At 38.6% G+C, this 57671-nt stretch carries 59 protein-coding genes; 11 read left to right on the plus strand and 48 right to left on the minus strand.

All coding sequences use genetic code 11. From position 1 onward, the window contains the following. Positions 1 to 43: 43 nt before the first annotated feature. Entirely contained in the window at positions 44 to 1495 is a 1452-nt protein-coding gene (locus tag POF52_RS21135) for a M20 family metallopeptidase (RefSeq protein ID WP_271994626.1), read from the minus strand. Positions 1496 to 1517: 22 nt separating this feature from the next. Continuing rightward, complete coding sequence (locus POF52_RS21140; protein ID WP_271994628.1) at positions 1518 to 2741, minus strand: MFS transporter; 1224 nt, start codon at positions 2739 to 2741, stop codon at positions 1518 to 1520. 169 nt (positions 2742 to 2910) lie between these two features. Here POF52_RS21140 and POF52_RS21145 point away from each other — a divergent pair, with 169 nt between their 5' ends. Continuing rightward, positions 2911 to 4989: a helix-turn-helix domain-containing protein gene (locus tag POF52_RS21145; protein ID WP_271994630.1), complete on the plus strand. Its 2079-nt coding sequence runs from the start codon at positions 2911 to 2913 to the stop codon at positions 4987 to 4989. A gap of 17 nt (positions 4990 to 5006) precedes the next feature. On the opposite strand, the gene POF52_RS21150 is transcribed toward POF52_RS21145, so the two are convergent. From POF52_RS21150 to POF52_RS21165, 4 genes are read right to left on the minus strand one after another with little or no spacing between them, the layout of a single operon-like run. Then, positions 5007 to 5477, minus strand: a complete 471-nt coding sequence (locus tag POF52_RS21150; protein WP_271994632.1) for a hypothetical protein — start codon at positions 5475 to 5477, stop codon at positions 5007 to 5009. 21 nt (positions 5478 to 5498) lie between these two features. Beyond that, a complete protein-coding gene (locus POF52_RS21155; protein WP_013083432.1) occupies positions 5499 to 5723 on the minus strand; it encodes a non-oxidative hydroxyarylic acid decarboxylases subunit D in 225 nt (74 codons plus the stop codon). Positions 5724 to 5739: 16 nt separating this feature from the next. Beyond that, on the minus strand, positions 5740 to 7161 hold the full coding sequence (locus POF52_RS21160; protein WP_271994635.1) for a non-oxidative hydroxyarylic acid decarboxylases subunit C: 1422 nt from the start codon (positions 7159 to 7161) through the stop codon (positions 5740 to 5742). Between the two features lie 2 nt (positions 7162 to 7163). Further along, entirely contained in the window at positions 7164 to 7745 is a 582-nt protein-coding gene (locus tag POF52_RS21165; protein WP_013057337.1) for a non-oxidative hydroxyarylic acid decarboxylases subunit B, read from the minus strand. A 113-nt stretch (positions 7746 to 7858) separates the two neighbouring features. Between POF52_RS21165 and POF52_RS21170 the strand changes: the two genes are divergently transcribed. After that, entirely contained in the window at positions 7859 to 8728 is an 870-nt protein-coding gene (locus POF52_RS21170) for a LysR family transcriptional regulator (RefSeq protein WP_029322153.1), read from the plus strand. Between the two features lie 69 nt (positions 8729 to 8797). Here POF52_RS21170 and POF52_RS21175 read toward each other — a convergent pair whose 3' ends face one another. The 4 genes from POF52_RS21175 to POF52_RS21190 form a co-directional block, all read right to left on the minus strand. Continuing rightward, complete coding sequence (locus POF52_RS21175) at positions 8798 to 9754, minus strand: AEC family transporter (RefSeq protein ID WP_029322155.1); 957 nt, start codon at positions 9752 to 9754, stop codon at positions 8798 to 8800. Between the two features lie 707 nt (positions 9755 to 10461). Next, positions 10462 to 10866: a YkvA family protein gene (locus POF52_RS21180; RefSeq protein WP_013057340.1), complete on the minus strand. Its 405-nt coding sequence runs from the start codon at positions 10864 to 10866 to the stop codon at positions 10462 to 10464. A 99-nt stretch (positions 10867 to 10965) separates the two neighbouring features. After that, complete coding sequence (locus POF52_RS21185) at positions 10966 to 11247, minus strand: hypothetical protein (RefSeq protein WP_013083437.1); 282 nt, start codon at positions 11245 to 11247, stop codon at positions 10966 to 10968. An 88-nt stretch (positions 11248 to 11335) separates the two neighbouring features. Next, on the minus strand, positions 11336 to 11971 hold the full coding sequence (locus POF52_RS21190) for a DUF1796 family putative cysteine peptidase (RefSeq protein WP_271994641.1): 636 nt from the start codon (positions 11969 to 11971) through the stop codon (positions 11336 to 11338). Between the two features lie 234 nt (positions 11972 to 12205). Here POF52_RS21190 and POF52_RS21195 point away from each other — a divergent pair, with 234 nt between their 5' ends. Further along, a complete protein-coding gene (locus POF52_RS21195) occupies positions 12206 to 13210 on the plus strand; it encodes an LLM class flavin-dependent oxidoreductase (protein WP_074680799.1) in 1005 nt (334 codons plus the stop codon). A gap of 27 nt (positions 13211 to 13237) precedes the next feature. Here the strand turns inward: POF52_RS21195 and POF52_RS21200 are convergent, their stop codons facing one another. From POF52_RS21200 to POF52_RS21265, 14 genes are all read right to left on the minus strand, one after another. Further along, positions 13238 to 14557 (minus strand): (Fe-S)-binding protein, encoded by a 1320-nt coding sequence (locus POF52_RS21200; protein ID WP_271994643.1) that lies wholly within the window; start codon positions 14555 to 14557, stop codon positions 13238 to 13240. Further along, positions 14554 to 15966, minus strand: coding sequence for a glycolate oxidase subunit GlcD (glcD, locus tag POF52_RS21205; protein ID WP_271994645.1), 1413 nt, complete (start codon positions 15964 to 15966; stop codon positions 14554 to 14556). Before glcD ends, POF52_RS21200 begins: the two co-directional genes overlap by 4 nt. A gap of 128 nt (positions 15967 to 16094) precedes the next feature. Then, positions 16095 to 17207, minus strand: a complete 1113-nt coding sequence (locus POF52_RS21210) for a CdaR family transcriptional regulator (RefSeq protein ID WP_271994647.1) — start codon at positions 17205 to 17207, stop codon at positions 16095 to 16097. 79 nt (positions 17208 to 17286) lie between these two features. Continuing rightward, the gene (locus POF52_RS21215) at positions 17287 to 17850 is read right to left on the minus strand and encodes a DJ-1/PfpI family protein (RefSeq protein ID WP_271994649.1); all 564 of its coding nucleotides are present in this window, start codon (positions 17848 to 17850) and stop codon (positions 17287 to 17289) included. 120 nt (positions 17851 to 17970) lie between these two features. Next, positions 17971 to 18297, minus strand: a complete 327-nt coding sequence (locus tag POF52_RS21220) for an IDEAL domain-containing protein (RefSeq protein WP_271994651.1) — start codon at positions 18295 to 18297, stop codon at positions 17971 to 17973. Between the two features lie 336 nt (positions 18298 to 18633). Beyond that, on the minus strand, positions 18634 to 20067 hold the full coding sequence (locus POF52_RS21225) for a GntP family permease (protein WP_013083445.1): 1434 nt from the start codon (positions 20065 to 20067) through the stop codon (positions 18634 to 18636). A 45-nt stretch (positions 20068 to 20112) separates the two neighbouring features. Beyond that, positions 20113 to 21303, minus strand: a complete 1191-nt coding sequence (locus POF52_RS21230) for an iron-containing alcohol dehydrogenase (protein ID WP_271994653.1) — start codon at positions 21301 to 21303, stop codon at positions 20113 to 20115. A 245-nt stretch (positions 21304 to 21548) separates the two neighbouring features. Then, positions 21549 to 22697, minus strand: coding sequence for an ABC transporter permease (locus tag POF52_RS21235; protein ID WP_271994655.1), 1149 nt, complete (start codon positions 22695 to 22697; stop codon positions 21549 to 21551). Between the two features lies 1 nt (position 22698). Continuing rightward, positions 22699 to 23805, minus strand: a complete 1107-nt coding sequence (locus POF52_RS21240; RefSeq protein WP_271994657.1) for an ABC transporter permease — start codon at positions 23803 to 23805, stop codon at positions 22699 to 22701. Positions 23806 to 23824: 19 nt separating this feature from the next. After that, positions 23825 to 24763, minus strand: a complete 939-nt coding sequence (locus POF52_RS21245) for an ABC transporter ATP-binding protein (protein ID WP_016764400.1) — start codon at positions 24761 to 24763, stop codon at positions 23825 to 23827. Positions 24764 to 24864: 101 nt separating this feature from the next. Further along, positions 24865 to 25986, minus strand: a complete 1122-nt coding sequence (locus POF52_RS21250) for a sensor histidine kinase (protein ID WP_271994659.1) — start codon at positions 25984 to 25986, stop codon at positions 24865 to 24867. Positions 25987 to 25990: 4 nt separating this feature from the next. Then, the gene (locus POF52_RS21255; RefSeq protein ID WP_373692950.1) at positions 25991 to 26647 is read right to left on the minus strand and encodes a response regulator; all 657 of its coding nucleotides are present in this window, start codon (positions 26645 to 26647) and stop codon (positions 25991 to 25993) included. A 149-nt stretch (positions 26648 to 26796) separates the two neighbouring features. Then, on the minus strand, positions 26797 to 28032 hold the full coding sequence (locus tag POF52_RS21260) for a Zn-dependent hydrolase (protein ID WP_271994662.1): 1236 nt from the start codon (positions 28030 to 28032) through the stop codon (positions 26797 to 26799). A gap of 299 nt (positions 28033 to 28331) precedes the next feature. Continuing rightward, positions 28332 to 28454, minus strand: a complete 123-nt coding sequence (locus tag POF52_RS21265) for a hypothetical protein (protein ID WP_013057357.1) — start codon at positions 28452 to 28454, stop codon at positions 28332 to 28334. A 291-nt stretch (positions 28455 to 28745) separates the two neighbouring features. On the opposite strand from POF52_RS21265, the gene POF52_RS21270 reads away from it, so the two are divergent. Beyond that, positions 28746 to 29282: an IseA DL-endopeptidase inhibitor family protein gene (locus tag POF52_RS21270; RefSeq protein ID WP_334314410.1), complete on the plus strand. Its 537-nt coding sequence runs from the start codon at positions 28746 to 28748 to the stop codon at positions 29280 to 29282. Positions 29283 to 29436: 154 nt separating this feature from the next. Continuing rightward, positions 29437 to 31023, plus strand: coding sequence for a glycosyltransferase family 39 protein (locus tag POF52_RS21275; protein WP_271994667.1), 1587 nt, complete (start codon positions 29437 to 29439; stop codon positions 31021 to 31023). 40 nt (positions 31024 to 31063) lie between these two features. Here the strand turns inward: POF52_RS21275 and POF52_RS21280 are convergent, their stop codons facing one another. Further along, positions 31064 to 31477 carry a GNAT family N-acetyltransferase gene (locus POF52_RS21280; protein ID WP_043982969.1) on the minus strand — a complete coding sequence of 138 codons (414 nt, stop codon included), beginning with the start codon at positions 31475 to 31477 and terminating at the stop codon, positions 31064 to 31066. Between the two features lie 130 nt (positions 31478 to 31607). Further along, entirely contained in the window at positions 31608 to 31805 is a 198-nt protein-coding gene (locus POF52_RS21285) for a hypothetical protein (RefSeq protein ID WP_028408267.1), read from the minus strand. Between the two features lie 92 nt (positions 31806 to 31897). Here POF52_RS21285 and POF52_RS21290 point away from each other — a divergent pair, with 92 nt between their 5' ends. After that, complete coding sequence (locus tag POF52_RS21290) at positions 31898 to 32812, plus strand: aminoglycoside phosphotransferase family protein (protein ID WP_271994673.1); 915 nt, start codon at positions 31898 to 31900, stop codon at positions 32810 to 32812. 17 nt (positions 32813 to 32829) lie between these two features. Here POF52_RS21290 and POF52_RS21295 read toward each other — a convergent pair whose 3' ends face one another. The 4 genes from POF52_RS21295 to POF52_RS21310 all read right to left on the minus strand — a co-directional run bounded on the left by POF52_RS21295 (position 32830) and on the right by POF52_RS21310 (position 35666). Further along, the gene (locus POF52_RS21295) at positions 32830 to 33825 is read right to left on the minus strand and encodes an LLM class flavin-dependent oxidoreductase (protein WP_271994675.1); all 996 of its coding nucleotides are present in this window, start codon (positions 33823 to 33825) and stop codon (positions 32830 to 32832) included. A 14-nt stretch (positions 33826 to 33839) separates the two neighbouring features. Further along, a complete protein-coding gene (locus POF52_RS21300) occupies positions 33840 to 34124 on the minus strand; it encodes a DUF3219 family protein (protein ID WP_014459792.1) in 285 nt (94 codons plus the stop codon). Between the two features lie 134 nt (positions 34125 to 34258). Beyond that, positions 34259 to 34852 (minus strand): DedA family protein, encoded by a 594-nt coding sequence (locus POF52_RS21305; RefSeq protein WP_271994678.1) that lies wholly within the window; start codon positions 34850 to 34852, stop codon positions 34259 to 34261. 94 nt (positions 34853 to 34946) lie between these two features. Next, complete coding sequence (locus POF52_RS21310; RefSeq protein ID WP_271994680.1) at positions 34947 to 35666, minus strand: endonuclease V; 720 nt, start codon at positions 35664 to 35666, stop codon at positions 34947 to 34949. Between the two features lie 268 nt (positions 35667 to 35934). Here POF52_RS21310 and POF52_RS21315 point away from each other — a divergent pair, with 268 nt between their 5' ends. After that, the gene (locus POF52_RS21315) at positions 35935 to 36804 is read left to right on the plus strand and encodes a glycerophosphodiester phosphodiesterase (protein WP_271994682.1); all 870 of its coding nucleotides are present in this window, start codon (positions 35935 to 35937) and stop codon (positions 36802 to 36804) included. A 26-nt stretch (positions 36805 to 36830) separates the two neighbouring features. On the opposite strand, the gene POF52_RS21320 is transcribed toward POF52_RS21315, so the two are convergent. Together POF52_RS21320 and POF52_RS21325 are read right to left on the minus strand one after the other, a co-directional pair. Next, on the minus strand, positions 36831 to 37625 hold the full coding sequence (locus POF52_RS21320) for a carbon-nitrogen hydrolase family protein (RefSeq protein WP_176585366.1): 795 nt from the start codon (positions 37623 to 37625) through the stop codon (positions 36831 to 36833). A 12-nt stretch (positions 37626 to 37637) separates the two neighbouring features. Next, positions 37638 to 38897 carry a sigma-54 interaction domain-containing protein gene (locus tag POF52_RS21325; protein WP_271994684.1) on the minus strand — a complete coding sequence of 420 codons (1260 nt, stop codon included), beginning with the start codon at positions 38895 to 38897 and terminating at the stop codon, positions 37638 to 37640. A gap of 242 nt (positions 38898 to 39139) precedes the next feature. Between POF52_RS21325 and POF52_RS21330 the strand changes: the two genes are divergently transcribed. Continuing rightward, entirely contained in the window at positions 39140 to 39910 is a 771-nt protein-coding gene (locus POF52_RS21330; protein WP_271994686.1) for a carbon-nitrogen hydrolase family protein, read from the plus strand. A 41-nt stretch (positions 39911 to 39951) separates the two neighbouring features. Further along, the gene (locus tag POF52_RS21335; RefSeq protein WP_271994688.1) at positions 39952 to 41346 is read left to right on the plus strand and encodes an APC family permease; all 1395 of its coding nucleotides are present in this window, start codon (positions 39952 to 39954) and stop codon (positions 41344 to 41346) included. 39 nt (positions 41347 to 41385) lie between these two features. Here the strand turns inward: POF52_RS21335 and POF52_RS21340 are convergent, their stop codons facing one another. From POF52_RS21340 to POF52_RS21400, 13 genes are all read right to left on the minus strand, one after another. Continuing rightward, positions 41386 to 41565, minus strand: coding sequence for a hypothetical protein (locus POF52_RS21340; RefSeq protein WP_271994690.1), 180 nt, complete (start codon positions 41563 to 41565; stop codon positions 41386 to 41388). 123 nt (positions 41566 to 41688) lie between these two features. Next, positions 41689 to 42183: a hypothetical protein gene (locus POF52_RS21345; RefSeq protein ID WP_271994691.1), complete on the minus strand. Its 495-nt coding sequence runs from the start codon at positions 42181 to 42183 to the stop codon at positions 41689 to 41691. A 247-nt stretch (positions 42184 to 42430) separates the two neighbouring features. Continuing rightward, on the minus strand, positions 42431 to 42919 hold the full coding sequence (locus POF52_RS21350; protein ID WP_271994692.1) for an immunity protein YezG family protein: 489 nt from the start codon (positions 42917 to 42919) through the stop codon (positions 42431 to 42433). Positions 42920 to 43434: 515 nt separating this feature from the next. Further along, entirely contained in the window at positions 43435 to 43890 is a 456-nt protein-coding gene (locus POF52_RS21355; RefSeq protein WP_271994694.1) for a DUF600 domain-containing protein, read from the minus strand. A gap of 555 nt (positions 43891 to 44445) precedes the next feature. Next, positions 44446 to 45048, minus strand: coding sequence for an immunity protein Imm33 domain-containing protein (locus tag POF52_RS21360; RefSeq protein ID WP_098196580.1), 603 nt, complete (start codon positions 45046 to 45048; stop codon positions 44446 to 44448). Further along, on the minus strand, positions 45049 to 46983 hold the full coding sequence (locus POF52_RS21365; RefSeq protein ID WP_271994698.1) for a ribonuclease YeeF family protein: 1935 nt from the start codon (positions 46981 to 46983) through the stop codon (positions 45049 to 45051). Between the two features lie 18 nt (positions 46984 to 47001). Then, positions 47002 to 47259 (minus strand): YwqI/YxiC family protein, encoded by a 258-nt coding sequence (locus POF52_RS21370; RefSeq protein WP_045291795.1) that lies wholly within the window; start codon positions 47257 to 47259, stop codon positions 47002 to 47004. Then, positions 47256 to 47687: a YwqH-like family protein gene (locus POF52_RS21375; RefSeq protein WP_034651415.1), complete on the minus strand. Its 432-nt coding sequence runs from the start codon at positions 47685 to 47687 to the stop codon at positions 47256 to 47258. Before POF52_RS21375 ends, POF52_RS21370 begins: the two co-directional genes overlap by 4 nt. Positions 47688 to 48024: 337 nt before the next feature. Next, the gene (locus POF52_RS21380; RefSeq protein WP_034651412.1) at positions 48025 to 49419 is read right to left on the minus strand and encodes an MATE family efflux transporter; all 1395 of its coding nucleotides are present in this window, start codon (positions 49417 to 49419) and stop codon (positions 48025 to 48027) included. Positions 49420 to 49571: 152 nt separating this feature from the next. After that, entirely contained in the window at positions 49572 to 50204 is a 633-nt protein-coding gene (locus POF52_RS21385) for an HlyD family secretion protein (RefSeq protein ID WP_074896633.1), read from the minus strand. Between the two features lie 29 nt (positions 50205 to 50233). Next, complete coding sequence (locus POF52_RS21390) at positions 50234 to 51889, minus strand: MFS transporter (RefSeq protein WP_271994706.1); 1656 nt, start codon at positions 51887 to 51889, stop codon at positions 50234 to 50236. 193 nt (positions 51890 to 52082) lie between these two features. After that, the gene (locus tag POF52_RS21395) at positions 52083 to 52520 is read right to left on the minus strand and encodes a MarR family winged helix-turn-helix transcriptional regulator (RefSeq protein ID WP_013083479.1); all 438 of its coding nucleotides are present in this window, start codon (positions 52518 to 52520) and stop codon (positions 52083 to 52085) included. A 102-nt stretch (positions 52521 to 52622) separates the two neighbouring features. Continuing rightward, positions 52623 to 53399 (minus strand): exodeoxyribonuclease III, encoded by a 777-nt coding sequence (locus POF52_RS21400; protein ID WP_271994708.1) that lies wholly within the window; start codon positions 53397 to 53399, stop codon positions 52623 to 52625. Positions 53400 to 53568: 169 nt separating this feature from the next. Here POF52_RS21400 and POF52_RS21405 point away from each other — a divergent pair, with 169 nt between their 5' ends. After that, on the plus strand, positions 53569 to 53727 hold the full coding sequence (locus POF52_RS21405; protein WP_271994710.1) for a hypothetical protein: 159 nt from the start codon (positions 53569 to 53571) through the stop codon (positions 53725 to 53727). Positions 53728 to 53820: 93 nt separating this feature from the next. Then, positions 53821 to 55080 (plus strand): erythromycin esterase family protein, encoded by a 1260-nt coding sequence (locus POF52_RS21410; RefSeq protein ID WP_271994712.1) that lies wholly within the window; start codon positions 53821 to 53823, stop codon positions 55078 to 55080. A 36-nt stretch (positions 55081 to 55116) separates the two neighbouring features. On the opposite strand, the gene POF52_RS21415 is transcribed toward POF52_RS21410, so the two are convergent. Genes POF52_RS21415 through POF52_RS21425 form a run of 3 tightly spaced genes read right to left on the minus strand, consistent with a single transcriptional unit; the run spans position 55117 to position 57405 of the window. Continuing rightward, on the minus strand, positions 55117 to 55590 hold the full coding sequence (locus POF52_RS21415; protein ID WP_271994714.1) for a heme-degrading domain-containing protein: 474 nt from the start codon (positions 55588 to 55590) through the stop codon (positions 55117 to 55119). 13 nt (positions 55591 to 55603) lie between these two features. Further along, positions 55604 to 56638, minus strand: coding sequence for an oxidoreductase (locus tag POF52_RS21420; protein ID WP_271994716.1), 1035 nt, complete (start codon positions 56636 to 56638; stop codon positions 55604 to 55606). Continuing rightward, positions 56635 to 57405 carry a DeoR/GlpR family DNA-binding transcription regulator gene (locus POF52_RS21425; protein WP_271994717.1) on the minus strand — a complete coding sequence of 257 codons (771 nt, stop codon included), beginning with the start codon at positions 57403 to 57405 and terminating at the stop codon, positions 56635 to 56637. Before POF52_RS21425 ends, POF52_RS21420 begins: the two co-directional genes overlap by 4 nt. Positions 57406 to 57671 lie beyond the last annotated feature (266 nt).

Here is a 57671-nt window from a genome sequence, read left to right on the forward strand (position 1 = left end):
AGATCTTCCATACACGAAAATACGTTTTTCCCCGCCTCGTTTTTTATACCACGCTATAGTTTTCCTGCTCACTTTCTGAGTAATTAGGTGGCTGTATATGTGAAGGCACAAGACATTCATAGCTTTCCCCTTCTAGCCTATCCTCCAGCTCTTGTTTGGCTTGACTAATCAGCTCTTGATTTTCTATCATTTCAATCGCCGTAGCCGCGATGGCTTTTCCAGCCAATAACATCGCATCGTGGGCATACTCCGTTTTCCCTTGAGCAACAGCTTGCCATGTATGAAACGGCGTAGCATAAGCCCACGTTGCCGTCACGCACTGTGCAGTGGGAACATTCCAGCTAACGTCTGCGACATCAGTTGATCCTGTCATGAAGGAAACATTTTTAGACATAGGAGCAATTTGGTTGAAGACCGGATGATCCGCTAAAGCTCTGTCTAGCAGTGAACCCACTTGTTTTTTTGCTGCTTCTTTATCTTCGGCGGATGTAGACTCGTAAATAGCTTTGGCAAAAGCTATTTCTTCATGTTTCACTTCAGCCAAATTTATCTGCATCATTTGCTTATGCATCAGCTGTTCCATTGTTTGATTTGGAATTAGATTAGCACAGGCTCCTTGAATTTCCTGTTCCATTTGTGTTTCAGTCATTAAAGCTGCTCCCTCTGCAATTTTCACAACGCGTTCAAAAAGTTCTTTGACTTGAGATGGCTTCGGAGCACGAATTAAGTACATGACTTCCGCTTCTGCTTGAACAACATTAGGAGAGATGCCTCCGCTATTTGTAATGGCATAGTGTACGCGCGCTTCATCAACCATATGTTCACGCATATAATTTACACCAATGTTCATCAACTCTACAGCGTCTAAAGCGCTTCTGCCAAGATGAGGACTAGCAGCTGCATGACTGCTTCTTCCTTTAAATTTAAAAGTTGCTTGCAAAACCGCATTCGATGACGTATGCATAACACCATTAACGGTAGCGGGATGCCATGAAAACGCGACGTCTACATCTTGAAAAAATCCTTCTCTTACCATATACGTCTTTCCGTAACCACTTTCTTCGGCTGGACATCCATAGTATCGAACGGTCCCCGGAACATTTTTTTCTTTTAAATATTCTTTGACAGCAAGTGCAGCTGCTAGTGAGCCTACCCCAAGTAGGTTATGCCCACACCCATGGCCATTTCCGTTTTTTTTGACCGGATCTGCTACTGCGCAATTATCTTTTTGACTCAGCCCGGTAAGCGCATCGTATTCACCGAGAATAGCGATGATCGGATAACCGCTCCCGTAACTTCCAATAAAACCTGTTTCAAGGTTAGCAATATGTTTACGAAGTGTAAACTCTTCTTTTTCTAACATGTCGCAAATCAGCTGTGCTGACTTATACTCTTCAAACCTCATTTCTGCATATTCCCATATTTGATCACTGATTAGAGTTAGCTCGTTTCGCTTTTTTTCAATAAGTTGTTCAACTTCTTTAATAATATCCATGAGACACTCTCCTTTTTCTTCATTATTTAACAGCATTTTGTGCATCCACTACCACTTTTGCAGGTCGAATCGAAAACAACGAAATAGCACAGACAAGAGCGCAGATAATTAATAAAGCAAATGCTGCATTATACGACCCGCCAAACGATTGTACTAAAAAGCCAATGAGCATTGGTGTTAATACGCCGGCTGCTTGAGCTCCTGTATTGATAAAACCATTTGCTGAACCGACCACTGATTCAGGCAACATTTTTAAAGGAGCTGAAGCGATTAAAATCACATTAAACGAAAACAGCGAGGTGACTGCACTTTGAAAAACGATAAACATGCCTACGCTAGGTGAAATGGCCATGAAGCAAAGAAAAACACCCATCAGTAAACCAAACACCGCCGCAATCGTCTTGTCTTTTCCGTCCGGAAGCTTGTCTAAAACAAAGCCGCTAACAAACATTCCTATAATGCCTACAAATGCTGGGATAGCGGAAAGAAAACCGATGTCCGTTAAATTCAGATGTCTTACTTCAGCTAAATATGTAGGCATCCACGACATGAGCCCCCAGTTAATGGCGTAGATACTGAAGTATGCAATAAATAAATTCCAAATCATCGGAGTTTTGATAATTTCTTTTAATGTCATCTGCTTAGCAGGAATAGCAGATGTCTCTGTTTTTTCTCTCTGCTGCTTTTCTTTTAGTAAAAAAACAAACAAAACTGTAATAACGAGTCCGATGGCTCCTATGATATAAAAGATACTTCTCCAGCTTATCGTTTGCATCAGCTGCGTCGCTAGAATTGGTGTAACCACGCCCATAATCGTACCTGACGATAACAAAAAGGACATGGCTCTACTGCGTTCTTGCTGAGGAAACCACCCTGCGATTCCTTTTGATGCAGATGGAAAGTAACTTCCCTCCCCTAAACCAAATAAAAAGCGAATGATAATAATAGAAGCAAAAGACCAGGCCATTCCGGTAAAAATCGTAAACAAAGACCATAAAAGCACGGCGATTATAATGACTTTTTTAAATCCAAAGCGGTCTGCTAGCCACCCCCCAGGTATTTGCATCAGTGCGTATCCTGCAAAAAAGCTGCTTAAGATGATGCCTGTAGAAGAAGCATTCAGATGTAGATCTTTCGAAATATCTAAAATAGCGTAATTAATAATAAAACGATCTAAGTTTCCAAGCGACCAGCCTAAAAATAATAAAAATAAAATGACGTATTTCCAGTTCGACCTTGCTAACATAAATGCACTCATCTCCTTTTTATTTCATTTAATGTAATGTTTTGTAACAAATCAATTCGTTATATAAATATTAAAAAATTCTGACTATTTTTTCAATGTGTAATTCTATATAATAAGAACTATAACTATGTATTTTTTTACATTAAGTAGTCTATAAGGGGTTGTTAACATGAGTGATTTATTAGCTAATATGAAAGGTTATCTTACATCTATTATCAAAAATAGTCCTTTTCAGATTTGGGCAAGTATTGATTCTGCAAATTTCAACGTGATTTTTTCCAGTTCTTCATGCTCATCCCTGACTTACACTCCTCCCACTAGCCTACATAACGGCAGTGATTCCTTTCAAAAGCATACGGCATATGAAGAGTTCGAGGAAATTTACTTATCCTTTCCAAATCGCTATGCGTTTGTTGTTCGCATATTTGCTAAGCATGACTGGACACCCCCACAAATAAAACAGCTATCGGCTACCTTTTCTCCTTATATGCTGCAAAAAAAGCTAGAGCGGCATGAGCACATTTTAAACGTGCTTATGAAAAGCATTAAGGAAATCTCACTTTTACAAGACTCAGATTATCTATTAACAAGAATTCTTGAAAATGCTCTTTCAGTTATTTCTGTTGCAGATATGGGCGTGCTGTGGATGTTTGATTCTTCCACTCAATTTCTTTTGCCTCGCGCCTGGTCCGGGGGGCCAAACAATGAAATTCAAAACATGAAAATGAAAGTTGGCGAAGGAATTATCGGAAAGACATTTCAGCGTAATAAAAGCTATATGTATACGAACTTAAAGGATATATTACGCGCTTCTTCTACTATGACTGAAGACAATATTCATTATCTTAATCAGTCCTATACGTTTACAAACATTCAATCTATTATCTCTGTCCCCATTTGTATGGAAGAACAAACGGTATGCGTACTCATTATTTATCAAAATGGTACAACCCCTCTTTTAAATGAAGAGGATAAAGAATTGTTAGAAAGCTTTTCCGATCAAGTATCGATTGCTCTCTTAAACTCAGCGCTTTTTGAAGATGTAAAAAAACAAAATAAACTTTTAATACGCCGCGATCAAATTCATCGCACCTTCATGAATGTTTCACTTCAAAGTAAAGGAATTGAACCAATACTTACCGAATTGCGCCGAATGGTTACATCTCCTGTCACCATTGTAGATTTTGTTGATAATAAGACCTATGGCTTCTTGAAATTCTTTGATATAGACACAAAAACAGCTGAATTTCACACACATTTTCTTTCACATACAAAGCCTTGTTTTTATACTATTGCGGCAAACAATGAGGCACACAGTGTTTATATTCACCCCATACACGGCATTGACACGCTCTTAGGGTTACTTATTATGCAGGCAAATCAAGGAGATCTTTCCTCTCTAGATCAAGTGGCACTCGAACAAAGCAGCTCTGTTATTGCATTAGAAATGCTGAAGAAACAAACGTTAGTTGATTTATTTTACAAGCGAACACATGAATTATTTAGTGAATACTTATCGTGTTATGACACCACTTTGCTGTATCAAAAAGCAGCTGAGCTAAACATTGATACAAAAAAGCATATTCTGGTCGCTCTCATTACCATTCGTTCACAAGCGGACCTGCAGCTCTTAAACTTACACCTTCATCGCCTTGTATCTGACATCAAATCGGTTTTCAGCTCAAAAGCACCTGTCGTATACGGGTTCGACACCAAAGTAACCCTTGTATTTACGCTTGACCCTTATGAAAAACAGCATGCTATTATCAAACAATTAGAGGATTTACTCTCAAAATGGCGTTACTACAATGAATGTCATGTAAAAACAGGGATTGGAAGTCGTTATTCTCATTTTACTCAAATAGGAAAAAGTTATAGTGAAGCTGAAAAAGCTGTCTCTTACCTTCTGTCTCAGCAGCAAGATGGATGCATGTTATATGAGGAAATAGGAATTAACCGGCTATTTATTAATCAATCAAAAGAAGAGGTCAAAACCTTTATTGATGAAGTATTTCTCCCTCTTAAGAACAATCATTCAAACGATGAACCTTTAGAGCAAACGCTAGAAGCGTATTTCGATAATAACCGCTCTGCTTCACTTACAGCTAAGCAGCTTCATATTCATGTTAATACACTCTATCAGCGGTTGAAAAAAATTGAAGAAAAAATGAACATATCATTTACAAACAGTGAACACCTATTAAAAGTTCAGCTAGCATGCTATTTGAAAAAATTTCACTACAGCTAAAAAACCGATTCTTATTTTTAAGAATCGGTTTTTTCAGTAGAAAGAACAGCCTCAATTGATTGCTTCCAGCGGCTCAGTACCTCTTTGGAATCATGAAGCTGAAATTGAATTCCTGATGTTAAAACTGCATATTTTGCGTAATCTTCTTTAACAGCGGCTACTTCTCCCGTAAATAGCTCATAACCTGATAACACAGGAGCTTCTTTTTTTAGCCAAAATTTAATGTAATAAGCTTTTCCTTCAACAACTAATGTAACGGTTGCCCTATGATTCTGTATCATGTTTGTTGAAGATGTTGTATCTTTCCATATTAACAGCTTGACGCGTGAAGAGCTAATAGCTACCAGCTCTCCTGCGCTAATCATTGCTACATGAGGAAAACCCTCGGATGTCACTGTAGATAGCAGCATCGCATCATGCTGCTTTCTTTCTAAGTCTTTTCCATTTAAAAATACGCGCACGGCTTTTGGCAGCTCTGCTTTATTCATTTTACTTACCACCTTTGCTTATTAAGATCGGGGTGGCACAGGAGGCACGTGCGTTGCCAGCGGTACGTCTTTTGGATTGACTTTAAATGGTCGAGGGTATTTTTCAGGATTGGTGATGGTCTCAGGTTCAGAAGAACGCCAGGTAAACAAACACACGTTGCATAAGTAAATCTCCCAGGCTCCTTCAACTGGTGATTTAGATACTAAGTTCGCTTGTTTGGCTTCACATCTTGGACAAGTATGCATGTCGATTCCTCCTTGTTTATTTTTGCATCATATTCGTTAAGATTTTTTCCCATTTTTCAGTTTCAAGTGGTGTATCTAAAGGCTGAGAATAGTGGCCTCTTGTTTCCGGTGCAACTGGTGTTGTAGCATCCAAAATCATTTTATCTGTAATACCAGCCGGCTCAGATCCTGGATCAAGTGGCAGAACTGAAAGATTAGGCACTGTTATAACATCGTGTTTTGGGTGCATTTTTGTTGATAGCGCCCACATGACTTGCGGTAAATTAAACGGATCCACATCTTCGTCTACTAAAATAACTAGCTTGCAATATCCTAACCCATGCGGCGTAGTCAATGCCCTCATACCAACCGCCTTAGCAAATCCTCCGTATCGGCTTTTCGTTGAAATGATAGCAACGAGACCATGAGTATACATTGCATTCACAGCTTCAATCTCTTCAGGATATGCTTCTTTTAGCTGCTGATATAAAGGAACGCTTGTATTGATTCCAATTAAATAATCTGTTTCTGTCCAAGGCATACCGATATATAAACTTTCAAAAATAGGATCTTTGCGATGGTATACATGATTGATTTTGATAACAGGCATGCTTCTGCCGCCGGAGTAATGACCTGTAAATTCGCCAAAAGGACCTTCATATTCACGTTCACCAGCTAAAATTTCTCCCTCTAAAATCACTTCTGCTCCCCAAGGTACATCTAAATCAGAAAGCTGAGACTTCACAATTCTGTATGGCTCACCTTGAATAGCTCCTGCCATTTCATACTCTGATTGATCGTAATGAAGCGGCGTAGCGGCTGCTGTGACAATCGCAGGTTCACATCCTAAAGCAATTGATACAGGGAGGTTTTCACCTTTTTCTTCGGCTTGTTTCAAGTGAATGGCAATATCATGCTGTGGCACGGGCTGAATGCCTAGACGGTCTTTCCCTTTGACCTGCATACGATATATACCCACGTTTTGTTTGCCGAAATTCTCCTTATCATGCTGATCACGAGAAATGACGCACGCTTTATCTAGATAATAGCCGCCGTCTCCTTGATTTAAGCGAAACAATGGCAAAAGATCGAATAAGTTGATATCATCTTTAATTTCACACTCATGAAATGGCGCTGTTTCTTCCCTTTTCACTTTGACAGGAAATTTTTCATATCTCCGAGCAAACTCAAAGAACTGTTCTTTTACAGGAGTTGATTTAGGCAGTCCCATCATTAACGCGTGATTTGACCAGGAACCCATTACGTTTAGAGCTACCTTTGCATTGTTGTACCCATAAATATTGGTAAATAATAATCCCGGCGTTTGGTCTCCTAAATTACTGATGGCTTGACCTGCTGAACCTAAATCTGGATCAGGCTGCACTTCATCTGTAACCGTCAGTAGCTGCCCTTCTTTATGTAGCGTATTAAGGAAATCTCTAAAGTCTTTATAAGCCATGTTTATTTTCCTCCTTGTGATAAATGTTTAATTCCATTCCATCTTTTTGCCTCAGGAAGCTCAATTCCTAATTGATCTAAAGTTCGAACAGCAATATGGGTGACAATATCCTCAATCGTCTCAGGCTTGTTATAAAATGCCGGCATAGGAGGCACGAGGATAGCTCCCATTTTTGAAAGATCCAGCATGTTTTCTAAATGAATCGTATTCAAAGGCGTTTCTCGAGGAAGTAGCACCAGTGGCTTTCTTTCTTTTAGCATCACATCTGCTGTTCTCGCTATTAAGTTATCTGCTAGTCCCATTCGAATAGATGCTAATGTTTTCATGCTGCAAGGACTAACAATCATTCCATCTATGCGAAAAGAACCGCTCGAAATTTTTGCTGCTTGGTCTTGATATGAATAACAATAATCTGCTAGCGCTTCTACTTGCTGAACGCTATAGGGTGTTTCCAGCTTAATTGTGGCATGAGCCCAAGGCGACATGACTAAATGCGTTTCAACAGAAGCCTTCTTCAAAAGCTCTAAAATTCGAATACCTAAAATAGCTCCCGTGGCTCCTGTGATTCCTACAGCTATTTTCATTTCTCTTCCTCCTCTCTGCTTTGGTTACACATTTAACTTTACACTCATTTTCCATACAATTAAAATATTGATAAAATATATAATAATACCTTTAAAGTATGGAGTTGAATACAGTGGAATTAAGACAGCTGCATTATTTTATTGTCATAGCTGAAGAATTAAATGTGACCAAAGCAGCAAAGCGCCTGCATATGGCTCAGCCTCCTTTAAGCAGGCAGCTAAAACAGCTCGAAAATGAGCTGGGCCTTTTGCTTTTTGAACGAAATAATAACAAGCGCTTATTGTTAACGGTAGAAGGAGAGCTTTTTTTAAAACGAGCGAAAGAAATTGTGCAAAGGGTCGAAAAATCAGTATTGGAAGTACAGGAATGCAAAAACGTAACAAATGAAAAACTTGAAATCGGATGTACAATCTACTGTGCATCAACGGTTCTCGATAAGCTAACTCTTATTCAAAAACAGTATCCAAACAGCACATTTAATATCTATGAAAACGAGCCAGCTCACTTAAACGAATTATTAACGGAAGGAAAAATTGATGTAGCAGTCACTACTACTGACTTACCTTATAAACATGTCAAAACAAAAACACTTGCACCAGATGTTTTTGTTGTAGCCGTTCCCAAAGAAAGTGGTTATGCAAAAGAAAAGATTTCAGTCGCTGAAATTGCTTCTCTCCCTCTTATTCTTCTTCGCTCAAACCGGGAAATAAGCATATATAATCGCATTGTGAAGGAATTTGAAAAGATGGGTATAACACCTAACATTTTATGCGAATGCCATGATTCAGCGATGCTTCTTAATTTAGTATGTCGTGGCCTTGGTGCTGCCATTGTTCCTTATTCGATGCTATCTTCTTTTTCACTAGAACATATTAAAATTTTAAACATAGAAGATAATCCATTTGTAATTGAGCCTTTAGTTACGTGGCGTACCGACAGTTATCTTCCCAAAATCGCCCAAGAATTTTTAAAGCTTTTTTAAATATAAATGCACAAAAAAAGACTTTGCTAAAATAGCAAAGCCTTTTTTATTTTATATTGATATATGTGACTACATTAACCAAGAAATTAACAGCGGTAATGTAACAAGTGACATAATGGCACTAAGTACGAATGCTGAAGCTGTTTCACCAGCTAGGCTGTCAAAGCGAACTGAAATCATCGCTGCTACAGCTGAACCTGGGAACGCTACTAATAATACTAATTTTACGATGTCAGCTGATGATAGACCCATTGCTGTTGCAATTCCTAACATTACAAGCGGCTGAATAGCCACTTTTAAAATCGCAATACCAAATGCCGCTGGGCTAAATTGAATTTTACGGATACCAATTGTTACCCCAACTGCGAATAGAGCCGCACCAGATGTAATTGAACCGATTTGATCTAAGCTGCTTGATAGTAAATCTGGAGCTTGGAAGCCGCATAATACTAATATTACTGCGATTAACGGAACACAGGCTAACGGCTCAGAGAGACCGTGTAAGATTGATTTAATCGTTACTTTAAATAAGCTTTCTTCTGAATCGCCTTCACTTCTTTCACGCTGTCCAACCGTACCAATAATAGTTGCTAAAGGATCAAGCATCGCATTTACTACGATACCAGTAATGGCGATCGGAATTGCTACTACATCCGCGCCAAACAAGCTACCTAATACTGGAATACCCATAAACGCAAACGTTGGCTGCGTAGAGTTTAAAGAGAACATAGACGCGCCTGTTAAAGAGTATTTAAATACATATTTTGCAACAAGTAAGAAAAGAACATAAAATCCAATAATACCAAGAACTAATGCTAGTAAAAACGGCCATTTTTCAATAAGCGTTTGTTTTGATGTTGTAGTAATACCAACGAATAGATGTGCAGGTAACGCAAATTTTGTTACAAGCGTATTTAACCCTTTAGATGTTGTTGCATCAAACTTTTTAAAATACCCTGCTAAATAACCTAGCAAAATAACAAAAAAGATTGGGGTTAAAATAATAAAGATTTGACTAATTTCCATTTTTGAACACTCCATTGTTTAGATTAGAATCAATCATATAAATTTGCTTTCTTAGAAAGATAATTATCTTCTAAGGCTTGTCTATGGATATTGTTTACGTCAGGCCATTCATCTCCCCTTTTGCTAAACATCTCTACAAATATGAAGTAACGTATAATGGTTCATGAAAACGCATGGACTTTGTTTTTCTGCAATCATTTATTTACTTCGAAGCTGTTCATTTATTTAACATCAAATCACACAAAACTTGTCATACAATACAGTAACCATACAACCTTAGCAAAAATTTGTCATACAATCATGTTGTTAGCTTACTTAAGCTGAAAAAAAACACCTTCAAATGAAAGATGCTTAATCGTTGAACGAAAGAAAGCGACTTCTGATTGATGAGGAAGAATCTCTAAGAGTTTGAAACTCTTAGTTAAAAAATTCCATAATTTCACAAAGTTTTTACAAACAATCTTACTTATTTGTATACTGCTTTCTGTGACGAATTTATGAACATGTTTTAACTTAACATTTGTAGGGCAATTATTCAATTACCTTGCTTAAAATTTTAATGAAAAAAATATTTTAATCCTGCTTTTTTTACATAAAAAGGATTAAAATAGTTACAAAGACCTATATATTATCGCTTAAAAAGAAGATGATTCATCTATCACCTTCTTTTGCTCACTTTATTTAATAATTACATTTCGATCATAACGTTACTTTATTTTAGCATCAATAATGGAAAAATTGTGTTCTTCTGAAAACCACGTTTTAATTTTTTCTTTCGCTTTCAGTTTAACACCTTCATCAATGTACATGGCAACTTGAATCAATGCAAGCCCCAGAGCTCCTAAATCATCTGTAAATCCAACTCCTGCTGCAAAGTCCGGAATTAAATCTAAAGGAAGAATAAAATAACCTAACGCTCCTATAATGACTGCTTTTGCTTTTGGGGGAATATCAGGTTTTTGCAGCGTGTAGTATAAAAGCAATACGGCATAAACAACGTTTGCTCCCGCTTTTTTACCAAACTTTTTAAGCTTGTCCCAAAATTTTTCTTCCGAATAATATTTGGCTGTTTCCTCTGTACGAACGGGTACAATTTCTTGTTTCTCTTCCATATCGATCACCCTTTCATCACCATATGTACTTATTATAAACGATTATCTCTACCCAATTCCATTGAGAGCTTAAACTCCATAAACCTGCACAAAGCAGGCTTATGAATTTTTTAATGAGTAATGCTTCATAACGATGGTAACTAAGTCATTCAGCGCTGTTTCACTTTTAGAATGATTTTCAAACTGCTGAATGAGATCCATATGTTCAAGCAGCACTTCGTAATTCCCCGTCATCTTTCTCAGAACTTCATATGCGGAACTATTCAAATCCACTTGTATTTTCAAATCCTCCAGCTGTACTAGATACTCATTCCAGCGCTGGTCTTGTTCTAGCAGCAGCCATACAATTTCTTTTATCGCCTTCCGCACATTGGACTCCATCTTTTCATCTCCTTTGATACACAGATATAACAAAGTCTATGAAAAAAACGAGCTTTTTCATTCCCGTATTAAACAAAAAGAGTTTCTTTTATTTTATAACAAGCCCGCTTAAGAGCTCTTCCCATACTGTATCATCGCGCAGCACGTCCATTGAAAAAATAGGTGCATGTAAGACACATGTACAAGGCAAGTCCCAGTTAGCCTCGGACAAAAGTTCTTTTTCACTGTTTGTCAGCAGCAGTATATAGAAATCGTTTTTGACCATTCCCTTTAAAATATGCTCTAATTCTTTCGCTTCTTCATACGTTCCGCCCATACGAATAAACAATATACAAGAACTGGTCTCCATCGACGTTAAAAATCGCTCCGTTCTCCGTTCATATTTTTCTTTGACTTCATTATATGAAAGCCAGTTAGTCTCCGTATTAATAGACGACGGAAAATCATGAGCAGAATCAATTTGATACACCTTATCACGCAGTCTAAGCGTGGAACCATCTCCGAAAGAACTGATATAGGTTAAGTGTTCATATACAAATAAGTCTTTACAGCGATTTTTCAACAGCTGGTTAACATGAGAAAGAGAAATGCTAATACACCAATCAATCACGCCGGCTTGTTTTCGCAAAGCATATTTTTTCATGTATATCCCTGGAAAACAGTTATAGCCTAAACTGTATATCATATCGTACTGCTTGCTTTTTAGTTCATTTAAAGTAACCATATTCATCCTCCCTTCTACTATAAAATATGACAGCTTTTTATAGAAAGAGGCGGCTTCTGCCTTATACCGTACAAGCTTTTTGTTTCTCAAAAGCTTGTGTAAATAAAGAACAATAACATAAAGGAAAATAATCGAAGCAAAATATTTTGGAACTCGAAAGATTATTGTTAAAATACTTGTATTCCATTGAAATAACAAGGCCTATGAAGTCTTTAAAGAAAGAAGATGAAATTGATGAGTAAAGCATTAAAAGATATTCCGATTTCCGTATTGGATCTTTCTCCTGTAGTTGAAGGAGGAACTGTATCTGACTCACTTAGAAATACATTAGATTTAGCTCAGCACGCTGAAAAATGGGGGTATAACCGCTACTGGCTAGCTGAACATCATAATATGACAGGTATCGCAAGCTCCGCTACATCTGTTGTAATTGGTCATGTAGCTGCAGGCACGTCACGCATTCGCGTAGGCTCTGGAGGTATTATGCTTCCTAACCATTCTCCGCTTGTTATTGCTGAGCATTTTGGCACGCTTGAATCACTATTTCCAGGACGTATTGATTTAGGCTTAGGAAGAGCGCCAGGGACAGATCAGCTGACAGCACAAGCACTGCGACGCGACCGCAGAAGCGACGGCAGTGACTTCCCAGAACAGCTAGCTGAACTGCAAGAGTACTTTAAACCTGCTTCAGAAAGTCAGATGCGCGTCAAAGCTGTTCCGGGTCAAGGTTTAAATATTCCGATTTGGCTGCTTGGCTCAAGCGGTTTTAGCGCACAGCTTTCTGCACAGCTAGGCTTGCCATTTTCATTTGCAAGTCACTTCTCACCTAATAATACAATGACAGCTCTTAACATGTATCGCCGTTATTTTAAGCCGTCCGACGTTTTAGAGAAACCATATGCAATGTTAGGTGTAAACGTAATCGCTGCTGATACAGATAGAGAAGCTGAACGTTTGGCTACTTCTATGCAGCAGCAGTTTCTAAATTTAATTCGAAACACACCGGGTAAACTAAAAGCTCCTGTGGATAATATGGATGAACTATGGACTGACTTTGAAAAAGCTTCTCTTCAACAGCAGCTGGGCTCTTCTATTGTCGGAAGCCCTGAGACGATTAAAGTCAAGCTTGAACAGTTTATTGAAGAAACAGAAGCAGATGAACTGATGATTAACGCTCAAATTTACGATCACAAAGCTCGCCTTCGTTCGTACGAAATTGTTTCTCAGCTGTTCAAATAATAAAAAGGCCGGACACGTCCGGCCTTTTTATTTGCTTTCTACTGCTTCAAGAAGTAAATCTGCAAGATGAACGGCCCTTACACTTTCTTCTACTCCTTCTCTGACTACGCCTAGCTTCATTTGAATGAGACAGCCCGGGTTCGCTGTTACAATCGTATGTGCATGCGTTTCTTTCACTTTTTCCATTTTGTAATCTAAAATTTGCATAGACATCTCTTGTTCCGTTAAGTTATAAATACCGGCTGAGCCGCAGCAATGATCCGCATTTTCCATTTCATTAAACACCGTTCCGTTAATCGCTTGGATCAGTTTTCTCGGTGCACTGGACGTTTTCATCACGTTTCTTAAATGACACGAGTCTTGATACGTAATAATTTGACTTGGCAGCGATAACTTTTGTTTTTCCACAAACTGCTGCTGCAATAAAATCTCTGAAAAATCTTTAACTTTGGCAGAAAAAGCCGCTGCTCTTTCTTTCCATTCCGGTTCCTCTTTTAATAAATGATCGTATTCTACCAACAGCGCACCGCAGCCTCCTGCATTAAGAACAATATCATCCGCTTGAATGGATTCAAACGCCATAATATTTTGCTTCGCTAACTTCTTTGCCTGATCTTTTTCTCCTCCGTGCGCATGCAGCGCGCCGCAGCATGTCTGCACCTCTGGTATGACGACCTTACACCCCGCTTTTTGTAAAAGTGCAATCGTGGCGTTGTTTGTTTCCATAAACATCGTATCCATTAAACACCCTGTAAAAAAAGCAACTGTACGCTCTCTTGTTCCTTCTGCTTCAAATAAAAAAGGCCGTTTCTTCATTTCTTTTTTTGTTGGCACAGGCGGAAGCGTTTTTTCCATTTGTGCTAAATTACCGGGCAGGACATTTAGTATATTTGTTTTTTGAACAGCTTTTTGCAAGCCGCTTCTTTGGTAGAAAGCAAGCAGAGAATGTACATTTTTTAATCGTTCTTTATGCGGGAAAAGCTGTTCAAACACCATATGCCTGAGCGCTTTTACTGGCCATTTATGCCTTTTTTTCTGCTGAATAATATCACGCGCTTCTTCTAATAAGTGTCCATACTTCACACCCGAAGGACAAACAGGCTCACACGCTCGGCAGCCAAGACAAAGATTCAATTGCTTTTCAACAGATTCATCAGGTTCAATAAGTCCGTCTACAACTCCTTTCATCAAAGCAATTCTTCCGCGCGGTGACGCTGCTTCATATTGATTCGTTTGTCCATACGTCGGACAGCTTGGCAAACAAAAACCGCATCTCATACAATTCATTAACTCGTCATAATCTAACCGTTCTTTGAACGCTTGCTGAATGTCTTTTGTTGCCGTCATGAACGAACCACCACTCTTTTTCTCGTGTCTTTAGCAAAAATTTTCCCTGGATTCATAATTCCTTGCGGGTCCAAAGCATACTTAATTGCTTTCATCGCAGCTACTCCTTCTCCTCCCATCTTCAATGCCAAATACGGTGCTTTCATTTCTCCAACTCCGTGTTCACCTGTAATCGTTCCTCCAAGCTCAATGGCTTTATGAAAAATCGCTTCAAAAGCTTGTTCGACGCGGTGAAGCTCTTCTTCGTCACGCGCATCTGTTAAACAAGTCGGATGCAGATTTCCGTCTCCTGCATGACCAAACGTACAGATCTTAACGTTATATGTTACAGCAATTTCATTAATCGCTTTGACCATTTCACTAATTTTAGACCGCGGGACGGTTGCGTCTTCTAAAATGGTCGTTGGCTTCATTCGCGCTAAAGCAGAAAGAGCTGATCTTCTTGCTGTACTTAACGCTTCTGCTTCTGCTTGTGAAGCTGCTACTTTTACAGATACAGCATTTCCTTCGCTGCAGATGCGGGAAATCATTTCAATATCGCGAGTCACTACTTCCGGCGGACCGTCTTGTTCAATCAATAAGACAGCGTTTACATCTGTGGGTAGCCCAACTTGCGCAAAATCTTCTACTACTTCACACGTCGGCTGATCTAAAAATTCAAGCGTAGCTGGAATAATCTTATTGGCGATAATAGCTGAAACCGTCTTAGCGGCTGCGTCCATGTCTTCAAACAGCGCGAGCAGAGTTTGTTTTGTTTCAGGTATTGGAATGAGCTTTAAAATCGCTTCTGTCACGACGCCAAGCGTTCCCTCAGACCCGACAAACAAGTTCGTTAAATCGTAGCCAGCTACATCTTTAGCCAGCTTGCCTCCCGTCTTAATACAGTCACCGTTTGCAAGAACTACTTCAAGACCAAGAACGTAATCTTTTGTTACGCCGTATTTTAAGCCTCGTAACCCTCCTGAACATTCATTGATGTTCCCTCCGATGGTTGATATTTTCATAGAGCTTGGATCAGGAGGGTAAAATAAACCTTTTGCCTCTACGGCGTTAATTAAGTCTAACGTGATAACACCTGGCTGCACGGTAGCGGTTAAATTTTCTTCATCAATTTCCAAAATGTTATTCATCCGGTTAAATGTAAGAACAATTCCGCCTTGCGTTGGACACGTTCCTGCGCTTAAATTTGTACCTGAACCTCTTGGCACAATAGGAACATGATCTTCGTTGCATATCGTTAAAATTCTTTTCACTTGATCTTTGTTTTCAGGCATAATAACCGCATCAGGAAGCGACTGAAAGTTAGGTGTTGCGTCATAAGAGTACACGAGTCTTGCTTCACTGCTATCTTGAAAGTTGGCTGACCCTACAACTTCAATGAGCTTTGCTTTTGTTCGTTCATTAAGCATAACGTTCCTCCTTATATATCTCTTAATCTTATTATAGTCGCAGAAGCCACGAGGGACTATGGATAAAAAACTAAAAAAAAGCGCTTTAAAAACTCATTTTTTGTATGTTTATCTAACGAAGGGCGCACTTACTCTAATAGAGACAGCGCAAGGTAAAAAAGCGTGATACCCTTTACGCTTTTTGGATCAATGTCTGTTAGTTCTTTCATTTGCTTCAAGCGGTAATGAAGCGTATTAATATGAATATGTAAATCAAACGCCGTTTTTTTCAACGATTGATCGTTGGCTAAATAGCATTTCAGCGTTTCGAGAAGCTCTTTTTCTTTTTGAATGGAAGAAAGCACTCGACTCAAGAATTCCTTTTTTACAGGTTCAGAAACGTCTTCTAAAATCATGTCCATCAGCAGCTCCTCATAAAAAACAACGGTTTGACGTTTTGAAGCCACTTTAAGCGCTTTTTTCGCTTCTTCATATGAAGCATGCAAATTAAATTGCTCCGCTGGCTTTCCTACACCAATAGTGATCATAACTTGGTTGTTTGCTTGAATATACTGCTGACATTTTATTAATTCTTCTTTAAATCCTCGCCTTGCCTTTTCACCTACAGCCTCTTTAAGTAAAAGCAAGCGATCGTATCCCCAATTTGCGATATAATCTCCTTGACCTTTATGACTTTCAAACCAGTAGCGAATCATTTCTTGTACCTGCTGCTGCTTCTTTTTCGAAAGAGATGAATCAATTTGAAACAGCGTGCAGCAATAAGCACTGTCTACTTGTACTCCTAAAATATGGCCTCGTTCAATAAATTCTGCATCTACTTGCTGGCTATAAATCCATTCACGAAAAAAAGCTTCTACTCCTTTATTTTCCCATTCCTTTGTTTCTATGTAATATGCCTCGCGAATAATTAGCTCTGTTAATCTTCGAATAATGTCTGCAAAAGGCTCAACAGTTTCTGGAATACCTGTAATACCAATAACGCCAATAATGTCTCCTTGATAACTGATAGGCAAATTAATTCCTGGCTTAACTCCTTTTAAATATGCTGCTTCTTTTTTGGAGATATATAGTTTTTCCTTTTTTTGCATCACGTTCCACGCGCCTTCATGAAAAAAACCAACCCGCTTTTCTTCTGTAGACGCAATAATAATTCCGCGTGTATCCGTTACAATTACATGTTCTTTCATCACAAGCTGTACTTCTTTTATAATTTTCTTCGACAGTTCAGACACTAGCTGCACGTTGTTTACACCTCACCTATCATCAATTAAAAGAGCTGAAAGAATTGTTTTCTCTCAGCCCGCTTTTTTTATTATGCGTTCACTTTTCAGCTTTTTTTAGCACGTTAAAAAACTCTTTCATAAATTTAGGTAAATCCGGCCAAGCTTGCCCGGTTACTAGGTTTCTGTCTACGTGAAACGTCTGTTCAACAAATACAGCACCCGCCGCTTCTACTTCCGGCCGGCAAGCAGGATACGCTGTCACTTCTCTGTCCTGCAGATACTCTCTAACCGTCGTTAACACGAGCTGACCATGACAAATAACGCCTAAAGGTTTATTTTCTTTTAAAAAATGCGCGGCAATTTCCTGAACTTTTGTGTTCATTCGAATGTATTCAGGCGCCCGTCCTCCAGGAATAATAAGTCCATCATAATCGGCGGGATCCACTTCATCAACAGAAGCGTGAGAATCAATTTTATATCCCGTTTTCTCTGTGAATGTTTCCATTTCTGGAAGGAAATCATGAACAACCGTTTGAAGCTTCTTTTTCACGGGAGAAGCAATGGTACACTGAATATCTTCTTCTAAACAGCGATAATACGGATAAAAAACTTCTAATGCCTCCACGGCATCTCCTGTTAAAATCAAGACACGTTTACTCATCTTTTATCACCTTTTCTTTCTTAATATTGTCACTTACTTCTTCTCGCAAGCGGCTTTCCATTCCTGCTTTTCCCCTATGAATAATAAAAAAAGCAGGGCCTTCATTCCTTATCAGGAATGTCAGCCTTGCTTTTTATCTTGTAATCTTTTTAATTCAGCTGTTAATTCATCAAACCAAGCCTTGTCTTTCGTTAACAGCGCAAGATCAATCAATAAAAGAATCTGCTCTTCGTGCGCCGTTTTTTGAAGGGGCAGCTTCTCTATTTTTTCATCCATCATGCCAATGGTTGTGCCGACCATTTTTTCATCATCACTTTTTACAACGTTGATTAGTGCTGCTTTTTTAGATGGATTAATCGTTTTAATATATCCGTATATAAGTTCACCGTCGCGAGACTTTCCTTTGACCCAGTCGCCTACTTTTAAATTTCCTTCAAATAGCTTCACAGTCATTCTCCTTTCTTCATAAACATGCTAAGAATTAATGTAACGGCATATAGTACTGCAGAAAGTAGTGTAATCATAATACTTACAGTTTAGAAAGTCAAAGAATCTGTTTTAAAGCAAAAAGCTTGATATACAGCTAAATCACTGCAACCTATAGACGAACAAAGGAGATAGAGATTCCTTGTGAAACCGCTGCTGATTTCCGTGCAAGGCTCCGCTCCAATCAACCGCTAAAAGCGCCTATATACATGAAATCTATGTTCATCACAACAATAAAAAAATCCGAACGATTTATCGTTCGGATTTTTCTTCAACTACACTCAACCTCTTTATTTGTTATACGAGTCCAGTTAAGCTGTAGATTCCAATGATTAAGAAACATGCAAGTGTTTTTATAACAGTGATGGCAAAAATATCTCGGTAAGACTGCTTGTGGGTTAACCCGGTAATAGCAAGCAGGGTAATAACGGCTCCATTATGAGGAAGCGTATCCATACCGCCTGATGCCATCGCTACAACTCTGTGCATAACTTCAGGAGGAATGTTGTACTGATTAATAGCTTCTACATACTTATCTCCCATCGCACTAAGCGCAATTCCCATACCTCCAGAAGCAGAGCCTGTAATACCGGCTAAAATGTTTGTCGTAACGGCTCCATTGACAAGCGGATTTGTAAAGGTATGTGAAATACCATCACGAACGGTTGCAAAGCCAGGAAGAGATGAAATGACGCCTCCAAAGCCATACTCAGCTCCCGTGTTCATCGCAGCGAGAAGCGCTCCGCCAATACTTGCGTTAAGACCAGCTTGGAAACCGGTGGTCACTCTCTTCCAGTCATACGCAATCGTTGTGATAATTCCAATAACAAGTGCCAATTCCACTGACCAAATACCAACAACTGCGGTTAAATCTACTTTTCCGAACGCTTCAAGACCAATTTTGGCAAAATCAAAACCATCTGGGTACCACTTTGGAATAGAAACAGTAAAAAATTTGTTCGCAACCCCTACAAGCACAAGCGGAACAAATGCAAGAATCTGTCTTGCTACGCTAGGTTCATATTTAGGTTCTGTAGAAGGTACAGACTCTTTTTCTAGCTCTGCAGCAGCCGCTAGTTCATTATTAAACCCGTAGTAGCCTTCTCCAGCTTTTCTTGCTTTTTTGCTTCGGCTTTCTAAATACCAAAGACCTAAGCTAAAGACAATAACCGATCCGATAATCCCCAGTGTCGGAGCAGCATAGATGTCTGTTTTAAAAAAAGTCGTTGGAATAACGTTTTGAATTTGCGGTGTACCCGGAAGTGCATCCATGGTAAACGAAATAGCTCCTAATGCAATCGTTCCCGGTACTAATCGCTTTGGAATATTCGCTTCGCGGAATAAGTTAGCCGCAAACGGATAAACTGCAAACGCAACAACGAATAAACTTACGCCGCTGTAGGTTAAGATTGCTCCCATTAAAACAATAGCCAAGATAGCGCGTTTAGCTCCTACTACTTTAACAATTGTTTTCGCAATCGATTCAGCGACTCCAGACATTTCTACCATCTTCCCGAAGACTGCTCCTAATAGAAAGACAGGGAAGTAGTTTTTAATAAACCCAACCATTTTCTCCATAAAAACGTTTGAGAAAAACGGGAGTGCATAGCTTGGCTCCGTTAAAATAACGGCTAGTAGCGCACAAAGTGGAGCAAACAAAATAACTGAAAATCCGCGGTAAGCAACCAGCATTAAAAGCCCCAGAGACAGCAAAATAATCAGCAAATCCATAACGTTTCCCCTTTCATCCCTCATTCAATTTGTTTTGAATTTATCTTATTTTTTATAAAGTGCAGACTTAAACTCATATTCATAGCACGTGTAATACAGCTGGATAATTTCTTCTGCCGTCGGTACAACAGGATGGTTAGCAGGACTTCCGCTTTGAATCGCATCCGCTGCCATTTTCTCAACCGCCGCGTAAAATAGCTGGCGATCAATGCCCCACGATTGAAGATTAGGAATCTCTAAGTCGATACAAAGCTGCTTGATGGCTTCAATTAACACATCTGCTCCCTCTTTTTTTGTATATGATACGTTCGGAAAAAGAGCTTGTCCTATTTCACCTAAACGATCGATTGAAGCCTCTTTTGTATAGTCCAAAACCGCAGGCAGGAGCATCGCATTAGAAATACCGTGCGGCACATGGAATAACGCGCCAATAGGTCTTGACATACCGTGCACTAGAGCAACAGATGAATTTGAAAACGCAATTCCTGCCAGCATAGATGCATAGGCCATTTCGTTTCTTGCTTGAACATGTTCTCCATTTCTATACACAAGACGGATATTTTTCATGATTAACTCAATTGCTTGAAGCGCAAGTGAATCTGTAAAAGGATGTGCTTTTTTAGACAAATACGCTTCCACTGCATGACTGAGTGCATCGATTCCTGTAGCTGCCGTTACGTGTTTTGGACATGATAGAGTTAATAACGGATCAACAATGGCTGTATCAGGCAATAATTGAGGTCTTGCGAGCATCATTTTTACATCGTACGCCGTGTCTGTAATAACCGTCGCTTTCGTCACTTCTGAGCCTGTTCCAGCAGTTGTAGGCACGGCAACCAAAGGAAGCGGACTATCTTGAAAATCTTGTTGATTTTGAAAATACGTTCGTAGATGCCCTTCATTTGTCATCATAATGGCAACCGCTTTTCCAGTATCGATACAGCTGCCTCCCCCTAAGGCAATAACCACATCGCACTGCTCCGTTTTACATATAACAAGCGCTTCATCTAGATGAGTATCTGTCGGCTCTGAATTTACGCCTGTATACACGGCACAGTCCATGCCAGTCTCTGCTAAGTAACGACGGCAAGTTTCTACATTGCCTGCTTTCACCATAACGTCATCACTTATAAGCAATGCCTTTGTCCCAAGCAGTGCAGCCTGTTCTCCAATTTTAGAAAATGATCCTTCTCCATATAAAACCGTGCGTGGTACAAGTAGTTCATAAATTCCCACTGTTTTTCCCCCTTTGTTATCTCGCTGACAATCTCTCCTTCCGTATTTTCATGCTGACTTATGTAAGCGATTTCATTTGTTTGTGCAAAAAACCAACATGAACTTCGTTTTTCTCCCCTATTTATTCTCTTTTTGTATACCCCTTTCCTCTTTCATTCTAAAATTTCATCTTATATTTTTCAATCTTTTTTTGTAACTTTTTAAAAATTACAAAAAAAGCCAGAGGTATTCTCTGACTTTACCATTTAAATAAACTTTTGAACAGTATTATTTCGATTTAATTTATAAATGGACAGCAGGAAAAAAACAAGTGCAAAAGCTAGTAAAATGCTGATATTTAACCATAGGCTGCTTAAATCAGCTCCTTGTTGAACACTTTTTAACGTACTTAATACCCACGTTTGAGGAAGAAAGTCGGCTATTTTCTGCATCACATCCGGCATAAATTCAGGCGGGAAAAAGCAGCCGGACAGTAAACAAGTTGGCGTGATGATAAGCGTCTGAAGACCATTCGCTGCTTTTGAACTTTCTGTAAAAGCGATAATTACAAGAGACAAGCCGATGGCTACTAGACCAAACAAAACTAAAATGAAAAACAGCTGCCATACGGGAATGTTCATATCTACGTGAAAAAGAGTCGTAATACAAACAAGTGTAATCATTACTTGCAGAGTTAATAAAATCATATTTGTAATAACATTGGATATCACGTATTGCCTTGCGCTAACTGGCGAAGCTAACAGTCTAAAATACGTTCGCTGCTCTTTTTCTTTTGTGATAAGAGCCGATAAATTCACCGCAGAAAAAAGCATAAACATGATTAAATATCCAATTGTCTGCTTGACAATGTTTTGATCGGTTCCTTTGTCTTCAAGGGCATGCGTTGAGATGTGGAATGGCGCTTTTTGATAATTCTCATACATTTGTTTAAAAGCCGCATCGTCGCCTTCAGCAGCTTGATTCAGCGAAGAAATATTGTCAATATATTGATACAAATAAGACTTAATAAAGCTCGTTACTTCTGCTCCTTTTATTGAAGTGATTGTAATATGATCTGGTTTGTTCGCTTTGACGCTGTCAGAAAACCCTTTTTCAAAGGTAATAACCGCATCAACTTTCTTTGACGTAATCTCATGATCCACTTCTTTGTCAGTGAGCATTTTAACATTTGTTTTATGCAGTCCTTTTAAAAACTGAACGGTATCTTTTGTAATATCCGTTGAGTCGTGATTGACAACTCCGATATTCACCGAAGTCCCTCCTGCATTTCCATAAATAAGAATGGACATTAAAACCCCTGCAATAGGCAATCCAATAACAAGCACAAGCGTCCTTTTGTTTCTAAGCAGCATATTTCTTAGCATATTTGTGACAAGCCACATGATATTTTTCATGTTATAACCCCTCTCTTTTTCTCAAAAGCACAATTGCTATGCCCAGGAATAAAATAGAGAAGCCTACGTTCAACCCGATAACTGAAAGAGAAGCGCCGATATCATTTGTATAAATCAATTTAATAAGTCCATTATTCATCCAGGTTAAAGGTGATACATTGACGAATCCCTCTCCAGATCCATTTTGAAAATAGGTTCCTCCCACAATACACGACACTTGAATAACAACCATAATAATTGCTCTTGACGCCGCTTCCGTCTTCGTAAGGTAGCTAACTCCTAATCCAAAGCTAACGGCAAAAAGAATCTGGGATACTAACATTACGAGTACTAAGAGTAAATGATCTCCCCAGTTGGCATCAAAAAAATATTTAGTCGACATAATGACGACTAACACACAAATGGCGTGAACCAAAACAGTGCCTAAAATTTTTCCGACAAAAATTTCAGCGGTTTTAACCGGCGCGGCTACTAATCGACTAGCTGTATTTCGCATACGCTCTCCTCTAATTAAATAACTCGCTGAGATAGATCCGTACAAAACAATCATAGTTGTCATTGAAATGGCGTAGTAGTCTATTGAATTTGGCTGTTTTTGAGAATGAAGAGATGTTTCTTGAATATAGTCATGCTTAGACGCACGGAGCAGATTATCCACTTGCTGAGGGTTTACTTTGGCCACTTCCATAGCCACATTGTACTTATCCACAAAAGTGCTTAACATACCTTGGACCATGTTGAATTCAATGCTGTTTTCTTCATTTCCGTAGAGATGAATGTCTCCGTCTTTCACTTCTACATAAGCTGTATAGCGCTGTTCTTTTACTTCTTTTTTTCCATCCTGGTTTTTTTTCAGCGCTTTAAAGTGAATGCCCGATTTTTCTGCATGGGCAGCAAACTGCTTAAAAGCAGCAGATTCTTCATTACTTGTGTCGATTTTATAGAGAACATAACTGTCGTCTATCTTCATATCGTTATTAAAGGCTTGAGACAAAGCTGTTCCTAAAATAAGGACAAGAGCCAGCGGAAAGAGAATCATAAAGATAAATGCACGCTTATCTCGCAGATCACTTTTCATTTCTTTCAAAGCAATTGCAATAATATTCATTCGTTATTCCTCCTTTCTTTTATATATCTCTTAAACTGCGCCCTGTCAGCGTGAGAAAGACCGTCTCTAAATTAGGGGCTTGTTCTTTAACTGCTTTAATTTCGATATGATGCGTCATTAAATAATGAATGACTTTGTTCAAGTTATTCACTTCGGCGCTTGAATTAATTTTAATGATTCCATCTTCATACGTAACGGCTGTTACGCCTGGAATTTCTTTTAGACCGCTGCAATCTATATCGTCCGCTTCTTTTACTTCAATCCAAATATCTTTTGTATCAGTGATAATAGCTTTCAGCTGCTCTTTTGTTCCTTCAGCAATAATTTTGCCGTGATCAATAATCGCAATCTTTGTACATACCTCTTCTACTTCTTCCATATAGTGACTCGTATAAATGATTGTGCTTCCCATTTCATTTAGCTTTTTTACAGATGTTAAAATATAATTTCGGGACTGAGGATCAATGCCAACCGTCGGTTCATCCATAATGATAAGCTTGGGGCGATGAGCAATTGCGCATGCGATATTTAACCTTCTTTTCATTCCTCCTGAAAAGCTTTTCGGATACGCCTTTTGTTTATCTAAAAGCCCTACAAACGCTAAAGCTTCTTCGACTCGTTCGTTAAGAAGTGACCCTCTTAATCCGTAGAGACCTGCAAAAAACTTCACATTTTCATAGGCTGTCAAATCTTCATAAATCGCTAAGTCCTGCGGAACAATTCCAATGTTCATCTTTGCGAAATTTCGGTGTTTCTTTATATTTTTCCCAAGTACTTCAATATCGCCGCTGTTGCTTTGAAGCAGACTAGCTACCATATGAATCGTTGTGCTTTTTCCTGCTCCGTTTGTTCCTAAAAAGCCGAATATATCTCCTTCTTCTACTTGTAAAGACAAATTATCTACCGCAATAAAATCTCCAAATTTCTTTGTTAACTTTTGAATTGATAATACGTTCATCATTTCACCTCTAGTGTGTTGGTATATCCTTATTTTATGAAAAAAAGGCAAACTTACGTCAGTGCATAAGTTCACCTTTTCTCCATGAGAAATCTCATTATTTATGTATGAAGTTTCTCACCTATCGGCAGCAGCGTGGTAACAGAAAACCCGTTTGCCCCGTCAACGATCACCGTTCCGTTAATGGAAGCAGCTCGCTCTTCCATTCCTGCTATGCCAAGGCCTTTTTGAAACAAGTGAGCCCCTTTTCCATTGTCTTTGACTTCGACTTTAACCATTTTATTTAGTACATGAAGCTCAATAGAAATCATCGTTGCTTCTGCATATTTTAAGGCATTCGTAATAGCTTCCGTTATATTTTCATGGATAATTTTCCACTGAAGAGGGGTGATAAGTTCCAAATTCCCTTTGTATACAAGAGGCATTGCAATACTATGTTTAGCCTCAAATTCACCAATAAATAATTTAAGCCTGCTGATTCCTATTTGCTCAGCGGGAGGCTTTATACTTTTTAACGTTAACCTGATTTCTTCAATGCCTTCTTTCGAAATTGTAATTGCATTTTGAAGAAGAGACAGCGCTTTTTCTTCATCTTGCTTCATTACATGCTTTGCTGCCTCCATTTGAATAAGCGCTCCTGTCATTGAATGACCAATCTTATCATGAATTTCCTGCGATAATCGATTTCGCTCTTCTAATTTTGAAGCATATTGAGACTGTCTCACATACTCTTTATTTTCATTCACGTGCTTTTGCAGCTTTTGCATACTTACTCTCATTTCATCGAGCTTTTGTTCATAATTGATTGTCCGCTTTTGATAGAGAGCTGCTCCTGTATAAATAAAGAAAGTAAACGCAGTGACTAACACATACAGCGCGCTAATATCAGAGGGAACAAGCAGTATTGGAAGCAAAACAAGCAGCACCACCATCCATTTTTTCACGACTGATTCTCCAATAAGCTCACAAAGGTTTAGCGGCAAAAGAAGAAAAAACAAAGGATGAAGTTTATACGCACAATATAGAATAAGGACAATTGAACTAACAATAAACATGCGCTTGAACGCGCTCTTTTTCACAATGGACGCTGCAATATTAACACAGCTGTAAAGAAGCAGTGCTAACACAATAGCTGAAATCGAGTGGACATAATTAGACTGAATATACGTAATAGCCAAAAACAGTATAAGGATGAGCTTAGTCATCATTAATCCGACTTCCATAGCCCTACTTCCCTTTACCGGTTAAGTAATAAATAGCAATTTGAGTGCGATGCTCAAGTCCCGTTTTACTTAAAATCGAACTAATATAGTTTGCTACGGTACCTTCTGAAATAAAAAGTGTTTTAGAAATTTCTTTATTTGAAAGCCCCTTGGCAATCAGCGTCATAATGCTCGTTTCGCGCTCTGTAAACTGTGTCATATCCGCTTTTGACTCGCGCTCAGTTGCAGCGTTTAAACTTGATTTAATCTTATCTAGCACAACATCTTGAAGAACCGTATGTCCGTTGAACACGCTTTTGATTGCGTCTCGAATGCGCTCTGGTTCTGTATTTTTTAACAAGTAGCCTTTAGCTCCGTTTTTTACGGCATCAATTATATATTCATCGTCATCAAACGTAGTTAAAATAAGCGGCTTTGCTTTCGTTGACTCTGAAATAAGCTTTGTAGCCTCTACACCGTCCATAACAGGCATTCTTACATCTAACAATGCAATATCAACAGAATGATTCTTGCAATATTGAACGGCTTCCTGACCATCTTTTAAAGTAGCGACAACGTCGAATTCCTCGTATGTATTTAAGATAATTTTCATTCCTTCTCGAATAAACGAATTATCATCTGCAATAATAATAGTAATTTTCATTTCTGTAAGTGAGAACATCTCACTTTTTTTCACATCCTTTTTTCACATCCATCCGCATGCTTCTCATTTATTGTATCCATAATAAACCAAAAGTTCAATGCGATAGTTCGCAGTCTTTCTAAGCACTAAAAAAGAGCAAACCTCCGCAGGTTTACTCTTTTATCCCATTACTTCTGAGCTAACTTGATCACTGTTTCTAAAAGTACATTTACACCTTTTTCACATTCTTCCCAAGGAGTGAACTCTTCTTCACAATGACTTTTTCCGTTTACGCTCGGAATAAAAATCATAGCCGTCGGAATATAGCTAGCTAAAAACTGGGCATCATGTCCAGCTCCGCTTACCATTCGCTTGTAGGAATACCCAAGCGAACGAACCGACTCTTCCACTTCATCGCAAACCGTTTTATCAAACCACACGGTATCGCGACCCCAAAGCTTGGTCACCCGCACTTCGCAGCCTTCTAACAGCTCCGCTTGATCAGGCAGTAATTGAATAATTTTTTCCACAGATGCAATGACATCTTCATCCGTATGTCTCGCTTCAAGCGAAAAAATAACTTTATTTGGAATAACGGTATGAATGTTAGGCAGTACGTTCATACGCCCCATTGTATAGACTAAATTTGAATCTAATCTGCCGAGCTCATGACGAGCTTCAGCAATCAAGTTATTAGTTGCAAAAAGCGCGTCTTTCCGCATGTCCATCGGCGTCGTCCCGGCGTGATCTGACTCCCCCGTAACTTCAATTTCATAGCATACCATTCCGAGCACACACTCCACTACACCGATCGATTTGGCTTCTCTTTCTAAAATAGGACCTTGCTCAATATGTAATTCCACAAATGCCGATGCTTCAGTAAGACGGTTACTCGTATCGCCTTCATATCCGCATGATTGAAGGGCTTGCTCAAACGTCACGCCGTCAACATCTGTCTTCTTCATCATAACGTCTTTTTGAAATTTGCCCGATAAAATACCTGAAGCCATCATGGAAGGCTCAAAACGCGCTCCTTCTTCATTCGTAAAGTTAACAATCATAATTGGCACCTTCGGCTTAATATTATGTTCAACCAGCGTTCTTACTAACTCTAATGCTGCAACTACACCGAGTATTCCGTCAAATCTTCCGCCTTTTTTCACGCTGTCCATGTGTGAACCAATTACAATAGGAGGCTTATCTTCTATTCCTTCAAGCGTGGCGTAAATACATCCAAGGTCATCGATTTTAATATCCATTCCAAGGTCCCGGCAGCATGAGCAAAAATAGTCTCTTGCTAAGCGATCTTCTTCTGACAGCGCTAGGCGGGTTACACCGTTATTAGGTGTTCGTCCATAATCTGCAAATCGTTCAAGCGTATTTTTTAACCTTTCTCCATTCACTGCTACTTTTTGTCGTTGCAACTCAACCACTCTCCTCATTATTTGGTTATAAAGTGTGTCTAAGATGCTGTGTTAATGAATATCATTCATTATGACATAAAATAGGCGATATCACTTGAAGTCTGTTAGAACCCCTTCCATTATTTTTATAATGAAAGTGCGCAGTTTGCCTTATGTATCTATTAGCTTCAAAACGTAAATTTCCTGCTTTTTTCTATGAATAATGCACGCGTTATTTATGCATTTTTATTATAAAAATAGCGATAGGTTTTAAAAAAAAAAAAGAGAATTAGTTATTATACTAACTCTCCTCTACATACTTACTTTTTATTTGCTTTCTTCGCAATCGCAATCATTGTAGCTAAAACACCGACTGTAATAATCACAATAGCAATTACAGCAGTGGTAATAATAATTCCTGATGTTACTTCTGAAACACCCATTAATCTACGTTCTCCTTTTGTGCCTGACCTATTTACCTACATCAGCATACTGGTCGGTTTATTCCTATTATATACGAACTTGTAAAGCGACGAAATATGTGACACATAATTGACATACTGTTTATATGTTTTCTTTTAATTCTACGTTTTATTTAAGAAAATACGGGAATAATTCAAACATATATAAGAAATACTCTTTATTTCTTTAAAGAAGTATTGTAATATAAATGTAACAATTGTAATATTAACAGCATGAATGTTACATATATTCAATGAATGAGTAGGAGGGAAATGGAAATGAAAAAATTTGGAATAATCTTAGCATCACTTGCTCTTTTCTTTTCACTAAGCACAGGAGTTACAGCTCAAGCAGCATCACAAAATCTATCAACGACTAATGCGGTAAAAATTGCAGCAAACGCAAGCAACCATTTCTGGAATGCACTTCATGGATCTAAAGGTAATTTATGTAGTCAAAAAACATTTAATTATAAAGGCACTCAGTACTCATATCTTTGTCAAGATTTTAATACAAAAAGCAAACTAGTAAGCTACTTATCTGAAACTTTTACAAACAGTGCTATTCAAAAAGGATTAACAAATTATCGCTACATCACATATAACGGAAAGCTTGCTCGTCCTGTCGGTGACGGATTCAGCATGCTAGAGTGGAACAAAGCAAAAGCAAAACTAACTTATCAACGTGCCGATGTCCGCTCTTATCAATTTACGGTTCCAACAGTTGACGGAGGAAGTGTAAAACGCACCGTTACATTTTATAAATCTGGTTCACAGTGGAAAGTAAATAAGTTTGATGCTGTACTATAAGCAATATAAAAAACAAGGTCTTCTAAGGCCTTGTTTTTTTATGCTCTCTCCTCCTCTCTTTATTAAAGAAGTTTCACTTTATTTTCACCAACTCCCCTTATAGTATGGAGACACACTACTACTTATTCGATACATTGTCATCGGAGGATTTTATATGAACATACTACAAAAAAGAACGGCTTTTATCGTAATGGCTGCTTTTCTTTTAGCATTTGTTTTCAGTATCGTTTCACTATCACACTATAAAGGAGAAGAACATTTATTTTCGATTCAAGAAAGTCATCAGTTAAAAAAGATTACTAATGGTATATCTGCTCCTGATAATAATTCGAGGGATCATCGTCTTCCTTCAGGAAACGGTCCTGCTTCACCCAGCAATTCCGGAGAACACGTAACGCCTTTTCATAATTTATCTATGGATAACGGTGCCGGAAGTCAAGGAGCTAATAAAGACTATGAAACGCCGCTAGCTCTTTATACGGTGGGCTTTTTTATAGCAGCAGCTTTCGTTTACGGATTATTAAAGAAAAAGAAATGGCATCATTCGATAGGGCATTCTCGCGTTATTTTATGGTCATTACTTGGCACTGGACTATTTATCCGGATTGCGCTGATTCCGTGGGTAGGCTCTCATATGGATGCATCTCTTTTCAAAAACTGGGCATCGGTTGCGGCTAATCATTTTTCAAATTTCTATGCTAAAAGCGGAAGCGATTATCCGCCGTTTTATATTTATATCTTGTTTATCATTGGGAAAGTTGGCAGTTTACCGGATTTTCAGCAGTATTTTTCGCTGTTGATTAAAATCCCGCCTATTTTAGCAGATGTTGTCACATCTTATTTACTCTATCGTTTAGCTCGTAAATACTTGGCACCTTCTTTTGCATATCTGTTAGCAATGGGGTATTTGTTTAACCCGGCCATTTTAGTTAATTCAACGTTTTGGGGACAAGTCGATTCATTTTTCACTTTGCTTATTGTCCTAGCAATTGTAATGATTACGGAAAAAAGAATTTATGCGTCGGCCGTTATTTTTACAGCAGCGGTCTTAATGAAGCCGCAGGCGATTATTATCCTGCCTATTTTGTTTTTCGAGCTCATTCGCCTGAAGCAACTGAAGCATTTCTTCGGGATTGCTTTCACTGCTGCTTTCACTGCTGGGGTGATTTTATTGCCTTTTTCAGCAGGAAAAAGTCCAACGTGGATTATTGATTTATTTTCATCCACCATTGGAGAGTACCCGTATGCTTCTGTTAACGCCTATAACTTTTTTAGTTTAATAGGCGCAAACTATAAAGACAGCTCTGCAACGCTGCTGTTTTTCAGCTATCATACGTGGGGACTTATTTTTATCGTCGCAACAACTGTTTTTTCATGGCTTATTTATATAAAAGGGCGCAGCTTTAAATACGCGGCTCTTGCAGCACTTATTCAAATTTCCGGGGTATTTACGTTTTCTTCAAGCATGCATGAACGCTACTTATTTCCAGCAGCAGCTCTTGCTTTGCTTGCTTATATTTATTTGAAAGACAAAAACTTGCTTTATTTATCCCTTGGATTTAGCATCAGTATTTTTATGAACACTTTTTTTGTTTTATACGGTGACAGCAATATGCAAAACAGTACGTCCTATCCGTTTTCTATGTTTGCTACGTCTATGCTAAACGTTTTGCTTGTTGTTTATTTAGTAAAAGTTGCTTGGAATTTAGTTCAAAAAAGTACGGTTTTAAAAACTGCATAATACAAAAAGCTCAGTGAGTATGACTGATCACTGAGCTTTTTTATATAACAAGCGACATGCCTGGCGCGTCTTCTTCTCTTTCTTGAAACCCTAATTTTTTATAAAAATGATGCTTTCCTTTTGCTGCAAACAGCTGAATCGATTCAATTCCGCTTTCTTCGCATTTCGTCAACAGCTCTTGAATAATTTGCTTTCCAAGCCCTTTGTTTTGGTATGTGGGATCTACCATCACGTCGCAAATAAGCGCTTGGTAAATTCCGTCTGAAATCATACGGCCAAATGCAATTAATTGTTCATGGTCGTAAATACCGACTCTAAACCAGCTGTTGGCTGCGGCTTCAAACAGCTGTTCTTTTGTATAATTGCCTTTTTTACTTTTATGTAATCCGCTCGCTTCATGCAAAGCTGCAAACTGCTCAAATGACGGAACCTCTTTTTTTATTACGTAAGACACGTTCATTCTCCTCTCAATACCGTTGTTTCTATATTATATTTATACATCAAAAAGAATAATAATTCAACATTTTTATCTAGTTATCTTGTTATCCTTTCTCCAAATAAAAAAACTGCCAAACGGCAGTTTTTTAGGCTTGTACTGATTTTTTTCGTTTTTTAAGATCAATTCCTGCGATTATAAGCAAAATGACTCCAAGAACAATCATGATTTTACTCACCGTTTCTAGCCACTCCGGTGCGCTTCCAGCAAGTAAAAGTGAAAACCCAATGATATAAACCGGGAACCCCGCAAGAGCCCAAGGGGATTTCACCTTCTTTTTCTTCATATGTAGGATCTCCTCCTTCTTTACAGATTCTATATAGACCGTATATGATGAGTTTATCAGAAAAAATTGGAAACAACAAAGGAGACAAACGCATGCATACGTTGCCTCAAACGTTTTGTGATACGATTACTCACCTTCACTCTCATAAAGGTCAAAAGTGGCTAACTGACTTTCCTCAGCTTATTCGCTACTGTGAAGAGCGCTGGCGTATCAACATTCACAGTCACTTGCCTCTTTCTTACCACTTTGTTGCCCCTGCGCGCAAAGCAGATGGTAGCGAACTAGTTGTAAAACTCTTTGTAGAGCCTTCAGAGCTGCTTCATGAGCAAGAAGCACTGACAGCACTAGCTGGTGAGAACACGGTAAAAATAGTGGACAGCGATGCTGAAAAAGGCATTCTACTGCTTGAAAAGCTATCTCCCGGATGGCCGCTTTCCTCTTTATCAACTAAAGAAGAAGCTGCGTTAATCGCTGCTAGGCTCATGAAATCTCTATGGCGCGTGCCTCACTCGGACTCCACTATCGAAACAGCCGTTAAAAGAGAGAAACAGCTTCGAGAGTATACACAAATGTATCCAAGCGGTATTGATTTTCTTTCTTCTGAAACGCTTCAACACGCACTAGCCGTTTTCTCTGAATTAAACCGCACTTCTCAGCAGCTTTTTTTGCTTCACGGCGACTTGCATCATGATAACATCTTACAGTCTGGTGAGGCGTGGAAAATAATTGATCCAAAAGGGTTAATTGGAGAAAAAGAGTACGAAATTATCCCTTTTCTTTTAAATCATCTGCCTAAGACAAACGTGTCAGAGACAATTGACTATCGAATCAATATATTTGTAAAAGAACTGAACGTAAGTAAAAAACGCATTTTACTGTGGGGATACGCTCATTCTGTACTAGCCACGTGCTGGTTAATAGAGGACCGCCAAGACGCCGCTTCTTTTTTACGTGCTATAGAAGCATTTCAGCACTTATTTGAGTACTATTACGGGCATAAAAAATAAGAGCCGACATTTGGCTCTTATTTTTTGCATTTCTCTGCGACAAGCTCATATGATTTTAATCTGTCAGCCGGATCGTGTGTAATGGTGACAAGCATGAGTTCATCCGCTCCGTAGCGTGCTTGAACTTCTTGAAGACGGACGTGTACTTCTTCCGGGTTTCCGATAATCATAGCTTCTTTCATCTTCTTCATTTTTTTCTCTTCTTCTTCCGTCAGCGGATAGCTGGCCGCTTCTTCAATAGAAGGCACACCTTTTGCTTCCATTTTATCCTGCTGAATTTTCCATACGAGTGAGCTCGTTGCGATGCGATGGGCTTGCTCCGTTGTTTCAGCGCAAATGACCGATACAGTGACAATCGCATAGGGCTGATCACCGGTCCGTCTTGGCTGAAATGCCTGTTTGTACTGATCAATAATAGCTGAACCGTCTTGTTCACTCATAAACTGTCCAAATGTATAGGCCATTCCGTTTCTAGCGGCGAGCTCGGCACTTTTTTTACTTGTGCCAAGCAGCCAAGGTTCCGGAGAGACAGACGGCAGCGGCGAAGCTGAAAGCTTTGCGTATTCATGTTCAGCCGGAAATTTATCGTCTAAAAACTGAAGAAGCTCTTTAACAAGTTCAGGCATTTTAAATACTTGCTGTAAAAAATTATCCGACAGCGCATTTGTTGCTTCAGCCGATCCACCCGGCGCGCGCCCAATCCCTAAATCAACGCGCCCTGGAAACAGCGTGGCGAGCATGTTATACGTTTCCGCTACTTTATACGGCTTGTAGTGAGGCAGCAGCACCGCTCCCGATCCAATTCGAATTCTATTAGTCTGTGCGCCGATATAGCCAAGCATCACTTCAGGAGCCGAACAGGCAAGTCCAGACAAATCATGATGCTCTGCAATCCAGTAGCGCTCATAGCCAAGCTTGTCACCCGCTTTGGCCAGCTGCATCGATGCTTCTAACGCTTCCGCCGGGGTCTGATGGGATGAAACGGGCGATTGGTCGAGTATACTTACTTTCATCACGCATCTGCTCCTTATTCGTTCACTTCAATTAAACTTAATGAAAAATCCCCTACCTGGCCTTTTTCATATAAATTGGTAAAAGACGTGGAGTACTGATGAATCGTTCCTTGGAAATCGAGATCTTCTTCCGGGACATTTACATGAAAAGTACCTTTATATAAAAGTGTAGTAATATCATGGTATTCCTCACTTGTTACTTTAAAATCAACTGAAACTTTTGTTTTGCCTTTTACAATTTCTTGTTCATAGCTGTAAATTTGAATAGGCGTATCATTTAATACAATTTCTTGTACCACGTTAAATCGTCTCCTTTTTTAGTGCGTATGAAAAATAATAGCACTTGAAGAAGTCATGAGCAAATAAAAGAGCTTGTTTTTGCTCATGCAAAAAAAGCATGGCTTTTTGCCATGCTTTTAGTCCAAAAACGATCTTATATGCGCTTTGCACGCGTGCGTTTGAATACGAAATAAAGAACAATAATCACAAATGCCGCAACCACAAACGGAAGCGTATATTTGCTTGCTACGTCTTCAATGTTCGCCCAGTTCTCGCCTAGCTTTCCGCCTAAGTAAATAAATAAAATCGACCAAGGAATCATCGCTAACACGGTTAAAGACGTAAACTTCCAAAACGGCATTTTAGCAATACCTGCAGGAATCGAAATTGCATGTCGAACAACCGGGACAAAACGAGCGGAGAAAACAACACCCGCGCCGTATTTATTAAACCAGTTTTCCGCAAGATCAATATGCTTATCATGAATGAATAAGTACTTGCCGTATTTTTGAAGAAACGGACGTCCTCCGTAGGCTCCAATCCAATATAAAAACCACTGTGCAATCGTTCCGCCAATAATTCCGGCAATGACTGCTCCAGGAAAACTAATCATGCCTTGAGAAATCATATACCCTCCGTAAGCTAGTACAATTTCACTTGGAATGATTTCAATCATTAAGCCGAGCGCAATACCTAAATAGCCAAGGCTCGTTAAAAAATCCAAAATACTCGCAACAAATGAACTCACCTTTAATCACCTTACTCATTCTTTAATAATTTTACACTACTACTATATTCCAACCATCAGTATAAAAGGAAACTATGAACTCACTATGAACAGCTTACTTCCCTATTGACTGCCGGTACCTTTTCCGCAGCTCATGCGTATGCAGATCCGCTAGGCGGACCGGAATTGGAAGCTTACTTTCTTTTGCAATAAAATGCATCATAAGCTGATATGACATGTCCAAATCAATATAGTTTCCGCACGACAGAAAAATAGGCTTTACCCCTTTGGCTGTCCTTACTACTCTACCATAAACTTCGCCATCAATCACAATATCTTCATAAGCGCCCTCTGTATCTTCAGGCATAACGTAATCATGTCCCTTGATTTCCAAATAGCTTTTCCCAATTCCAACGGTAGGTTTATTGAGAAAAAACGAAGCATGTGTGGCTACTCCCATGTGCTCGTAGTGCAAATATCCATTGCCATCAAATAAAAACACGTCGGGCTCTATTTGAAGTTTTTTAGCTGCTTCAAGAATTAAAGGAAGCTCTCGAAAATCTAGGAATCCAGGAAGATAAGGAACGGTTACTTCTCCTACACTGTGCACTTTTTCTACAACGTTTTTCGTCTGATAATCAACCACTACAATGCTGCAAGCTCCGTAAGATATGCCGTTTTCTTCCCAATACGCAACATCAACACCAGCACAGTTATGTATATGCGTCATTTTGACCCGTGATGTTAAATCAATTTGTGCTTTTAGCTTTTGCTGAAGCGTCCGGCACTCCTCTTTCGTTTGCATCGTAAACGTATGTATGTACTGAATATCCATGTTCCATTCCTTTCATTGACTGACTCACCTATTATACAACTATTTTCTAAGAAATTCCTATTCTTTTTTTCACACCTTTTATTATAGCGCTGTTTCCTTAACGTTTGATTAAAATCTCTATTCATTTACGCATTTTTTGTAAACATCACCATGAAAAAATCCCTATTTTTCTTTACGAAATGTCAACGCTTTCTACACACTTTCTCTATATCAGCATCACATTTTTTCGTTACGCTATTTCTATACCAACGCATAGGAGAGAAATGTGATGAAAAAATATTTAGCTGGTCTAGCAGTCGCCTTGTTATGCTGTTCGATTGCCTCTTCTGCTTTTGCACGCAAGGAAGAAAAACTCACAAATATCGCGCACCGAGGAGCCTCCGCTTACGCACCTGAAAATACAATGGCTGCTTTTCACCAAGCGCTAGAAATGAATGCGGATTACATTGAACTTGACGTGCAGCAAAGCAAAGACGGTGTACTTGTTATTATGCATGACCGTACCGTAGACCGAACGACAAACGGAAGCGGGCACGTTCGAGAGTTAACGTACGCGGAACTTCAGCGCTTGGACGCAGGAAGCTGGAAAGACGATTCGTTTGCGAATGAAAAAATTCCAACTCTTTCACAAGTGTTAGATGAATTTCAAGGAAAAATCGGTATATTAATAGAATTAAAAGCTCCGGAACTTTATCCTGGAATTGAAAAAAAAGTAGCTATTGAAATCAACAAGCGAAAGCTCGATCACGTTATCGTTCAGTCTTTTAACGTTTCATCCATGAAAAAAATGCATGAGCTTCTCCCAAACGTTCCTATAGGCATACTAACTTCTTCACAGCGAGATACAAACCCAAACTCAATTCAGCAATTTGCTGACTTTGCCACTTACTTTAACCCGTCCTATGACATCCTAACGCCTGCTCTTATCCACCAAGTCCATTCTGCCGGAATGAAAATATCGCCGTGGTCTGGAACCAAGCGGCTTCCTGCTTCATTTTTGTGGAAAACAAAAAGCGACGGAGTGATTACGAATTATCCTGATGAAGTGAATTGGGTGCAAACATCAACAAAAATAGGGAAAACCATTCACGCAAGCTCCGCGAGTCACACTGCTCGCTTAGTTGGTGTAAAAAAATAATAGCAGCTTTCTTTAATAAAGAGCTCTTATAGCCCTTCTCTTCTGTATAAATTTGACTTTCGATTATCTAAATAGTTCAAAATTTCCTTTGAACTTGCTGAAGACGATAGGTCTATGTCAACAATCGCAAGATCCTCATTATTAAGAGATTTAAACACACAGTGCCCATTAGGATTAATAACTTCACTTTCACCAAAATAGACATAGTCGTCTTCTAATCCAACTTTATTAGCAGCTGCAATAAAAATATGATTTTCTAACGCTCTTGACCTCAAATAAATGTGCTGATGATGCTCGTAAGGAATCATGTTCGCACAAAGAACAAAGACGACTTCGGCTCCTTTTAACGCTAGAATTCGCGCCACTTCAGGAAATTCCATATCATATGTAATCATCACTCCAAACTTTCCTTGAGGTGTATCAAAGACCGGTATACTATCTCCAGAAGTAAAATATAAATTTTCATGATCAAAAAGATGAATTTTACGATAAGTTCCTACTATCTCACCTTTCTTATTAATAAATACAGCGGAATTATATATTTTAAAGCGGTGTCTTTCTGGAAAACCAAGAATAACTCCTATTTGTAATTCTTTAGCATACTTTTTTACTTTTGTGATTAACTCTCCTTCTACTGATTCAGCTAATTCCTCCACCTGTTCATTTAACAAAAAACCAGTCAAAAATAATTCAGGGAATAACACAAAATCCGCCCCTTGATCTTTAGCCGCTTCCATTGTTCCAAAAACTCTCTTTAAATTTTTATTTTTATCATGCAAATTGCTTCTAAGCTGGGCTAATGCAATTTTTAATAGACGCATCCCTTCACCTCTTTAAAAACCTTCTTTTTTGTATACTTTTAACTTTTTTGAAATAGTAGACTGATCAACCTGCAATACTTCTGCTACTTTGTAAGTACTTTTGTATTCACCGTAAGCTTTTAAAATTAATTCTTTTTCCACTTGTCTTTTAGCTTCTTTCAAAGACATTGGTACTTTAGGAGAAAATGACCAACTGTTTTCACGTATATTTTTTTCTTCTAGCACTTCTTTTTCAGTCATATTTGTGACGACAATTCTTTCTATCGTGTTTTCCAATTCCCTTATGTTTCCTGGCCATTTATATTGGATAAGCTCTTGTTTTACTTCATCGTTAATTTCTTTTCGAAGATGATATTTTGTATTATATTTAAACAGAAAATGATCAATTAAGATATGTATGTCCTTTTCTCGCTCTCTAAGAGGTGGAATAGTGAGCGGTACGACATTAAGCCTATAGAACAAATCTTCACGAAATAATTTTTTCTCAACAAGTTCCTGTAGATTTTTATTTGTTGCAGCAATTACTCGTACATCTACTTTCTTTTCCTCTGTACTTCCTACTTTTCGCACCGCGTTTTCTTGCAAAACACCTAGCAGTTTTGCTTGTAGGTTTAAAGGAAATTCCGCAATTTCGTCTAGAAAAATTGTTCCCTTATGAGCAGCTTCAAATAAGCCAACCTTTCCTCCTTTTTTTCCGCCTGTAAAAGTTCCTTCTTCATACCCAAATAGCTCTGATTCGATTAAACTCTCTGGAATAGCACCACAATTAACAGAAATAAAAGGCTGCGTTGAACGTGTACTAGTACTATGAATAAATTTAGCAATTTGACTTTTGCCTACTCCCGATTCACCTAGTAGAAGAACAGTGGAGCCTACATGAGCAATTGTTTCAATAATTTTACCAATTCGTTTCATAGCAGATGATTCCATAATCAACTCATCAGTTTTATGCTGTTCTTCATTGGAATAAGGGTTAAACATGCTTTGAGATATATTCGCTAATGTCACGATTTGATTTATGTAAGAGTTCGCTTGGACAAGATGAAGAGTAAACAGATAGGTTCTTCCCTCATAGGTGCTTAATAACTGAGTAGAATCACTTGGAGCAGCAGTAAAGACCTTTTTCCACTGAACTTCTCCAAATAACATATTTTCTTGAAACAACGATAAGTGACTGGTTTGTTTATTATTGATAGATACCGTATCAATGCGTCCTTCATGATCTATGATGACTACTATTGATTCGCAGGTACCTATTGAAGAATTCCTCATTATCCATTTCCTCCTTTCGATTGTTTCTAATGAAAAATCGCATCATCGATGATAAAAATCATCATCTTAGCTTTCCAAATAACTATATAAGCAGAATATGACTTATTTTCTTTTCCTCCCTATTAGTATAATGAAAAAATTCATCTTTTTAAAGATTAAAAATCAGAATTGACTGAAAAAATACGTTGGCACACTTCTTGCTTGTATTTATAGTGAAAACGATTATGAGGAGGTACTTTACAGTGAATATTACAATTGCTCAGTTTTGTCCTGTACTAGGCAATAAAAAAGAAAACATTCGGAAAATAAATGAATGTATCAAGCAAGCTGCAAGCGAAGAGGCTGACCTTATTGTCTTTCCAGAACTTTGTTTAACAGGTTATTTTATTTGGGATGATATTGAGGAGCTAGCTGAATTCGTCAGTGGTGAAAGCTTACAGCTTTTCCAACAAAGCTGCAGGGATCACAGCATCCACGCCGTTATATCTTTTCCTGAAGTAACAGCTAACGGGCATTATCATATTACATCCGCTCTTATAGATGATACCGGAACTGTAATTGGTACGTATCAAAAAACACATCTTTTTGACAGGGAAGCTGAAATCTTCCGCCCAGGCAACACTTTACCTGTTTTCAAAACCAAATTCGGAAACATTGGCTTAATGATTTGCTATGACCTTGAATTCCCTGAAGTGGCCCGAACTTTAAAAATAAAAGGAGCGGATTTACTCATCATCCCGCTTGCTAACATGAGCCCTTACGAAGATTATCAAATAACTTATTTAAAAAGCCGTGCTATGGAAAATGAACTTCCAATTGCTCTATGCAATCGAATAGGCTCTGAAGAAGATACATTCTTTTTTGGACATAGCGCAGTCGTCAACAGTAAAGGAAAAGTTCTTCTAAAAATGGGTAGCAAGGAACAAATCTCAACAGTAGCTATTTCTTTAGAGGAATCAAAAGATCAGAAGCTTAATTACCTTATGCACAGAAGAGCGGATTTGTACAAATAGATATAAGAAGATTAAAAACAATTTTTAAGGGAGGCGCAAAGATGGAAACAAAAAGAAACCAAGCAGTTCCAACTTTGAAGTTGTCACATATTGTTTTGTTTGGACTTGCTTATATGACACCAATGATTGTATTTGGTATTTATGGCTTGTTGGCTGAAACCACCCATGGACTAGTTTCCACTGCTTATATAGTGGCTTTAGCTGCTATGCTATTTACGGCTTATAGCTACGGTAAAATGACTAAAGCTTTTCCTATTGCAGGGTCTGCTTATACGTATACAAGAAAATCCATAAATCCATATGTCGGATTTATGATTGGATGGGCTGTTTTACTAGACTACCTGTTTCTTCCTATGGTTATTTGGCTTATCGGAGCTGTTTATTTACATACAGCTTTTCCTAACATTCCTCTTTGGACATTTGTACTAGCCTTTATTTTTATTACAACTGTTATCAACATGATTGGCTTAAAAGCAGCGGCGAGCGTCAATACATTAATGATGATTTTTCAATTGCTCGTAGTCGGTATTTTTATTTCACTAAGCATTATATACCTTATAAAAGGCTCATCACCTTTTGCACTCTTTAGCTTTAACCCATTCTTGAACGAGCATTTTACATTTTCGTTTGTAGCCGCTGGCGCTTCCATTGCTTGTTATTCTTTTTTAGGATTTGATGCTGTTACAACTCTATCTGAAGAAACCATTAATCCTGAAAAAACCATGCCAAAAGCTATCTTTCTTATTACATTAATTGGAGGCATCATTTTTATTGGAGCTTCTTACTTTCTACAGCTTGTTCATCCTGACTATACATCTTTTAAAAATATTGATTCAGCAGCATTTGAAATTGCCGTACAGATCGGCGGCAATTTATTTAGCTCTATTTTTCTAGCTGGATTAATTATTGCTCAATTCGCATCTGGCTTATCTGCTCAAACAAGCGGAGCCCGTTTATTATTTGCAATGGGAAGAGACGGCGTACTTCCCGCTAAGATATTTGGTTATCTTCATCGAAAGTCGAAAACACCCCTATTGAATATTTTATTCATAGGAGGCATTTCATTACTGGCCGTTAAGCTTGATGTAAGTACCTCTACTTCATTTATTAACTTTGGAGCGTTTTTAACATTTATTTTTGTAAATCTATCGGTCATTTTTCACTATTACTTCAAGTTAAAAAATGAAAAAAAGAATCGTTTTCTTCTCTACTTTCTTATACCAGCTATCGGAGCAGCCCTTGATTTCTATCTCTTTATTAATCTGGATAAACACGCCTTAGTGCTAGGAAGCATCTGGACTGCCATAGGACTTGTTTACTTAACTTTTCTTACAAAAGGATTTAAGCTTTCTCCTCCAGAAATGGATTTCGATGAAGAGGAAATAACGAAATCTTCCTCTCTTGCACATCAAAAAGCTGCTGAAAAGACATTGTAAATTTTTTTAAAAAAGAGGTTGAAACATAACGAAATGAATTCAATTTAAAGACGAACAAATGGGATACATGATCTGAACCGCTTGTGACACGGCAGTTGATTTCCGTGCAAGACTTCGCTTTCCGCGGGCGGGCGCTGAGCCTCCTCGTCGCTTGCGCTCCTGCGGGGTCTCATCTATCCCGCTTTTCCTGCAGGAGTCTTGGTCTTGTCCTCCAATCAACTGCTAGAAGGAATTAAATAGATAAAACCTACGTTCACCATCAAAAAAAACGAACCACTAATCAAACATGTTGATTAATGGTTCTTTTTTCACTTTTTCTAAAACCAACGCTTCTTTTTGTCTTCACACCTCAAATAAACTTTCTCCGTCCTTATTCACCCAATACTTTTCTATTTCCGGAACCAAAGCTGTAAAGTCTTCATACGTTCCTTTCCAATCGCTTGGAACATATTCTTCAAATGAAGCCGGCTCAGGAAACAGTGAGTAGAACGTCTTTTGATCAAAGTCCGCCAAAAACGAAGGGCTAAAGTCTAATACATCTTCTTCATCTACGCTTTCTATTTTATCTTCAAACAACTTTAAAAGAGTTGACGAATCTGCTTTATACGACTCTATACGTTTTAAAAAAAGCTCAGCATTTTCACTGCTAAGAACCTCGATTCCTTTTCGTTCAGGTTCAATATATTCATCAACCGCTAAATCACCTTCATTTTCAAAAGCTTGTGCAAACTTTACATAATCCAAATACCATAGCTCTCGATCGGTTACATACCATTGAAACTGCTTTTTATATATCACTCCGACAATTACGTTTTCAGCATATATGGGTTCTAGCATGAGATGGACCTCCTTGCTTTTATTAGCCTTGTGACCTGTTATATACGATTTAATTAATCTTTAAGCACTCTCTTTTGCTTGTTCTGTATCACCATTCTTAATGAAATCATAGGCTTTAACTGCTTTTTCCTTATTATCCATAGAAACCTCCTAAGATATTTTTGTTCATACGGCTTCTTCACCAGTTTATAGTATCAGAGAGATTTCTTTAGCCTTCTGAAACCCCTTCCAGAATTCTTCTAATGATTCAAATAGGATTATGTGGATATTCTTTTAAATAGTGCTCTATTAAATCTTTAGTTTTTTCATCTATTGGTACTTCATTTAAATATTTGTACTTCCAAAGTTTGAGCTGCGCTAAAAAACCATAATCTGTTTGAAACCAATTTGTATAATCAAAAGATACTGAGAATTCTCCTTCTCTATCAAGGCTCATTGTAAAGGAATACCACAAATCCTGATTATGTTCTTCAAACACTTCTCTCACTTTACTACTAAGGTCCAAAAGTTTATCTTCTTGTTCATAGAATTCTAATTCAGAAACAACAAATCTTTCTGTAATATCTAAGCTATAATGATACGTTTTTTTATTCGAAGGCTGATTATAAAAGAAATACGTTCCTCCTCCATCTTCTGATACCTGTGCATAAAAATAAAATTTCTCCCAGTCTTCTGGAATCATATTGTTAACTGTTTCTGCTATTTCTTGATACAATTCCTGTAACTGGCTTTCCATGTGCATAAATTTTATCCTCCTTTCTGGTTTTTAAGTGTTACTATCCCTAGTTCTTCACCTTCAATTTGATACTCTATTCTAAATTTGATAGGGCGTATTGAATGCCATTTTTAACAGGAAAATATTTTTACCGATATTTTTTTAGAAAAGCTTCCTTCAAAGCACTTGCCCAACCTTTATCTTTCTCCATAATAAACCAAATTCCATTAGAACGATTGTTATCTATTTTACCTGCACTAATGTTGTTCCTCAACATGTCGCGTCTGGTTATGTATTCTTTCAAGCCATTTATGGTAACAATATCGTAGATTCCTTTTCCGGCTTCCATAGATTGAGTTAATTTGTTTCACAATTTCATACTCATATAAAAAATGCAAGCACCATCCGTATTTTTACAGAGATACTTGCACTTTTATAGTCGTTATATACCAAAAAATTTCAAAAGAATATCAAATATGATGATCTATCGATTCAAGCCAAAATGAATTCTACTAAGCTCGCATATCAATACTAAATTAAAGCTTATTATTTTTCACTTCTTCAAACCACTCATCAGCAATATGACTGGCTGTTTTAATATCGTCATGCGTATAAACTAAGTTATACTTGTATTCAGCTTTAAATTTTCCACTTCTTACATCATAGATTAATTTCATCTCAGTAGGCATATCTCTTTGATGCTCTTGACACAATACTTCAATTTTCCCGATATCCTCATTTAAAATATCTAATACCATAAAATTTCGTGCTGCGGATGTATCGTAGCTTTCCTCCCCCTCTTCCAAAGCATCATTCAATTTATGGGGTTCTACGTATTTACCATTAATCAAATAAAAAAAGTCACTTGAGGTAACTCCTCCTTCACGTGAAGCATAAACATATACTTTATCAGCTCTATCTTCAACGTACTCCATACATATAGATATCATATCAGCTTGTAATTCACTAAACTTATCTTCATATTCTTTCATTTTGCTGTTTTCACTCCTTAGATTAACTTTCAAGAATTCCAGTTAACCTTACCTAAAAAATCTTTTCGTTCCTTTAGTCATCATAGAGTGACCCACCTTATTTGTTTAGATACTTGCAATGACTAGCGATTGGGATAAGCTATTTTGGCGCTATTCTATTTTATAAGCCGTAACTTTTATAAAATAGAAAATAAATACTGAAATGCGCAAATGCGTTTAATAAAAGCACCGATTGCCTAGAAAATGCAATCGATATTCACACTGCCCCTTACAAAGTTTTCATTAACAAATTAATCTCATTAGTTAATCATTCTTTTACCTCTCTTTTATATTTTCCATCGACACCTTTAAATTTATGACTTACCTTACATGACACTGTACTCTTAACCAACTTTCATTAAGTTCTATCTAACCGGCTAATTCTCTTGGTTTCAATCTCCAGCTTGGTCTCTCGGCTCTTTCTAGCTCTAATCCTTGTAAAAATAAATATTTTATTATTAGCAAACAAAAAATTCGCAGTAAACTTATTCGTCTGCGAATTTTTATAAAATTTATTCAATTAAAAACATCTTCATCATTTTCATTTAATACTGCCTGTACTTCGTCCTTTTCAAAAACTGCCATATATTCATAAGGTAAAGCCAAAACTTGAATAAGAGAGGGGCGAATCTTTAATAATTGGTATGCATAAAAAGCTTCTAGTTCTTCTGTATCATCTTCTTCGTTTACAGCTCCTATATACCAACCTGAATCTCCTTGTTCACAATCACTGCTTCTTTGTAAGTAAATACTATCTACCTCTAATATATTTTTGGCCACAACCACCTTATCACTAAACCTGACTGTTTCACCATTATTAATATTTAGTTTCCGTAAAAAGTGAACTTGCTCCAACTGTACCCATAGAGCAAGCGTTAGATCTTCTGTATCGTCCTCAAATGGATTCTTTGAATAATCTGGTGAAAGAATATGATACTCTTCACCTTTTATAGAAACAATAAACCTTGACCACCCTATTTGTATAGAAAAACCTTCAACCCATTTTTCGGTTTCTATGGTTTCAAAGATACTAAAAAGGTTCTCAACCTGCATTTCTAATTCATTTTCAGCTTGAATTACAAATACTTTACCACTTATATTTTTAACGAATTTTTTCAATTATTCTAACCTCTCTTCTATCGCTTTTTTTAAAGCCTCTCTCGCTTGAGCTTCTAGCTTTAACATTTGTTGTCTTACTTCTTCTGGCACATCTCCTAACTTAGAATGTCCCCTCCATTCACTCCAATTATGAGCTCCTTTAGAAGCATTAGTAGATTTACCAAGCCCAACAAAGTTTTCTTCTAAATTTAAAACTTCTACCTGCGCTTCCTTAGTTAGTTGGTTAAACCCTTCAAACTGCGTTATTTCTTTCATGGAAACAATATGATCAGCTTCTAGTTTTTGAACTTCATACCCATAAACAGGGTCAATTTTAGGACCTTCTGGATTTACCTTTTTTCTTATTTGGTTATTGGGTGTCTTTTTTCTTAATGCTTTATAATCTTTTTTAGATATTCCATTACTCGCTCCACTGTTTCCACTCCGAACCGAAAACATCCGCCCAACATCTTTTCCAGTAAGCCACTCATCTACCACTGGCATACGCGTTCCAGTCAGCGGTTCTTCTACTACTCGGACCTTCTTAGGAGCCAGCTTAATATCTCCAGCTTGACTAATTTTCTTTTTGATATAATTCGAAGAAGAACGATAAGCTTTCTGAGCGCTTTGCAGCGGCGGCATAATACGTTGAGTCGCTTGTTTGCTAAGTACATTCCGCATATCACTAAGCTTCTTCGCTCCGTTTGCCACGGCATTAGCGCCTGCTTTCGCTGTTTTCCCCGCTACCTTCGTAGAAAGCGCCCCAGCTCCAGCAATTCCTAATGCTTGCAGAAGGCTTGCTTTACGCTGCTCTTCACTGATTTTATTCCCGAACATGTCGCGTCCGGTCATGTATTCTCCTAGCCCGTTTGCGGCCACAAGACCGTAGAGGCCTTTTTCGGTTTGCTCCAGGACTTTGAAGGATTTGGCGGATTTGTAGGCGTCTAAGGCGTGATCCGCTGCGCTTAGGCCTTTAGCCGTCTTGTAGATTGCTTTTCCGCCTTTTGCGGCTCTTCCTACCCAGCCGACAACCGGAATGAAGCCGGCTGCCGCCATAGCTCCTGCTGCGACGCGCTGTGAGGTAGAAAGTTTTTCACCCGTAACAGGGTCCACGCCTTCTGCTGCTCTTTTATAATCATAATATCCGCTGACCTCTCCTGTAAAGGTAGAAACCGCGTCCCACGTTTTTTCATACCACGGCTTGTTTGCTTCTTCTTCTTGCTTTTTTTCCAGCTCGTATATTTCTTCTTGCTGCTTGTTGTAGTCAACATATGAAGTTGCATAGTCGTTTAGCTTTGTTTGAACTTTATACAGCTCGCTGTCGTGATAGGCTTTTTCGTCAAAGGCAAGCTGATAGACACTTCCTCCTTGACTCGTAGCAAGCTCTAAGCCGCTTACTAGCGTATCCACTACCGTATAGAAGTCGTCCATTTCGCTGTATTCTTTTGACCATTCAGCATCAAGCTGATTCACTGCTTCAATTGTATCGGTGCGTTTTTTCTCTGCTTCTTCTATTTTATCGTTAAACTCACTCGTTGAAAACGCTGAAATAGAGACGATATCGTCAATACCGTTTAAAATACTCTGCAGATCGTCGTGCTGCTGCGCAACCATTTCTTTAGCATTGCTGTTGGCGTTTTTCAACTCTGTTTCTAAAAATGATTCATCTACAATCGTGTTTCCTGTTAGCTTTGCTTTTTCAGCTTTAACGTGAAGCGCTGAAAAGTAGCTTTGCTGCATTTTAATTAAGTTTTCCCACTGTCCGGCCGTATCGGTGTGCTGCTTATAAAAAGATTTTATATTGTCAGCGCCTTTTCCTTCTAAGCTGCCTTCTAAGTCCGCTACGCCCTGCAGCGCTTTTTTCAGTTCACTCAGCTGACTCAGTAACTCATCGTAGGCTGTTTCCCTATCTTTTGCTGCGTCAAACAGCGCTTTTGCATCGTATACCTTTCCCACAGTCATCCCCCTTTGCTGCTACGAATGGATAATAGATTCGTCTTGTTCCTTTAGTAAGTCTACATTAGATTTTGTATCTTTTACGTTTTTGTTTAGTGCTTTTATATAAGTAGAAATAAGCGTTTGAATTTCTTCTTCGCGCGCTGCCCATTTCTCTGTAGTATCAAGGCTGTTTTTTCCAAGGTCAGGCATTTTGCTAATGGATAAATTTCCAATCGCTGTGCTGACTGCTTCAAGCTTTTTGATAACATCAGCGTGATCAAGCTTAATTGTCATGAAAACAGCCCCCTTCTAATTTCACTAATCTTGTTTTCTACTGCGTCGTAGGCTTCTTCACCTTTAGCTAATAAAGAATCCGCTTCTCCAATAGCGGCGTTCAAGCCGCTCAAAGCTCCTTTTTCAGCTTCTAGCGCCCATATCTTTGTTTCAATTTCACGAATGTATCCATCGTAATCACCGTCTAAAATGCCTTTTATGTTGTCGTAGGCTGCCGTACGTTTTTCGTCAAAATCATCCGATAACGTACCCGTCCATTTGTCTCCCAGCTCAGGCTTTTTGATGTGTTCAATTTCTTTTAATGAAACAGCTTGTTCATGCTCAATTTTACTTTTAGCTGTTCTTAGCTTAGAGATCTTTCCTTCTACATCTGAGACTCTTCCAGATACTTCACCCAGCAGTCCGTCTAATACGCTTCCTAACCCCATATCGTTCCTCCTGTTCCGCACATTTCGAGTTTAATCCAATAATTATAAGTATAAAATTTGTCTCATTATAGCTAAATAGGAAAAAACTCTCTTTTTCATGCTTCTAGTTTCATGAATTGAGATAAAAATGGAAAATAAGAGAAAAAAGACTCATGTCTAAATACGTTATCCAACCATATACCGTTATCTAAAACAAAGAATAAGTAGAATAAAACCATTCCTTTGTACCCATACCCGTTTTCTCCCATAAATTAAAGCTTTTTGCGTAAAAAGACTAATCTACGTTTCACTTTTTTACACAGCAAAAAACCTCTGCACATTCTGCAGAGGTTTTGTTTTATACTTGAACCGGCGTTGGTTCTTCAGCTGTTTGTTCGTGCTGCACAAGTCCGTAGTTTTCCCACGCCCGGCTTTTCCAGCGAAAAAACATAATAACTGCGCGCGTCCATTCATCGGCTGCAATGGCAAGCCAAATGCCAGCGAGCCCCATGTCTAAATGAAAAACGAAGAAATAACCAAGCGGCAAGCTCATCATGACCATCGACATCGCACCAATCAACACCGGATATTTGGCATCTCCCGCTGCCCGCAGCGAGTTAATCAGCACAATGTTCATCGTTCTTCCCGTTTCAAGCACAATGCTCAGAAGCAGCACCGTCGCCCCAAGCTCAATGATATGCGGATTGTCTGTAAACACGCTGATCAGCTGTGTTCTGAATGTCATCACAAGAACAACCATCATCATCGTTACGGCACTGGCCCATTTGACGCTTTTCCATACGCGGTGGTACGCCTCATCTTTTTCGTTTCCGCCTACTAAACGGCCGACAATAATCGCTGTACCCATTCCAATCGCAATGGCAAATAAGTAAATGAACATCGAAATATTCATCGCGTACTGTCTCGCAGCGAGTGATTCTGCTCCTAGGTAGGTTGCATAGTATAAAAAGACAATTTGACAGCCTTGATACATCACTTGTTCAAAAGCCGACGGAATACCGATTTTTAAAATTTTACCGATATATTCTTTTGAAAGCGTAATGTAGTATTGAAATTTCACTCTATATTCCATCACTTGATACAGCAGCCAAAAGAACACAATAAGGGCAACGAATCGGCTGAACGCAGATGAAATCGCTGCTCCTTGCACGCCCATTTCCGGAAAGCCGAACTTCCCGAAGATTAAAGCATAGTTTCCTGCAATATGAAAAATGTTCATTCCAAGTGAAACAAACATTGCCTGCTTTGTAAAGCCATGTACGCGAATAATCGCTGCAAGAGAGTTAATAATCGCTTGAAGAAAAATAGCTCCTCCAACGATGGATAAATAGCTTTGTGCATACATCAGCACGTCACCTTGTAAGTTCATCGCTTCCATCATATGCCTTGAAAACAAAAGAAAACCCGCGCTAATGACTAGCCCGACTCCTAAATTTAACGTAACGGCCAAAGCAGAAATCTTTGACGCTTCCATATACCGTTTTGATCCTAAATACTGAGAGACAACAATTGCCGCCCCGTTACCAATGACCTCTAACACCAAAATGGCAATGTGAAGGTATTGATTGGCTGCTCCGACTCCTGATACGGCATCATCCGACAGCGCACTTAGCATAAAGGTATCAGCAATCCCCATTAACATAAAAAGAAACACTTCTAAAAAGATCGGCCACGTTAAGAAAAACAAATTCAGCTTTTCTTTTGGCCCTTTTTTTGTTTCGACCGCGGTCATCCCATCACCTTCTTTACCGATATCCAATTTCAAACAAGAAGTATCTTACCACACATTTCCTTTGTATACATCCCCTTTTTAGCACATTTTTTATTTTATTTATTTAGGCATAAAAAAAGCCGCTCCCTTGAAGAAAGCGGCTTTTTTCGCTATTAAATTGAAATTTTCACTTCTGCGTTCATACCTGGAAGAACTTTATCTGATGCATCATCAATTGAAATTTTCACCGGTACTTTTTGCGTTACTTTTGTATAGTTCCCTGTATTTTGAGCAGGAAGCATAGAAGACACTGAGTTTGTTGCGCGGCCGATTGCTTCCACATGGCCTTTAAAGACTTTACCTGAATCTCCATCCACTGTAATGTCGACGCTGTCTCCCTCTTCTAAGTCACCTAGGTCTGTTTCTTTAATGTTTGCATTGATATAGATTTTAGATAAATCAGCTGTTTGTGCTAACACATCGCCAGCTTTTACTAATTGATTTTGAGATGCGTTGTTTTTAATAATTGTTCCGTCAATCATAGACGTTACGTCTGTTGATTTGTCGGCTTCTTTTAAGCTTCCAACAGAGTCACCTTGAGAAACGCTATCTCCTTCTTTTACATTCCATTCGCTTAACTGACCGTTAGCTGAAGCCATAACTTGTGAAAGCGGTGCTTCTACCTGCGCTTCATCGGTTTTAACATAATTTGCTTTTTCGTAGAAATAATATCCACCAAAGCCTACTAGTAATAAAATCACAATGATTCCAACAATGTTAGTAACCAATAAACGACTTTTACTCATAGGAATTCCTTCTTTCTATAGTTAGTATATTATACAGATGTTTCTTCTGTTTGAGGTGCCGGCAGCATTTTTCTTTCTTCTTGCGGCTCGGCTTTTTCTTGCACCTCTTCTTTTTGAACAAGAATTCTATTTTTACCGCTCCACGCTTTACTTAGTGAAGCAATGAGCATGATTACGCCTAAAATACCAAGCATGAAAAATAAGTTGTGATACGCATGTAAAATCGACGCTTTTTTAGCGCCTGCTACAACAGCCGTCACAGCCGATGTTTTTGCATCCGCTTGACTCATTCCCATACCCATATAGCGTTTAATCATTTCAGACAGCTGCAGCTTCACCTGGGGATCTACTGAGCTAATTTGACCTCGAAAATCTTCATAATAAATCGCGTTTTGTCGAACAACAAACCATCCTATTACAGGTGCTATAATGGCTCCTAGTAAATTTCGAATGGAGTGCAGTGAAATCGAACGCATGGAAGCTTGATGTAAATCTCCGGCTAGTGCCGCTCCTAGCGCGCCAGATACCAGTGCCATACTAACACCCATACCAAAGAGCATAATGTGAATATACAAGCTCACTAGTGATGTATCAGCTGATACGTTCACCCAGCTAAATCCCACAATGACAATAAGAAGTGATCCAATCGCTCCAAGGTAGCCTGGGCCAAACTTGTCATACAAGAATGTCGTCGCAAATGCTGAAATCAGTACCCCAATAAAGAAGTACAAATAAAAATAAGAAAGCGTGGTGTACGATGCATTTTGCACATTTTGCATGACGCCATTAATACCTGCAATGGCTAAAATATACGCCATATGACCGCCAATTGCCATAATTGTACCTGCAACTGGTTTTACGGCTAGCAGCGATTTTAATGGTACTAGCGGATTTTCAGCCGCTAAATCAACTAAGACAAAAATGACAACTAATCCTGCTGCAGCTAGTAAGAACGGCCACACTTGAATAGAAGCAAATCCTTCATATCTTAGTTCATACAGTGGATAGACTAATAAAATCATAATAAGACTAAGAATAAAGATACTTTTCTTATCGACTGGTCGATCTTCTTGCTGAGTTGGATCATGAGCAGGCAATACCTTATACCCAATAAACAGACAGACAAGAGAAGCTATTATTCCTAAAACAAAAACCCAGCGCCAATTATCCATGCTAAGAGATACAGCGCCTAAAAAGGCTCCAATTGCTGTTGAACCGAAGAGTCCGCCGATCGCTAACACTAAAAAGAAGTTTCGGATTTTATTCGGAAACGAAATCAGCGCAGCTGGAATAATGGTTAAAAACAACATTCCTGAGCTTAAGCCTTGAATCAGACGACCAAGGGATAAAAATGCCACATTTTCGGAAAAAACGTTGATAATCGAACCTGCTAAGAAGACTAAAACGAACGTTAAGTATGCTTTACGCACGCCATATTTTTTCGTCAGCATCGGACCAATTGGTACCCCAAGTCCAAATGCCAAATTAGAAATAATAGATGGCAATAGTAAGCTTTGTGTACTCGCATCAAATCGATTTTGAATCAATACTTGATTGACCGTGTAAGATAAATTCAAAAAATACTGAGGGCCAATCGAAAATAGCGTTAAAATCGCCATAATTAAGTATTTAGGTACGCTTAAACCTTGTTTGTCGGAGGCTACTGCTGGATTATTCTGACTCATATTTATTCCTCCTTTTATTAAATTCTTTTCATATGACTAACAATTCCTTACATATTTTATCGCACAAGTTGTATCATACAAGTTATAGCAGCACTACATATTATACATCTTTTAAAGAAGAAATCAACTTCTTTGTTTCAACTTAAAAAGACTATTTTTCAATAGCCTTTTTGTTTATCTATATGTATTCGCTTTAACATCCATTGCTGCGCCATTTTTTAAAATTATGATTCAAGCGGGATAAGCTTTTTTCCAGTACTAAAATCTCTTCTTCCGACCAATCTTCTAACACTTCAGCATAGGCCTGTTTACGCTTGCTTTGTACATGCTGCAAAATATCTCTTCCTGAATCCGTCATTTCAATTAAACTAATCCGCCCATTTTCTGGACTTGGAAAGCGGCGAACAAACTGTTTAGTCTCAAGCGCAGATACTTGCCGGCTAGCTGTAGATAAGCTCAGTTTTAAATTTTCAGCTAATGCATTAATCCCGAGCGGACTGCGCTGATCTAGCTCGCTTAACAGTAAATATTCAGACCGGTCCAAGCTTCCAAGCTTGGGACTGTGCGTCGTTGTTAGACGAACAAGCAGCGCAATTTCGTGCTCAATGGTTTGCAGCGAGTCTCGCTTCACCTCTGTCTCCCCCTTTATCTCCTAGAACATTCTGTACTTTTCGATATGTTTACTATACCGCAACCGTTCGCGTGAACCAACCTTTTTTCCGTTTTTCTTCTATTATATAGAAAGAAACCATAGATGGGGTACATTTAATTCTAACATCACGGGACAGTGGTCGCTTCCCATTACATGCGGATGAATAGCAGCTTCTTGAATCACGTCTTTGATTCTCTCTGATACGATAAAATAATCAATGCGCCATCCGATATTTCGTTCTCGCACTTTGTTCATATACGACCACCACGTATAGGCTCCTTCTTCATTTGAATATAAATAGCGGAATGTATCAAGAAATCCGCTAGCAAGAAGCGTCGTCATTTTCCCTCTCTCTTCTATTGTAAAACCAGAATTTCCTCGGTTTGGCTTTGGATTACGCAAATCAATCTCTGCGTGTGCTACGTTTAAGTCTCCGCATAAAATCACTGCTTTGCGGCTATTTAATTTTTTTAAGTACACGAGCAGATCATCTTCCCATTGAAGCCTTTCTTCAAGCCTTGCTAAGTCTCTTTTAGAATTTGGCGTATACACATTTACTAAATAGCATTGTTCAAACTCAAGCGTGATAATACGCCCTTCGTCTTCTGATTCTTTATCCACACCGTATGAAACGGATAAAGGCTTTTGCTTTGTAAAAACTGCCGTTCCGGAATAGCCTTTTTTCACGGCATAATTCCAGTACTGATAATATCCTTCTAGCTGCAAATCAATTTGTCCTTCCTGCAGCTTCGTCTCTTGAATACAAAATACATCCGCATCCACTTCTTGAAAATAATCTAAAAATCCTTTTCGCACACACGCGCGAATGCCATTTACGTTCCACGAAATCAACTTCATAAACTGTCCACGTTCTCCTCACTTGATTTATGTATCAGTGTTTAGTTTAGACAATTTTTTGCATGAGTTCAAATAATTTAAAGGGTACCCTTCTTTTTAAGGTATTCCTGATATTTCTTCTTATTTTATTTTCTGTACCTCAAACACTAGATACAAGAGGTGAAACATAATGTCAACAAACCACGCGTATGAAAATAACGAAGAAATTTCTACTGTTTCTAAAAAAGAAGAGCACCCTACTAAAGAATGCGAAACACAGAATCAAACGGCGCTTACTAAAGAAGATTTTTCTTTAAATGATTCTGCCATTAAGCACTTTAGCAGGTAATTCATAAAAATAAAAACCCGTTAACTGGTAGCAAGACTTGCTGTCTCAAGCTCTTGCTTCTTGCTATCCATTTCTTAAAAATAAGGTGGTCGTATGCTAAAAACCATTCAAATGATAGAAGCCATAAAAAAACATTCTATGCCTTTTGCTGATGTCGATGACTTACTGCCGCTCATTAACACAGCAAGCCGCGCTCAATACGTACTTCTCGGAGAAGCATCTCACGGCACATCTGAATTTTACGAAATTCGAGCAGCTATTACGAAAGAATTAATTCAGCATCATGATTTCTCCTTTATAGCAGTGGAAGGAGACTGGCCTTCGTGTTTTGAAGTTAATCGCTATATTAAAGGATATACAACTCAGTACGCGAATGCCGAAGATGTCTTAAAATCTTTTAGCCGCTGGCCCTCATGGATGTGGGCTAATCAAGAAATCAAAGAATTAATTGAATGGCTTCGGGATTATAACAACAACTTACCAGCACATCAGCCCAAAGTAGGTTTTTACGGCTTAGATGTATACAGCCTGTGGGAATCGATGGAAGCTATTATTGAGTACTTAGAAAACAACCACGCTTCTGATGCAAAGAAAGCGAAAAAAGCCTTTGAATGCTTTGAACCTTTTCATCGTGAAGCACAGATGTACGGAATCTCTTCTGCTCTTTACGGAAAAAACTGCATGGTAGAGATCTTAGAGCTTTTACAAACCATTCAGCAAAAGAAAGATACCTATACTCATGAGCCTGAAGCTGCGCTTAGTATGCAGGTAAATGCGCTGGTAGCAAGCAATGCTGAAGCTTATTATCATACGATGATTACCAATGACAATGAATCGTGGAATATTCGCGATCGTCATATGGTAGAAGCTTTAAAATATATTCAAGCTTACTACAAAGATAGCGCTAAAGGCATTGTATGGGAGCATAACACTCACATCGGAGATGCAAGAGCAACGGACATGAAAAGCAGCGGCATGGTGAATGTAGGTCAGCTTACCCGTGAAGAATACGGACCGAAGCATGTTTACGCCGTCGGATTCGGAACTCATCACGGCACGGTCATTGCTTCTGATAGCTGGGGTAATCCTCAGCAGGAGTTAACCGTTCCTCCAGCTATAGAAGGAAGCTGGGAAGATACCATTCACCGAGCAGGTGCTTTTGATCAATACCTCATGTTCACAGAGGAAAACCGAACATTTTTTCATTCAACGATAGGCCACCGCGCCATTGGTGTTGTATATGACCCAGAGATTGAACAATACGGAAATTATGTTCCTTCTCGCTTGTCAAAACGATATGATGCTTTTGTTTATGTAGAAAAAACACACGCATTATCGCCACTCATCTTTTAATTAAATAAGCGGACTTCCAACGAAGTCCGCTTATTTTTATTGCAAAAAGCTACGAATGGTATCGGTCACCAGTGCATGATCTTCTTCTTGTGACATGCCTGATACGGTGATGCTTCCAATTACACCGACGTTTTTAACCGAAATTGGAAATGACCCGCCTACCGCTTCGAATTCCTGAGGGTTCGCTGCATAAAACTGCGCGTAAGAACGATCTTTTAACTCGCAGTACAGCTTCATATAATACGAGCTGTGATGATGGCGAAGAACGGTATTTGATTTTCGTTTAATCCATTCTTCATGATCCGGAATCGCCCCTTCCATCGCATGATGAAAAAGTGTTTGACCATTTCGTTTAATATTTACTGTAACGAATTTTCCCTTACTTTTTGCTTCATTAATAATTGCTGTTCCGATCTGTAAAGCCTGGTCATTTGTAAATTGGTGAAAGATCAGTTCTTTTTCTTGTTGAACTACTTTTTCAAGCAGCGTCTCTGCCGAATGATTACTCACTGTTTCTCGCTCCTTAGTTAAAATAAACCGCTCGTTTTTCTTTGCTGCTTTCAAATGCCGCTTCAATAACTTTAACCACGTCACGAGCTTCTTCTGCTGAAACCGGAAGCTCTTCTCCTCGAAGCAAGCTGTCCGCTATTTTTTGATAATACGTCACATAAGAACCATGCAGCGTTTGAATTTCTTTCGTTTCGCCTTCGCCAGTTGTCAGCTTCCCATAGTGTTCAGGGCTGTCGGCTCCCCACGTATCGTCCACAGGCTTCTTGCCGGCTCTTAGCATATCTTCTTGGCCGTCAATGCCGTATTTGATATAGCTTGCTTTTGTTCCGTGAACTTGAAAGCGCGGCCCGTTGCTTGGCACAATAGCACTTGAATGCAAAATAACGCGAAGAGAACCGTATCCAAGCACTACGTGGAAGTAATCATCCGTGCATGCATGATCTCGCTGCCCAAACACATCAGCTTGAACAAAGTCAGGCATTCCAAAAAGATGTAAAGCTTGGTCAATTAAATGAGATCCTAAATCGTAAAGCGCTCCTGAACCAGGTCCTTCATTCTCTCTCCAGCGGTCTCGAACAGCTGGACGATAGCGGTCAAAATGAGCTTCATACATTTTAACGTCGCCTATCTTTCCTTCTTCAATCAGCTGCTTTACCGTCAAATAATCATTATCCCATCTGCGGTTATGATAGACGCTTAGTTGAACACCTTGTTCTTTTGCTAATTGAATTAATTCATTTGCTTCTTTTTCCGATACGACCATCGGCTTTTCAACAATTACATGCTTACCTGCGCGTAGTGCGTCTTTCACCATTTCATAGTGCATGCCGCTAGGCGTTGTAATAATAACTAAATCAACGCTGTCATCTTCTAGAAGTTCAGATAAAGTACTCACTACTTCAACGTCTTCTAAGTCACTCTTCACCTTTTCAGGATTTGAACTCATTACTTTTGAAATATGAAATTCGTCTAACACGCTTAAAAGCGGCGTGTGAAACACTGTTGCTGAAAATCCGTATCCTACTAATCCTACTTTTATTTTTTTCATCGTTTTTCCTCTCCTTTATCAAAATCTGTTACCATAAGCTGCACTTGATTTTGCTCTATTTTTTCTTTTACATCCGCTTCTGGCGCTTTATTTGTAATTAGGATATCAATGTCGCTCATATCACATACTCGATGTAAAAATTCACGTTCAAACTTCGTATGATCCGCAAGCATAATCACTTGTCTTGCGCATTGAATCATTTGTCTTTTTAAAAACGCTTCTTCTTCACTTGGAGATGTAATACCATCTGCACCAACGCCGCACGTACCTAAAAACAGCTGATCTACTTTGTATTCCTGCAACGTAGAAATCGTTCTTGGCCCGGTGACGTTACGGTTTTTCCCGTTAAACTTGCCCGGCAGCAAAAACGTATCACACGCTGTATATTGATCGAGCAAATCCACATTATCAATGGAATTTGTAATAACGGTTACATGCTTTACATCCATATACTTTGCCATCAGCGCGATGGTCGAAGACGTATCTAAAAGCACGTCATACCCCTCCGACATTAACGCAGCTGCTTCTTTAGCAATTTGTTCTTTCGCTTTGGTAGGCGTTCGCTCACTGTAATCGATGATATGACTTGACGATAGCGTCGCTCCGCCTTTGACTCTCATAACCTCACCGTGTTCTTCAAGCTTGACTAAATCACGCCTCGCCGTATCTTTTGAAACGGTGAACATATCGCAAATTTCGTCTAATGTAATCGTGCGGTGTGTGTGAAGGTATTCAATAATCGCACTCATGCGCTGCTCTTGATACACCCGAATACCCTCCTTTTTTACTTTGATATGAACTAATTGTAGCGCAAAGAAAAGTTAAAAACCAGTAAAAAACTTAAAATAATTAAGTTTTTTTCGTTTTTAAATTAAATTATAAAAGTACACGAACGTCTTTTGGAAATAACTATCTTATTTTGGATAATACTTCTTTTATATCTGATACCCTTTCACGCTTTTCACTAATCTCTTATAGATCAGACTTCTAGCAAACGTATATGCAAAAAAAGCAGGAATCGTAAAGATTCCCG

This window comes from Priestia sp. AB, from assembly GCF_028369225.1.
Taxonomy (GTDB): domain Bacteria; phylum Bacillota; class Bacilli; order Bacillales; family Bacillaceae_H; genus Priestia; species Priestia megaterium.

Bases quoted from the DNA above. Each gene is read 5' to 3' on its own strand.
- POF52_RS21135 (WP_271994626.1), bottom strand. From the start codon at position 1,495: ATGGATATTATTAAAGAAGTTGAACAACTTATTGAAAAAAAGCGAAAC.
- POF52_RS21140 (WP_271994628.1), bottom strand. From the start codon at position 2,741: ATGTTAGCAAGGTCGAACTGGAAATACGTCATTTTATTTTTATTATTT.
- POF52_RS21145 (WP_271994630.1), top strand. From the start codon at position 2,911: ATGAGTGATTTATTAGCTAATATGAAAGGTTATCTTACATCTATTATC.
- POF52_RS21150 (WP_271994632.1), bottom strand. From the start codon at position 5,477: ATGAATAAAGCAGAGCTGCCAAAAGCCGTGCGCGTATTTTTAAATGGA.
- POF52_RS21155 (WP_013083432.1), bottom strand. From the start codon at position 5,723: ATGCATACTTGTCCAAGATGTGAAGCCAAACAAGCGAACTTAGTATCT.
- POF52_RS21160 (WP_271994635.1), bottom strand. From the start codon at position 7,161: ATGGCTTATAAAGACTTTAGAGATTTCCTTAATACGCTACATAAAGAA.
- POF52_RS21165 (WP_013057337.1), bottom strand. From the start codon at position 7,745: ATGAAAATAGCTGTAGGAATCACAGGAGCCACGGGAGCTATTTTAGGT.
- POF52_RS21175 (WP_029322155.1), bottom strand. From the start codon at position 9,754: ATGGAAATTAGTCAAATCTTTATTATTTTAACCCCAATCTTTTTTGTT.
- POF52_RS21180 (WP_013057340.1), bottom strand. From the start codon at position 10,866: ATGGAAGAGAAACAAGAAATTGTACCCGTTCGTACAGAGGAAACAGCC.
- POF52_RS21185 (WP_013083437.1), bottom strand. From the start codon at position 11,247: ATGGAGTCCAATGTGCGGAAGGCGATAAAAGAAATTGTATGGCTGCTG.
- POF52_RS21190 (WP_271994641.1), bottom strand. From the start codon at position 11,971: ATGGTTACTTTAAATGAACTAAAAAGCAAGCAGTACGATATGATATAC.
- POF52_RS21195 (WP_074680799.1), top strand. From the start codon at position 12,206: ATGAGTAAAGCATTAAAAGATATTCCGATTTCCGTATTGGATCTTTCT.
- POF52_RS21200 (WP_271994643.1), bottom strand. From the start codon at position 14,557: ATGACGGCAACAAAAGACATTCAGCAAGCGTTCAAAGAACGGTTAGAT.
- glcD (WP_271994645.1), bottom strand. From the start codon at position 15,966: ATGCTTAATGAACGAACAAAAGCAAAGCTCATTGAAGTTGTAGGGTCA.
- POF52_RS21215 (WP_271994649.1), bottom strand. From the start codon at position 17,850: ATGAGTAAACGTGTCTTGATTTTAACAGGAGATGCCGTGGAGGCATTA.
- POF52_RS21225 (WP_013083445.1), bottom strand. From the start codon at position 20,067: ATGGATTTGCTGATTATTTTGCTGTCTCTGGGGCTTTTAATGCTGGTT.
- POF52_RS21235 (WP_271994655.1), bottom strand. From the start codon at position 22,697: ATGAAAAATATCATGTGGCTTGTCACAAATATGCTAAGAAATATGCTG.
- POF52_RS21240 (WP_271994657.1), bottom strand. From the start codon at position 23,805: ATGAATATTATTGCAATTGCTTTGAAAGAAATGAAAAGTGATCTGCGA.
- POF52_RS21245 (WP_016764400.1), bottom strand. From the start codon at position 24,763: ATGAACGTATTATCAATTCAAAAGTTAACAAAGAAATTTGGAGATTTT.
- POF52_RS21250 (WP_271994659.1), bottom strand. From the start codon at position 25,986: ATGGAAGTCGGATTAATGATGACTAAGCTCATCCTTATACTGTTTTTG.
- POF52_RS21255 (WP_373692950.1), bottom strand. From the start codon at position 26,647: ATGTTCTCACTTACAGAAATGAAAATTACTATTATTATTGCAGATGAT.
- POF52_RS21265 (WP_013057357.1), bottom strand. From the start codon at position 28,454: ATGGGTGTTTCAGAAGTAACATCAGGAATTATTATTACCACTGCTGTA.
- POF52_RS21270 (WP_334314410.1), top strand. From the start codon at position 28,746: ATGGAAATGAAAAAATTTGGAATAATCTTAGCATCACTTGCTCTTTTC.
- POF52_RS21275 (WP_271994667.1), top strand. From the start codon at position 29,437: ATGAACATACTACAAAAAAGAACGGCTTTTATCGTAATGGCTGCTTTT.
- POF52_RS21285 (WP_028408267.1), bottom strand. From the start codon at position 31,805: ATGAAGAAAAAGAAGGTGAAATCCCCTTGGGCTCTTGCGGGGTTCCCG.
- POF52_RS21290 (WP_271994673.1), top strand. From the start codon at position 31,898: ATGCATACGTTGCCTCAAACGTTTTGTGATACGATTACTCACCTTCAC.
- POF52_RS21295 (WP_271994675.1), bottom strand. From the start codon at position 33,825: ATGAAAGTAAGTATACTCGACCAATCGCCCGTTTCATCCCATCAGACC.
- POF52_RS21310 (WP_271994680.1), bottom strand. From the start codon at position 35,666: ATGGATATTCAGTACATACATACGTTTACGATGCAAACGAAAGAGGAG.
- POF52_RS21315 (WP_271994682.1), top strand. From the start codon at position 35,935: ATGAAAAAATATTTAGCTGGTCTAGCAGTCGCCTTGTTATGCTGTTCG.
- POF52_RS21320 (WP_176585366.1), bottom strand. From the start codon at position 37,625: ATGCGTCTATTAAAAATTGCATTAGCCCAGCTTAGAAGCAATTTGCAT.
- POF52_RS21325 (WP_271994684.1), bottom strand. From the start codon at position 38,897: ATGAGGAATTCTTCAATAGGTACCTGCGAATCAATAGTAGTCATCATA.
- POF52_RS21335 (WP_271994688.1), top strand. From the start codon at position 39,952: ATGGAAACAAAAAGAAACCAAGCAGTTCCAACTTTGAAGTTGTCACAT.
- POF52_RS21345 (WP_271994691.1), bottom strand. From the start codon at position 42,183: ATGCTAGAACCCATATATGCTGAAAACGTAATTGTCGGAGTGATATAT.
- POF52_RS21350 (WP_271994692.1), bottom strand. From the start codon at position 42,919: ATGGAAAGCCAGTTACAGGAATTGTATCAAGAAATAGCAGAAACAGTT.
- POF52_RS21355 (WP_271994694.1), bottom strand. From the start codon at position 43,890: ATGAAAGAATATGAAGATAAGTTTAGTGAATTACAAGCTGATATGATA.
- POF52_RS21370 (WP_045291795.1), bottom strand. From the start codon at position 47,259: ATGACAATTAAGCTTGATCACGCTGATGTTATCAAAAAGCTTGAAGCA.
- POF52_RS21375 (WP_034651415.1), bottom strand. From the start codon at position 47,687: ATGGGGTTAGGAAGCGTATTAGACGGACTGCTGGGTGAAGTATCTGGA.
- POF52_RS21380 (WP_034651412.1), bottom strand. From the start codon at position 49,419: ATGACCGCGGTCGAAACAAAAAAAGGGCCAAAAGAAAAGCTGAATTTG.
- POF52_RS21385 (WP_074896633.1), bottom strand. From the start codon at position 50,204: ATGAGTAAAAGTCGTTTATTGGTTACTAACATTGTTGGAATCATTGTG.
- POF52_RS21390 (WP_271994706.1), bottom strand. From the start codon at position 51,889: ATGAGTCAGAATAATCCAGCAGTAGCCTCCGACAAACAAGGTTTAAGC.
- POF52_RS21400 (WP_271994708.1), bottom strand. From the start codon at position 53,399: ATGAAGTTGATTTCGTGGAACGTAAATGGCATTCGCGCGTGTGTGCGA.
- POF52_RS21405 (WP_271994710.1), top strand. From the start codon at position 53,569: ATGTCAACAAACCACGCGTATGAAAATAACGAAGAAATTTCTACTGTT.
- POF52_RS21410 (WP_271994712.1), top strand. From the start codon at position 53,821: ATGCTAAAAACCATTCAAATGATAGAAGCCATAAAAAAACATTCTATG.
- POF52_RS21420 (WP_271994716.1), bottom strand. From the start codon at position 56,638: ATGAAAAAAATAAAAGTAGGATTAGTAGGATACGGATTTTCAGCAACA.